This is a genomic window from Achromobacter spanius (assembly GCF_039673305.1).
GTDB lineage: Bacteria > Pseudomonadota > Gammaproteobacteria > Burkholderiales > Burkholderiaceae_B > Achromobacter > Achromobacter spanius_F.
This window is the reverse complement of record NZ_JBDJLJ010000037.1, coordinates 1-50758: the sequence shown is the minus strand read 5'-3', so window position 1 is coordinate 50758 and position 50758 is coordinate 1. Positions and strand designations below refer to the sequence as shown.

At 61.1% G+C, this 50758-nt stretch carries 32 protein-coding genes, 1 other RNA gene and 1 pseudogene; 18 read left to right on the top strand and 16 right to left on the bottom strand.

Going from position 1 to position 50758, the window contains the following annotated elements:
- Window positions 1-103 precede the first annotated feature (103 nt).
- Window positions 104-2350 (bottom strand): NERD domain-containing protein kinase family protein, encoded by a 2247-nt coding sequence (locus ABE485_RS22520; RefSeq protein WP_346517480.1) that lies wholly within the window; start codon window positions 2348-2350, stop codon window positions 104-106.
- A 562-nt stretch (window positions 2351-2912) separates the two neighbouring features.
- Between ABE485_RS22520 and ABE485_RS22515 the strand changes: the two genes are divergently transcribed.
- A complete protein-coding gene (locus tag ABE485_RS22515) occupies window positions 2913-6401 on the top strand; it encodes a UvrD-helicase domain-containing protein (protein WP_346517479.1) in 3489 nt (1162 codons plus the stop codon).
- Window positions 6402-6753: 352 nt separating this feature from the next.
- On the opposite strand, the gene brxL is transcribed toward ABE485_RS22515, so the two are convergent.
- The 7 genes from brxL to ABE485_RS22480 all read right to left on the bottom strand — a co-directional run bounded on the left by brxL (window position 6754) and on the right by ABE485_RS22480 (window position 22259).
- Window positions 6754-8802, bottom strand: a complete 2049-nt coding sequence (brxL, locus tag ABE485_RS22510) for a protease Lon-related BREX system protein BrxL (protein WP_346517478.1) — start codon at window positions 8800-8802, stop codon at window positions 6754-6756.
- Complete coding sequence (gene pglZ / locus ABE485_RS22505; protein WP_346517477.1) at window positions 8802-11132, bottom strand: BREX-1 system phosphatase PglZ type B; 2331 nt, start codon at window positions 11130-11132, stop codon at window positions 8802-8804. Before pglZ ends, brxL begins: the two co-directional genes overlap by 1 nt.
- 24 nt (window positions 11133-11156) lie before the next feature.
- On the bottom strand, window positions 11157-14027 hold the full coding sequence (locus ABE485_RS22500; RefSeq protein WP_346517476.1) for a TrlF family AAA-like ATPase: 2871 nt from the start codon (window positions 14025-14027) through the stop codon (window positions 11157-11159).
- Entirely contained in the window at window positions 14020-17421 is a 3402-nt protein-coding gene (locus tag ABE485_RS22495) for an Eco57I restriction-modification methylase domain-containing protein (RefSeq protein WP_346517475.1), read from the bottom strand. The genes ABE485_RS22500 and ABE485_RS22495 overlap by 8 nt, the downstream gene beginning before the upstream one ends.
- A gap of 69 nt (window positions 17422-17490) precedes the next feature.
- Window positions 17491-20952: a BREX system P-loop protein BrxC gene (gene brxC / locus ABE485_RS22490; protein ID WP_346517474.1), complete on the bottom strand. Its 3462-nt coding sequence runs from the start codon at window positions 20950-20952 to the stop codon at window positions 17491-17493.
- Between the two features lie 31 nt (window positions 20953-20983).
- Window positions 20984-21547: a BREX protein BrxB domain-containing protein gene (locus tag ABE485_RS22485; RefSeq protein WP_346517473.1), complete on the bottom strand. Its 564-nt coding sequence runs from the start codon at window positions 21545-21547 to the stop codon at window positions 20984-20986.
- Entirely contained in the window at window positions 21537-22259 is a 723-nt protein-coding gene (locus tag ABE485_RS22480) for a hypothetical protein (protein ID WP_346517472.1), read from the bottom strand. Before ABE485_RS22480 ends, ABE485_RS22485 begins: the two co-directional genes overlap by 11 nt.
- Before the next feature lie 366 nt (window positions 22260-22625).
- Here ABE485_RS22480 and ABE485_RS31260 point away from each other — a divergent pair.
- A pseudogene (locus ABE485_RS31260) lies at window positions 22626-22824 on the top strand (type I restriction enzyme endonuclease domain-containing protein); the annotation flags it as partial.
- A 433-nt stretch (window positions 22825-23257) separates the two neighbouring features.
- Here the strand turns inward: ABE485_RS31260 and trfA are convergent.
- The 3 genes from trfA to ABE485_RS22465 all read right to left on the bottom strand — a co-directional run bounded on the left by trfA (window position 23258) and on the right by ABE485_RS22465 (window position 25588).
- Entirely contained in the window at window positions 23258-24160 is a 903-nt protein-coding gene (gene trfA / locus ABE485_RS22475; RefSeq protein ID WP_346517471.1) for a plasmid replication initiator TrfA, read from the bottom strand.
- Window positions 24161-24780: 620 nt separating this feature from the next.
- On the bottom strand, window positions 24781-25095 hold the full coding sequence (locus tag ABE485_RS22470; RefSeq protein WP_346517470.1) for a helix-turn-helix domain-containing protein: 315 nt from the start codon (window positions 25093-25095) through the stop codon (window positions 24781-24783).
- A 313-nt stretch (window positions 25096-25408) separates the two neighbouring features.
- The gene (locus ABE485_RS22465; protein ID WP_346517469.1) at window positions 25409-25588 is read right to left on the bottom strand and encodes a DUF6471 domain-containing protein; all 180 of its coding nucleotides are present in this window, start codon (window positions 25586-25588) and stop codon (window positions 25409-25411) included.
- Window positions 25589-25796: 208 nt separating this feature from the next.
- On the opposite strand from ABE485_RS22465, the gene ABE485_RS22460 reads away from it, so the two are divergent.
- From ABE485_RS22460 to ABE485_RS22450, 3 genes are read left to right on the top strand one after another with little or no spacing between them, the layout of a single operon-like run.
- Entirely contained in the window at window positions 25797-28553 is a 2757-nt protein-coding gene (locus ABE485_RS22460; protein ID WP_346517468.1) for a DDE-type integrase/transposase/recombinase, read from the top strand.
- Window positions 28553-29548, top strand: a complete 996-nt coding sequence (locus ABE485_RS22455; protein WP_346517467.1) for a TniB family NTP-binding protein — start codon at window positions 28553-28555, stop codon at window positions 29546-29548. The genes ABE485_RS22460 and ABE485_RS22455 overlap by 1 nt, the downstream gene beginning before the upstream one ends.
- Complete coding sequence (locus tag ABE485_RS22450; RefSeq protein ID WP_346517466.1) at window positions 29545-30894, top strand: TniQ family protein; 1350 nt, start codon at window positions 29545-29547, stop codon at window positions 30892-30894. Before ABE485_RS22455 ends, ABE485_RS22450 begins: the two co-directional genes overlap by 4 nt.
- A gap of 190 nt (window positions 30895-31084) precedes the next feature.
- On the opposite strand, the gene ssrA is transcribed toward ABE485_RS22450, so the two are convergent.
- From ssrA to ompA, 5 genes are all read right to left on the bottom strand, one after another.
- Window positions 31085-31473: a transfer-messenger RNA gene (gene ssrA, locus ABE485_RS22445) on the bottom strand.
- 89 nt (window positions 31474-31562) lie between these two features.
- Window positions 31563-32741, bottom strand: a complete 1179-nt coding sequence (locus tag ABE485_RS22440) for an MFS transporter (protein ID WP_346517465.1) — start codon at window positions 32739-32741, stop codon at window positions 31563-31565.
- 347 nt (window positions 32742-33088) lie between these two features.
- Complete coding sequence (locus ABE485_RS22435) at window positions 33089-33763, bottom strand: HAD-IA family hydrolase (RefSeq protein WP_346517464.1); 675 nt, start codon at window positions 33761-33763, stop codon at window positions 33089-33091.
- Window positions 33760-34488 (bottom strand): bifunctional 2-polyprenyl-6-hydroxyphenol methylase/3-demethylubiquinol 3-O-methyltransferase UbiG, encoded by a 729-nt coding sequence (gene ubiG / locus ABE485_RS22430; RefSeq protein WP_346517463.1) that lies wholly within the window; start codon window positions 34486-34488, stop codon window positions 33760-33762. Before ubiG ends, ABE485_RS22435 begins: the two co-directional genes overlap by 4 nt.
- A 148-nt stretch (window positions 34489-34636) precedes the next feature.
- Window positions 34637-35218 (bottom strand): outer membrane protein OmpA, encoded by a 582-nt coding sequence (ompA, locus tag ABE485_RS22425; protein WP_008164014.1) that lies wholly within the window; start codon window positions 35216-35218, stop codon window positions 34637-34639.
- Between the two features lie 412 nt (window positions 35219-35630).
- On the opposite strand from ompA, the gene gyrA reads away from it, so the two are divergent.
- The 13 genes from gyrA to rfaD all read left to right on the top strand — a co-directional run bounded on the left by gyrA (window position 35631) and on the right by rfaD (window position 50597).
- Window positions 35631-38291, top strand: a complete 2661-nt coding sequence (gene gyrA, locus ABE485_RS22420; protein WP_346517462.1) for a DNA gyrase subunit A — start codon at window positions 35631-35633, stop codon at window positions 38289-38291.
- Window positions 38291-39421, top strand: coding sequence for a 3-phosphoserine/phosphohydroxythreonine transaminase (serC, locus tag ABE485_RS22415; protein ID WP_346517461.1), 1131 nt, complete (start codon window positions 38291-38293; stop codon window positions 39419-39421). The genes gyrA and serC overlap by 1 nt, the downstream gene beginning before the upstream one ends.
- Window positions 39414-40499, top strand: a complete 1086-nt coding sequence (gene pheA / locus ABE485_RS22410) for a prephenate dehydratase (RefSeq protein ID WP_346517460.1) — start codon at window positions 39414-39416, stop codon at window positions 40497-40499. Before serC ends, pheA begins: the two co-directional genes overlap by 8 nt.
- A 13-nt stretch (window positions 40500-40512) precedes the next feature.
- Window positions 40513-41634: a histidinol-phosphate transaminase gene (gene hisC / locus ABE485_RS22405; protein ID WP_346517459.1), complete on the top strand. Its 1122-nt coding sequence runs from the start codon at window positions 40513-40515 to the stop codon at window positions 41632-41634.
- Window positions 41631-42533 carry a prephenate dehydrogenase gene (locus ABE485_RS22400; RefSeq protein WP_346517458.1) on the top strand — a complete coding sequence of 301 codons (903 nt, stop codon included), beginning with the start codon at window positions 41631-41633 and terminating at the stop codon, window positions 42531-42533. Before hisC ends, ABE485_RS22400 begins: the two co-directional genes overlap by 4 nt.
- Before the next feature lie 5 nt (window positions 42534-42538).
- Entirely contained in the window at window positions 42539-43861 is a 1323-nt protein-coding gene (gene aroA, locus ABE485_RS22395; RefSeq protein ID WP_346517457.1) for a 3-phosphoshikimate 1-carboxyvinyltransferase, read from the top strand.
- A gap of 15 nt (window positions 43862-43876) precedes the next feature.
- Window positions 43877-44566, top strand: coding sequence for a (d)CMP kinase (gene cmk / locus ABE485_RS22390; RefSeq protein WP_346517456.1), 690 nt, complete (start codon window positions 43877-43879; stop codon window positions 44564-44566).
- A 238-nt stretch (window positions 44567-44804) separates the two neighbouring features.
- On the top strand, window positions 44805-46517 hold the full coding sequence (gene rpsA, locus ABE485_RS22385; protein WP_008164031.1) for a 30S ribosomal protein S1: 1713 nt from the start codon (window positions 44805-44807) through the stop codon (window positions 46515-46517).
- A 3-nt stretch (window positions 46518-46520) separates the two neighbouring features.
- Window positions 46521-46883 (top strand): integration host factor subunit beta, encoded by a 363-nt coding sequence (locus ABE485_RS22380; protein WP_008164033.1) that lies wholly within the window; start codon window positions 46521-46523, stop codon window positions 46881-46883.
- A 206-nt stretch (window positions 46884-47089) separates the two neighbouring features.
- Entirely contained in the window at window positions 47090-47404 is a 315-nt protein-coding gene (locus tag ABE485_RS22375) for a LapA family protein (protein WP_346517455.1), read from the top strand.
- Between the two features lie 54 nt (window positions 47405-47458).
- On the top strand, window positions 47459-48673 hold the full coding sequence (gene lapB, locus ABE485_RS22370; RefSeq protein WP_346517454.1) for a lipopolysaccharide assembly protein LapB: 1215 nt from the start codon (window positions 47459-47461) through the stop codon (window positions 48671-48673).
- Window positions 48670-49611, top strand: coding sequence for a D-glycero-beta-D-manno-heptose-7-phosphate kinase (gene rfaE1, locus ABE485_RS22365; protein ID WP_346517453.1), 942 nt, complete (start codon window positions 48670-48672; stop codon window positions 49609-49611). The genes lapB and rfaE1 overlap by 4 nt, the downstream gene beginning before the upstream one ends.
- Window positions 49608-50597: an ADP-glyceromanno-heptose 6-epimerase gene (gene rfaD / locus ABE485_RS22360; protein ID WP_346517452.1), complete on the top strand. Its 990-nt coding sequence runs from the start codon at window positions 49608-49610 to the stop codon at window positions 50595-50597. The genes rfaE1 and rfaD overlap by 4 nt, the downstream gene beginning before the upstream one ends.
- Window positions 50598-50758 lie beyond the last annotated feature (161 nt).

Here is a 50758-nt window from a genome sequence, read left to right as displayed (position 1 = left end):
TACTGGCGCTTGACATCGCTCGGCTTGGCTTCGGGTTTGGATTTATCCATGGGACACCTCCTTCAAGTATTGTCTACTTCTTCGGGTGTCCGGAAAACCCGGGCTAGCTCACTCCGGTATTCCGTAATCCTCGAATGGTGACACGATAGGGTTCTACGTCAGGAAGCTCTGTTGATTGCCCCTTGCCGTCCAAAGCACTCTGCAGCGGCTCAAGCGCCGAGACTTGACGTTGTGTGAGTAGTTGCTGAATTTCCTCCTGTACCCGCTCGAGTCCCAACAAACTACCTTGCTCTTGTCCTTGTATCAGCAGTTCGTTCAGCACTGTTGCCAGGGAGTACCGGTCTCTACCCAGGGGAGAAAGCGTCTTATAGTCTGGGGGCAGGTATGCGGTGGAGTAGGCGTCGCCAGAGGTCCTTCTGAAATCCAACATATCGACGTAGACAGGTTGGCCATCAGGCGTGATGATGATGTTGTCGGGCTTTATGTCCCCGTGTGGCCATTCGAACTCATGCATCTGAGCCAGGGTGCTAGTCAGCTCGCGCGCGATTCTCAGTCTAGCTTCCCGTTCCTGAGGTTGAGTCAACCATTCCGTCAGCGTCTCTCCTTCCACCCAGCGTTGCACCACCAGCAGACTGCGTCTGCTCAATCCGCTATCAAGAACTGTAGCAACGCCCGGCAGCGCTGCGGCCCGCAGGTTGCGAGCCCGTTCTAAGAATGATAGTAGGCGAATGGCTTGGTCTGGGTGTTTCAGGTCGGGTTCGACGCCATGCCATTCTTTGACCAGAACCGGTTCACCTTCGAATGTGCTGCGAAAGGCAAGTAAGTCATCGTCGTCAATGAGCGGCTCTCCTTCCTCAGGATAGTCGCGCACTCGACTTTTGGCGCGATAGACGTCAAACGCAGCAAGGTCGATGACCTGTTCGTTGTCGCCTTTGGAAGCCTCGTTCAGGGCTTCTAGCATTTCGCGCGCTGTTTCGAAGCGGTCCTTCGGTTCGCGGGAAAGCGCCTTTTTCAGTACTGTGTCTAGCGCTCCGTCGAACGCATCCGATGCCCGCGATTCCCACACATAGTGTCCGTCTATGCGGGCAGGGCGTTCGCCATGCAATATCAAATGTGCCAGTACGCCGAGCATATAGATGTCGCGTCTGAAGGGAGTCGCCGCTTCTAACTGATTGGCGTCCTCCGGCAGATTAGAGCGCTCCACTTGCACGCGTTCTCGGAACGCGCCCATGGTAGTCATAGTGGGATAATAAGCCGCAGGGAAGCCGGAGATAACCACCTTGGCCGGGCGTTCGACCCACAGACAATGAGCACCAATATCGCGATGAGCGACGTTTAGGTCATGCAAATCAGCGAACCGCTGCAGCATCGCTTTGACCAGAACGATACGTTCCGGCGAGGTGAGTTTGGGTAAGCCGGAGTTAACAAATTCGCTGAGCCGCGTCACCTTGGGTGGCAGTGCATAGAGTTCAGCAAAGTCACGTGTGACGTCGGCCTCTGCCATTCGAGCTATAGGCCGTAGCAGGCTACGTGAAAGTTCTTCGTTCCGGGGTTCTACGTGCTCGAAGACGCGCTGCTCACGGAGGCCGATGAATCCACGCTCACCCTCACCTATGAGCTCGCTGCCCAACGCACCAAAATCCCATTGACGAAGCAAGGCAAGCTTGTCGGGGTCCTGCGTCTCTTTAGCTCGGAATTCTGCATAGAGCTTCTTCGGATGTTCCCAAAGCGCTTGCGCTTCAGGGCGATAGCCATGGATATTGAAGCCAGCCGGCCGACCCTTCTGTCCTTCAAAGAACAGGTCGTATGCAGTCAAGAACCCGAGAGGATTGATGCGGGATGGCTGACTTATGCATTGTCGATACTTTGCCTCTTGCGACCAAGCCAATAATGCTTCCAATGAGAGAGTCGACTTGGCTTCTCCCGGTTCCTCTGAGAAGTCGAGCTCTTTGATGCTCCCGGTTAGTACTACAAAAGACAACACCCAAGGTCTTTTGGCTGCTCCAACGCGGGTCTCCAACGTCGTACCGAGGCGCTTCGCTTTCAGGTTGACCAGTGGAACAGGAGAGCGGCCGCGGGGTTGGCCGTCAACATACCAATTTCCTCCTCGCGCCTTGAGTTTGTTGCCGCGCCAGTTCTTCAACTCTAGGACGATGATATGCGTATTCGTGACGAGTACGAGGTCAAAGTCGTCGTCTCCGGCACCGGGACCACCACGCGGTAGTTTGAAGGAAGCATAGCCACGCCACTCTTTAGTGAACTTCGAGGCGTCGAATACCTTCTGAATGCGCTGAAGAGCGTCAATTTCCGACGCTGGTACCCCGGCCTTCTCAATGAGGCGAATTTCCACTGAGTTGCTCTCCTTTGCGCCGGTCAAACGACTTCGGGCGCGGTGCTTGTCTGTCTGCCAGTGTCAAGCGGAGGTCAACCACGTGGGCCAGACGGCATATCTCGCGGTCAGATGCCGTTGCGTTGCGCCGCACTGCAACGCGGCTCAACTCGAATCCTGACAATTTCAGATATTCGATTGGCTCTTACATTTATCTCAGCAGGACACTAGCAAGCCGCTAGTATTCCTATATGTTGCCATATGAAACATTGTTAGTGGCGCGCTATGGCGTGTTTTTCTACTCAGATTGCTGAAATCGTCATTTGACTGAGGCATTTGTGCAAGTTCGCTTTCGACCAAAAATTCTCGACGCTATGCAGATATCGTTTCCGCAGAGAAAGTCCGGATGCACACGGTCTTCAGGCCGTCTTCTGCCCGTATTACAGTGAGTTACTATTTATGCTGGTTGTTGCGGTGACACGCGCCAACGACGTTTCATTACATATCGAAGGGCCGTGGAATGGTTAACGAGTGGAGCCCCAGTCTTTGGGGGCGGTATCTCACTGGGTCACCGGATTGGGTGTTGCGCATCCAAGATGCACAGTTTCAACTGACCATCACTGGTCAAATTTACCGGGTCAACATAGAAGAAGAAACGGCCTACCGCTTTACTCGCGGATATTTCTGGTCGGACTTTACTCTGCACCCAGGGCGTCCTAGCGAGCTGAGGGTCGACGGTCTCCCCAATGGTGAGATGGAAACGTTAAACGCAGCGCGCGATGCGGCGTTGGTGCAAAAGCGCTTACGCGAAGACGTTGCCTTTCTCCAGCAGGCCCAGGCTGAGATGGAAGCTTGGCTGCGCGACAAATCGGCACGAGAAAACACCGCCCGCGAAGCGCGGCGCTGGTTCACCTCCGAGACGCAGCGTGAACTTGAAAGAGTTCGTCCAGCCGTAGACTTGCAAGCCATCAACCAACGCTTGAAGAAACACGAGGTGCAGGCTCGGTTGGGGCATGTCGTTCAGTCAGTGTCTGCAACGCTGGCACATTGGGCGGAGGACCATCGAGCTGCTTGGAGCGCATTCAATGAGCAGCATACGATATCCGAGCTGGAGCACTGCAAAAGCCTATTCGACACCGTTGAAAGCAAACCTCTGACGGAAGAGCAAGCAAGAGCCGTAATCTGCTTTGACAATCGCGTGCAAACCGTGGCGTCTGCTGGGTCCGGGAAGACGTCAACAATGGTGGCGAAGGCCGCTTATGCTGTGCACCGTGGCTTTGTGCTACCGAGCCAAATTGTCATGCTTGCATTCAATAAGTCGGCAGCGGAAGAGCTCGCAGAGCGGGCTCACCGGTCGTTTGAGCGCCTAGGTATGCAAGGTGTTTCGGTCGAAACTGCTACGTTCCACTCGTTAGGTCTAAACATCATCGGCAAGGCTACAGGAGAAAAGCCAGATGTTCCCGATTGGGCAACCGACGCCATCGCGGGATGCCAGAAACTCACCGAGATTGTCGACCAGCTCAAGGACAGCGACCCATGTTTTCGGACCAAATGGGACCTCTTTCGGTTTGTTTTTGGGAGAGACCTGCCAAAGTTCGGAAGTGGTAGCTCCGCCGACGTATGGGATGCTGAGGGGGCCGGCCGGACGTTGACTGTCGATGGCAAACGAGTGCGCAGCCAAGAAGAGGCGACTATAGCGAATTGGCTGTTCTATAACGGAGTAGAGTACCAGTACGAGAGCCAATACAAGTTCAAGACCGCGGATTCAGAGCACCGGCAATACCGGCCTGATTTCTACTATCCAGGGATAGACCTTTACCACGAGCATTTTGCCCTCGACGAGCAGGGCAATGCGCCTCCCCACTTCGCTGATTATGTTTCCGGGGTTGAGTGGAAGCGACGGCTACACAGTGAGCGCGGGACTTCGCTAGTTGAAACTACGTCGCACCACATCCGCGTCGGTGCAGCCTTCACACACTTGGAGCACGAACTCACGAGCCGAGGGATTGCACTCGACCCTAACCCTGACCGGAAAATTCCGCTGGGTGGGAAGGCGCCGATGACGCCTTCCGACCTGATAGGTCTAGTGCGCACGTTCATTTCTCATGTCAAGAGCAATTCGATGACGATGGAGGCATTGCGTGCACTTCTTGATTCGATGCCCAAGGATTGCTTCAAATTCCGGCATCAGATGTTCTTGGACATCATCGAACCTGTTATCAAGGGGTGGGATGCCGCACTGCGTGCAGAGGGTGGAATCGACTTCGAGGATATGCTGAATCTTGCTGCTGCGTACTTGGAGAACGACCGGTATGTCGCACCATACGAGGTGGTGATGGCGGACGAGTTCCAGGATGCTTCGCGTGCACGGGCGAGGCTGTGCCGCGCGTTGGTGAAGCGGCCAGGTCGATTCCTCTTTGCCGTCGGCGATGACTGGCAGTCTATCAACAGATTTGCGGGCGCCGACGTTTCGGTTGTGACCGGATTTCGTGAATGGTTTAGAGATGGAAAAATTCTTAAGCTCGAGCAGACGTTTCGCTGTCCGCAAGCGCTGTGTGATGTGTCCAGTCACTTCGTATCGAAAAACCCAGCTCAGCTTCGCAAAAGGGTGACTTCGAAGACTCCGGCATCGGGCCCCGTCCTCCAGGCGATTCAGGTCGATGATAAGAATGAGCTGATGGATGCCGTTCACGAGTTCCTCAGTAACCTAGGTCGGGCCGTTCAAGATGGGGTGGTTCCGCCTGGCCGAGACGGAAAGGTGTCAGTCTATATTTTGGGCCGCTACAGGGCGGAAAAGCAGTATGTGCCTGCTCGTTCGGCACCCTTCTTGAAGTGGTTAGACGTGTCGTTTCACACGATTCATCGGTCAAAGGGTAGCGAAGCGGACTACGTCATACTTCCAGAAATGCTCAGCGTAATGCGCGGGAGAAGTTTTCCGAGCACGCGTGCGGATGACCCCGTACTTGCGTTGGCAATGCCCGCAGGCGACTCCTATCCTCTAGGCGAAGAGCGCCGCTTGTTCTACGTTGCCTTGACGCGGGCGCGGCGCGGCGTGGCTATGTTTACGGTTCGAGGTAAACGGTCGACCTTTCTCGAAGAGTTGAGAGCAGATGGAGCCGTTGCGGTTACTAATGTGCGCGACGAGGTGATTGAGGAGCGCAATTGCCCCGCATGCAAACAAGGTGTATTCGTGACGAGGTCGGGCCGTCACGGTAACTTCCTATCATGCTCCAACTTTCCGTCGTGCAAATACAAGCCGAATGGAGCTGGGGAGGCTGCGGGAGCGCAAGTCGCGCCATTGAGTCAGCCAAAGATGAGGCTTTCCGCTATCGGCCTTGCGCAGACTCCCCGTCCTCCCTTGAACGATATCGGTACGGTTTTATCTTTGCTGCAAGACCGGTTGGCGAAGCAGAAAGCGACTGCTACAAGCTCTGTTGGTCAAGCGAATACACTCGGCCCGCTCAAGGCCAAAACTGTCGGTGAGGGGCGAGAGGGCATATTAGCTAGGACGCCGTCGCTCAGTTTTGACAAGCCTGGTGGTACGCGCGCGCAGCGGGCTGGACAGCAGACATCTTCGCCCGGCATCCTCCAGAAAATCAATGGAGCATTGCGAGCAGTGGGCGACGGAGTGGAGGCTGTAAACGAATCGGTTGGTCGAGCGAGAGCGTTGCAGGAGGCGACTTCGAAACTCGAGCTCAGTCTCTATTCGGAAAGGCTATTACTCGAAGGAACTCTAGCCAGGGCCAAGTCTGAACTTGAACTTGCCATAAAGCTCCAAGATGCTCATTTCCGAACAGCCTACGAGGAGGTGGAGGCACTGGTCAGTCGAGATGAGGACGAAGATGCTAAGGTTGAAGACCATAAACTACCTTTGTTCGACCGTAAAACTCCTCATTCGGACCCTGAGGTAGACATGGCGATTCAGGCTAAGTTCGATAGCCTGCGCCTTCAGCGGGACGCCTTCTTATCCGGTATTCGGAAGCAGTTGGCGTCGGACCCAGACCTACGCATTCAGTTTTTAAATCAGCTCAAGGGGAGAGGGCTGACTTGTTATAACGAGCTTCTTCTATAACTCATTACCCTTTCAGCATCCCTCGAACCTTGTTCGTGGCAGGTGGATATGTTCGGGTACTCGCCTATCACTGCATGGCAGTATGGTGTTGCGGTCTGTCACTGCTTGACGCCGTTTAGACTCTGGTGGGCTGCCAGCAAGGTCGTGGTGATTTGCCTTGCGTGGTGGTGCCATGCCACTTTACGCGCTGGCAGCGCGCTGAGGTGCCCAGAGCTCGACCATCAGGGTAGGAAGTCCCGGGGCTCATGTCCTAGAGCTGAAACTGGGAAAATGGCCCATGGATGCCGTTACCTCTTTTTTACCGCGAGCTGGTAGAGGTTCCTTCATCCTAGGGCCAGCCACGGAGGCGCAGTCAATCTGCTATCGCCTTCAACAACGCATCGCGCCCGTCCTGATAAAACTCGATATCTAGCTTCGTTGCCATCTCATCAGATAGGTCGAACAGCTGTCGTCGGCAGGACACCGGAAGTAATAAAGATTTGGCCCCTTTTTCAACAGCGATTTCGGCCAATGTCACTGCGTTATGGATAGGTTCTATGGTGCCGCCTAGCGTCACTTCCCCAACTACAACGAGGCCGCCGCGCACTGATTTTTTCAGTAACGCGCTAGACAAGGCGATGAGCGCAGCCACGCCAGTCTTAGCGCCAGATTTTGCGGCATCGAAACCACGCAATTGCACGGAAAATTCGTGCGACCGTGGGTCTCTATCCCCCACCAATTGTTGTGAGCGAGCATACAAATTCTGCTCCGCATAACGAATCGACTCTTTGAATGGGGCTGGTATAGGGTTGTTGAGAACTTTCACGCCGCTGCCACGCCCTTCATTAACCTCTAGGCGGAAAAGTCCCGGATGCTCATCCTGCCCGCCTGGGCTTAGAGTCCAAATTTGCCCACATTCGAGCGGTTCATCGCCAATTCCTCCTTGGCTCTGAAGCTCTGGGGTGCTTACAAACTTCTCTACACCTTCGGTTCCGATGGTGTAGCTAAAGTGGGTATTGCGGAACTCGGCTGCCCCGATTCGCTTCTGTTGTTCCTTGACTCGGCGTCGCACCTCCAGAGCCAAACGCACCGCCCACTCCAAGTCTTCGTCGCTAACCGAGGTCTCTGCATTCGGATATAGCAATTTAAGGAGGCCGCTGACAGTCTTATTGACGCCGTTAAGGTCTCGGCCCGAGAGAGCGCCGCCCCAGTAGACCCTGTTTTGAAGCGTAGAGACTCGGCTTTGGTTACGCAGTTGAGTGAAGCATTCCGAAAGGAAGTCGCTCACTAAACCGAAGTGAGCAGTGAACAGCGCCGGGTTGAGCTTGGGGACGTCCCAGCCGGGCAGGAAGCAGTGGATGCGGTCCATGAACGCAGTGTCGTCCCGCATTTCCGCAGGAAGAGGCCCGAAAAGATGGCCGATACGCTGCTGATGTTCGACGTCGACATCAAAGTTGCCTACCAGCACGATGGAACCGTCGGCGCGGATGCTCTCCTTGCCACGTGAGAACTCACCGCTCTCCATGTAGCCCTTCATGATGTTTACGCCATCCTTCTGGTCAAAGGACACGCCGGACACCTCGTCGAAGCAGACCACATCGTACTGGCATACAAGACCACGCTGACCACTGGCGTTGTTAACGAACATGCGCGCCACCGTAGCTTTTCCGCCGGAGATGAGGTGTGCATACGGAGACACCTGCTGGAAGAGGTGAGACTTGCCGGTGCCGCGCGGACCCAGTTCAACCAGGTTGTAGTTACGTTCAACGAAGGGAACCATGCGCAGCAGCAGCGCATCCTTGGCCCGTTCGGACAAGGTCTCCGGCTCGAACCCGACGCTGCGCAGCAGCAGGTCCCGCCACTCCGTGGTTGTGAACTGCTCTCGGCCCTTGGCCAAGACGTCCAGAACCTCGCGCTTCGACAGCTGGATAGCTCGCAGCCCATCAACGCCGAAGGGGCGCCCGCCCTTTTCCTGGGCAATGGATGCGTCATAACCCAGCGTGACCTCGGCGTAAAAGCCGCCGGTTAGCATGCGCTCGTTGTCCTTGACCATCTCCGGCGTCAGCCGAACGTCGTTCAACCGCAGGCTGGGCAAGGTAGCTACGTAGGAGTCGGTCTTGGAGTCGAGCCGAGCCGTGATGATGTCGATGATTTTCACGGAGCCGGATTCACGCGCGCGTGCTTTGAACAGCTCCTCCTCGCCCGCCTTGACCGTGCGCGAGCCCAACTGCCGCTGCACGATGTCCAGGCCTTCCTGGATTTCGGTCTCGTCCGTCGTGGCGCAATAGCGGCCAAGCAGGAACTCGACCACGTAGGTCGGCACCGGGAACTGGCGGCTGAAGGTGCGGACCAGGTCCTTGCGCACCACGTAGCCCTCGTAAGTGGCCGTGGCCTTGCGGTCCAGTTCATCGAGTTGCATCATCACTTTTCTCCTACCGTGGTTGCTTGCTTCTGCAAGACCTCGCCGTCAGCTCCAAGCACCACTACCACGGCTGCCGCGCCTATCTGCTCATCATCCTCCACCGCCAGGCTAGCCTTACCGCCTTCCAACGGCTTGCTCACTGCCAGCGAACTGGAGGCCAGTGCCGCTTTGGTTCGAATGTCCACCCGCTGCGCCGCGGAGGCGCCGGCCACCACCACCGAGCAGCGCAGGCCCTTCCACGTGACCGACTGAATCTTCACGGCAGCTCCTGCTGCAGCCGTGCCGGCGCACTCCAGTTGCAGGACGGGGACCAGGCACTCCTGCAGGCTGATGCCGCCGTGCGCGTAGTCTGCGCCCGCCATGAAGTTGGTCACCCCGGGCGCGTACGCTACCTGCACGTCTTTGCACCAGTCCCACCCGAATGTCAGTGGTGTGCCATGGGCGCTGTCCTTTAGGACGGCGCAGCGTCCCCACCGCGTCTCGGCCTGGTGTTTGGCCAGCTCGGACTTCGGCAGCCCACCAGGCACCAATAGCCAACCGTGGTCGGTCACAACGCGGATGCGCTTCCAGCCGGCGTCGGCCAGTTCAGTGATTCGCTCAAAGACCTGGTCTAGCTGGGTCGTCATATCTCGCGCTAGGCGGACACCGTGCTCGTGCCCATAGTGGTCCAGGTCACCAGCCTCGGTCCAGGCGCGACCTTGCGGGTCACCTGTTTCGTGCTTCTCCAGAGGTGCCACACCTTTCTCGGCCAGCAGCTTACGGAAGTTGTGGCCCGAGAGCGGCTTGCCATCGGCGGCCACCCTGGGTACGAAGTCAACATCGTCAGTTGTGCCGGCAATGAAGCTGGCCACGGGCGAGCACCACGCCTTTCCAGATGCCGTGACCGAGGGCATACTCGTCCAATTGGCTTTGAGGCTTGTTGTGCCCAGCGACGCAAGGCGCTGCTCCAGCAGTCGGGCGACGTCATACCGCAGGCCGTCGACAAAAACCGTGCAGGTCCCCTCCGCGAGCGTTCCGTCGTCCTGAGCTGGCAGTACCTGCAAGCCACCCGCGCCCTTGACCGCCTCTTGCAACCTCTTGGCAGATTCCTCTAACCAGGGGAGGTACATCGCACGCAAGGCCGCCCCAACGGGTTCCGCATCGCTCTTGGCCTGGACGCAGCCTAGAGCTTTCAGTGCTGCCAGGTCGACTTGCCACCCTGACTGCTGGTAGCTGGCTGCCAGTTCTGCTGGTGTCTGTCCGATGGGTAGAGTTGCACTTCTCTGGGCAACTTCTGCCAGATGCTCCAGCGCGGCTGCGAGCGGCGCCCGCCCCATGCGAGCCCACAGCCAGCCGCGGCGGGACCCATGCTCCTTCTCTGCTTCGGCAACCGCTGAGCGCGCCTGCGCCGCATCCATGGTCGCGCAGGCTGCCAAGGCATAGCGCAGGGTGTTTTCGCTTTCCTCGTTGACCTGCGGGTAGCCGGCCAGTTGCTTCTCGTCCGGGAAGAGCCCCAGTTGCGGCGGCTGGACCTTGGCCACCAACGGATAGATGTTTGGGAGGCTGGCGAACGAGTCCCGGTACAGCATCGCAACCGCGGCCCACTTGCCTTCTCCTCTGGCCAGGCGCTCGGCAGCCATCAGAACGCCGTCGGCCACTGGGTCGAAGCTGAAGTCGGATTTGCAGCGCTTCTTGAACACATCCCATAGCACGTCGCCCCATTGCTGGCGTGTTTCGTCGGGCGCGTTCATCCACTGCAGCAGGTCTCGGGTGGGATTCGGTGCCAGCAAGCTCAGCAGCCATTCCGCGTTGATGGCACGCCCTTGAAGCTCGACCAGCGGCCGTTCGAGTAGCACGCCTGCCCGCAGAGCCTGGCCTAGCGCTTCCAGCGTCGCCTTGTCCTGCGCTACGTCTAGACCGAGGCCGCCGTTCTTTGATGCGAGGAAAGCGCTGACCGTCCAGTCCTTCGCGTTGGCTTGACTCCAGAACACGCCGCGGTACTGCAGCTCGGCTAGCGGCTGTAGGTCTCTTGGGCAGCTTTCAATGGCGCGCAGCTCTGCCCGGCTGACGCCAGGAAGATAGAGGACCGGCACGCCACTCAGGGGCACCTCAGGTACGAGCCCGGCCATGGCGCACTTCAACCATATGGCAGGACCAGTGCGGCTCGTGACGTTGAACTCGCCCAGAGTGAGCACATTGGTCATCGTCTGCCGTACAAGGCTCATAGCCGGCTCCCATTGGCGGTCCTTGTCCGGCCAGAGCACTGCGGCAGTCGGGGCAGCCGCGTGGGAGTTGCCGGCGGCGGCCTTGCCGAGCAACTCGGCCACGCGAGACAAGACATTCATGGTCATCCTTATGCTTCCTTGGTCTTCTCGTCAGAAGTGGTATTTCTCGCTGCGTTGCTTGAAGGCCTGTTCAGAGCCTTCCATGATATCCAGCACTGCCTCGGCGACGCCTTTGCGGTCGAGGCCTCCTTGAGCGCGGGGCTTGCCGCGGCCGTCGCGTGCCTCTAGGGCGTAGATTTGCTCGGCGTCTGCATTGACTGGCAGGTTCGCGTTGTGCGTTGCGACTATCAATTGCCGTTTGCTTTTTGCCGCCCGCAAGTCACGAACCAACGTCCGGTAGATGAAACTCGAGTCCAGTTCGTCCTCAGGCTGGTCAATCACGATGGGACCTTCCCCTCTCGCGAGCATCAGGTTCAGGAGGACGGTGTTTCGCTGTCCCTCTGAAAGCGTGCCTCTCATCGAGCCAGCGACGCTTCGGTCTTCCCGCAAGAGTTCGACATCGATGCCGTCGCTCACTCTCGAGATGCGCACGTCTTCCCACAAGGGACGGACGTTTTCGCTGTCGAGGTGAGAGAACAGCGGCTGGTGAAGTCCCTCCAGCAACACTGTCTCCAACAACGACGTGTCAGCTCTGGCGGTTTCCAGCGTTTCCCAGACGGACGCATCGCCTCGTTGCCTCCATGCTTGGAGAAGTTCTTCGCCGAAGTCATCCCATCGTCTGGCAAGCTTTCCGCGCTTGTCTGCGGGAGCCAATCGAGCCCATGCAGACCTGAAAGATGCTTCGTCGGCCATCAGCGTGGTGGTCAGCCGGACTGTTTGTGAGGCAACAGCAGCCTGGATAGCCTGTGCCGTCTCCCGTCGGACGTCGAATTGCGAGCGCCAGACCGCATGCAGTTCGCTTAGCACCAGCGGGAACTTGTCTGCTTCGGTTTGCACTTCCTCCAGGCGCTTCTGCCGTTCCTCGACCAGCTTCAGCTTCTCCTGGCGCGTTTCCTCTAGGTTCTGCATTCGCGCGATGTCGTCTTCATGAATGCCGCTCGCCACGCACGCGGCTCGAAACCCCTCCTGCACGGCGCCGATGGCTTCTTCGGTTAAGCGTGTGGCATCTTCCCCGACACAGGCCGCCGACACCTGGTGATAGGCCTCCATGGCATTAGTGATGGCCGTGGCCAAGTCGGCTCGCGCCTGGTCCATGCGAGTTGTTGCCGACTTGAACCAGTCCGCGTTGGGCCAGCGGTCCGCATTGGGAGCGAGTGCGTCCATCGGTATGCCGAGGCGCTGAAGCAGCAGGTCGACCGCCTGAGTGATTGGCTCATCCGCCAACTTCATGCGGTTTAGATGACGACGGGCCTCCTGCGCCAGCTGATTCCGCTGGGAGTCTTCTTGTACGGCCTCACGCGCCTTCAGTTGCCGTTCCAGTTCGACGGCCTCTTGTTGTGCTTCGGCCGCCTCGGCCTGTAGCCGCGCTGCGTCACGAGTGCTCTGGAAGAGCGACTTGAGCCCCGCTTTGAGGTCCCGCTCGGCGGTCTTCAGTTCCAGCAACTGGGCTCCGGCCGCTGTGTCAATCAGAGCCAAGACCTGCGCCTGCCCCTGCTCGCCGTTGGTCATGCGGCTCAGTTCGCCCTGGCTGAAGAACTGCAGTTGAAGCTGGCGGAGCACCGTATTCAGGTCCGCCACTTCGCGACCATCCAGCCAACGCTGTTGGCCAGAAGGCTTCCCTGGCGCATAGACCAAAGTATCTGAGACGCCGTTCCCCACCTCGAAAGTGACCCGCAGTTCGGCTTCCGTAGTCAGCGAATCCTTCAGCAAGTTGCGCTTGCGCTGCAGCGCAGGGTCCCCATCCTCGCCTTTGACCGCGGGCTCCTCGTACCCAATGGCAAACCGCACGTACTCCAGCAATGACGACTTGCCGCTGCCACGTCCACCGATGACGCAGTTGAAGCCCTCCGAGAAGTGCACCTCCTGGTCTTCCAGGAACTTTGCGCCTCGAACAGAAACCTTGGTGATGCGGGGATGCACCAACGCGTCGCTTGGGCGAGCGCCCTGCAGCTGGATGCGGGACAGCGGGTCCAAGAACGACTGACGCAGCGCCTCAATGGAGGGCCTGGACATCTTGAGCCAGGTGTGCCGGTAGCCGAGCGAGTTGGCCAGGGGTTGCCCCTGTGCATCCGTCTTGAGCGACTTGGCATCCGACGACATGACATAGGCCGGATGGCAGTCTGGCCTTGCCCAGGCCCGGTCGCGCCCCTCTACAACGTCCAAAATTCTTTGAACTGGCGGGTTGGCCGTGACTTCCAGAGCCAACAGTTTCTTGTTTTTGTAGTCCTCGATATGGCGAGGGTCGTTCAGCAGGCCATCGTTTTGGTCAGAGTGGGCCGCGATGACGATGCCATTGTGCTGGTCTTGAACGAGCTCAAGCAGTTCCTTCAAGCTGACGGTCGCGTTGTTCCGCCGCAGTGGCATCGGACGCCCTTGCCGGAAGCGCTCGTTCTCATCGAGGCCCAGTTTGCACAGCAGGCGATTCACTCGCCAAACATGGCTAGCTTTCTTGGCTGGCTCGAACAAGCACAGCACGTGATAGCCAATGTCCACCTCAAACCCGGGAAGGATTTGCAGCGGCTGGCAGCCCAACTCTCTGGCGACGGACTTGTTCTGCTCGACCAGATGCGTCAGGAACCAGTCCCGAGGGTCTGTCTTCTGTGAGAAGTTGTGGTCTGTGACGCCAATCAGCTCAAGCCCCAGTTCGTGGCACCGACGTAGGTAGATTCGTGAAAGCTCCTGGAGGCGGCCTTCATTAGCCTTGGCGGGGCCTACGACGCCATCGGCATCAGGTGCCGGCAGAACCATGGGCCGTCGCGGTTCTGGCAAGCGAGTGTCAGCATCACCCCAATGCGCAGCATCCTCTGGCGTTTGAACCTGGAAGTCGCACTTGAACCATCGCATCCCTTCGTAGTCAGCCACGGCGAGCCTCCTTGGCAGCCTTCTTCTCAGCTAACGTCAGGTGGTGGTCATTGATTCGGTCGCCGCCAAAGACCTTGAACCAGGGCGCGCTCTCGACATCCTTGCCGCGGTCCTTGTCCCAGGTGATGTTGAGCTTGGGCTTCTTGTTGTGGCGCAGGACCTCTGCGGTCATGAATGGACGGATGTTCAGGCGCACGCCGTCGTTGAGGTCAGGGTTCCAGCCGATGGGTTGCTCGGCCAGTGGCTTCCAGCGCACGAAGATGTCGTAGCCGGTCTTGCCGTCAGACTCGCCTTCGAGGATGAGCTCCAGGCGGCGCTTCAGGTCTTGCGCGGCAGCCAGGCGGGTGGGGGCGCCGTCCACGCCATCGCGCATGCCAGCCTCCTGCTGGCGTATCCAGTCGCCGAGGTATGTATGGATGAGGCGCTCAAGGTTTTTCGCGTTGAGCTGGTGGTAGTTCACCAGCGCGGCGAAGCCGTCTTTCAGGCCGTCCCATACATGCCAGATGAACGGGCGGTGGTGGAAGCGTTTGGCGTGCTGTTCGAAAAACTTGTCGCGCAGCCAGACGTCCAGGCCCTTGCCGGCGCAGTCGGCAAGGGCCAGCAGCTTGTCGAGCACGGCAGGCTTCCAACTGCCGGGTTGCACGGTCTCCCACGCCGATATCAGCAGCTTGAGCAGCCGGTCATGCGCGGCCGGCTCGCCGCGCACCGAGGGCAGGCAGACGATGCCGTCGTCAACGGTGTGCTCGGTCAGCTCGTCGCAGCGGGTTATCCAGGTGCGTGCCTCGTCGGACAGTTCTATCGCCGTGTCGGTCTCGGCCGGCCAGTGGTATCCGGCCAGGCGGGCGACGGCGACTTGCAATGGGTCGATGGCAGGCTGGGGGTGGCCGTGGAATAACCATTGGGTGGGGTCGTTGGAGTACGGTTTGGGTAGGCCGTCGGGGTAGCGTTCGGCGGCAACCGCCGTCCAATGGGAGTGGTCAAACGGAACTTTGCCTACATATCCATTGTTCACACTTAGTTTTTGATTGACCTTCCTCATCAGAGTAGCGAATTCGCCGCTGGTGCAGAAGGCGAATACGGCAGGAAGGTCAGAGCTATTCAAAGGAATGATGGCTGGCGCCTTGTCAGGGAATCGACCACCCAAATAGAGAGTTGCCGGCAAATCTTGCATCTGCCCAATGATGACGCCCTTCTTGCCCCAGGCCTCCCGCCCACGTACAGCAGCGCCAGAAAATTCGGATACATCTTTCCAATGAACAATCCATGACTTGCCGTCATAGGCGCTGTGGCTTGATGGAGTTGATTCCAAAAACTCCACTCCCGGCGTACTCCCTCCCAGCTCCCAAAAGACTTGTATAAATCGCTCCGTATCGCCAGTTGAAGTACCCTGAAAACAGGATGCGACATTCCGTAGCAGCAGGCCGCCTTGCACAGGCATCACTTGAATTGCTGAATCTGGATTTGCAAGTTGTGTCTCTTGTGCCCTCAGCTGGATTTCTGTGGTTGGGAGCAGTCGCGCCTTTTCGTCAGCAGATGTGCCTGCGCCGACGTCGATTCCTGAGAAACCAGTCGCACCTACAGGGGTAGATTTTGTGGCCGTAAAGAGTTGGACGTTGAAGTCCCACATTGGCGTCTGGAAGCTTTTAGTTCCAAGCAGAGCTATAAGGTTGATAGACACATGCCCGAGCAACTCTCGGCGCTGCCGACGATAACTCGTCAGAAACAACCAATTCTGAGGCATCACGATTTGCACAACGCCTGTACTTAGGGTTCCGCTCGGCTCTTGTGCAAACTCCAAACAACGCTCCAAAAAAACGTTGGCTAGGTCGTTCTTGGCCTCCGGGTAATGGGTCTCGCAGTAGTCCTTCAACGTGTCGTGCTGCTTTCCGCGCGCCAGGTAGGGCACGTTGGTGACCACCAGGTGATAGCGCCCTTCCAGTAGCCGGGCCGCATCCAGGAGGCCCCTGGCGGTAATTGCCAGGTCCCAGCTGTCGTCCTGCAACTCGCTGGCCTGCCCCCACAGCGTGGCTGGGCGCTCGGTGGCCAGTGCACGCCCCAGCAGGTCGCGCAGGGTGTCGAAGCTGGAGGTGGCCAGGTCGTTCTTCAGGCTGCGTGCCGGGTCCAGCAGGCTGCCCAGCAGCGGCGCCTGGGCGAAGCTGGCGTGCAGCAGGCGCAGCTCCTGCCGCAGGTAGGCCGCTCTGGGCGGGTCCCCCGGCAAGTCATCTGGAACAAGCGCCATCCAGCCCTCGGGCTTGGCCGCCACCTTCAGGCCGCAGCAGGCCACCTGCGGCGCTGGCATGTCGGCGCGCACGCCCAGCGGGTCGCCATTCTCGTCCGGGAAGCGCCAGGCCGCCAGGGCCAGCGCGAAGACCGCGATTTCCACGCAGCGGGCGTCCAGCTCTAGGCCATGTAGGTTGTCGGCGAGCACGGCGTTCACTGCGCCCATCGCGCTCAGGCCCTCGGCCGCCATACGCATGGGCACCATCAGCAGGAAAGCTGCCACCAGGAAGTGGCCCGAGCCGCAGCAGGGGTCGAGCAGCTTGAACTCGTCGAGCTTGTTGGGCCAGCCTTCAAATTTGCCTGCGGCCGGCGTGCCGTCTTCCAGCGTGCGCAGGTAGGTCAGTGGCACGGGGCAGGTCTTGCCGGGGTGGCGCGTTACCCACCACGCGCCCAGCGAGTTGTGGAGCAGGAAGTCCACCATGTAGGGTTCGGTGAAGAGTTGGGTGACGGCGGGCAGCTCGTCGGCGCCAATTTTCACCTCTGAGGCGTTGACCTCGTCCTTGCGCTTGGCCTGCCAGAATTGGTAGACCCAGCCTAGGCTGTCGCTGGACTTGAACACCTCCGGCGGCAGCACGGCCAGCAGACGCTCCAATTCGCGCTGGTGCTCGGGTGCCAAGGCCAGTTCGAACACAGGGCTCTGCGGCTTGAATACCTGGGGCAGCATGCGGGCGGCCAGCTTGCCGGCCAGTTCCCACTTCGTCTTGGCACCCAGGTTCATCGCGGGGTCGGCTTCCTGCACCAGGGCTTCACAGTCGTCCAGCAACACTGCTGCGCCGGGCTCCCAAAGCAGTAGGCCGTTCTCGGCCAGGAAGCGGGCGAACAGCATGCGATGCCAGTGCTCGTAGGCCACTTCCCAGACTAGGTGCTGGAGGGGTTGGCTGTCGTCGTCCGCCTTCTTATCGCCCAAGGCCCGACCGTGCGCGCGCAGGCGGCGGCGCAGGGCTTTGAACTCGGCAGTCAGGTAGTCGGGGGCCTTGGCTTCGCCGACCGCGAGCTGGGCCAGGGCGGCGTGGACACCCTTTTCGGCCACGTCGCGGGCGGCCTTGACGGTGGCTTCGAGCTGGCTTCGCAGGGGCTTGGGCAAGGGTTGGTTGTTGATGCTGTGGCTCGACATGGTGTTCTGTATCTTGTTCTCGACGTAATCCAGGTACGCTACTGGCTACCGGGTCTCCTTGTGCCGCGTTCAGAGCGCCACAGGCCCTTGCTTCAGTTTGGCATCCAACAAGGCCTCAACCTCTGCCAGCCAGGTTTTCAGCTCGGTTTGGTCGTTCAGTGTCCGTTTGGGCAGCGTAACGTGGACGACGTTGGGCTTCAGCAATTGCACGGCGGCGTGGCGCGCGGCCTCGAATCGGCTGGGCAGCGCCTGGGTCTTAGACACCCAGTGCTCCAGGTCGCAGTCGTCCAGCGCATCCTTCAACTGCTCGGGCGTGCCTAGCTGGAACGCAGCAGGTGCGGTCAGGTGGTGCTTGATGCTCAGGTCCGCGCGTTGCATGTTGCTGAGTTTCTTCCAGTCCGCATCGGCGTGAAGCTGGGCCTGCTGTTGGTCGAACGTTTTCTGAAAGGCATCCAGCTTCGAGTTCAGCGCCTGTCGCAGCAGGTCCACCGTCTTGTCCAACAGTGGCCGTACCGGGTCAGGGTCGCGCAGCAGGCTGCGTTGGGCCGCAATGGCATCCACCTCGGCTTTCAATGTGGCGTAGGGCCCTAGCGCTTTTGCGTGGCGCAAAAGGTCGCCCAACTTGCTCCACATGGGGAGGCGCTTGGCGATGTCGTCAGCGGTTTTTCTCCAGCTCTTGGACAGGCCCAGCAACTCGTCGTAGCGGGTGAACAGCTCCAGCAACTGGGCATTGCCGGTCTGTCGCTCGATGGCTTCGAGAGCGCTTTGCTTCGGGGCTTCAGGACCAGGCGCCGGGCCGCCAGCCTTGGAAGCTTGGTCGCGTAATTTGACCAAGAGCGCGGGCAGCTTCGCGAGCTCTTCCTTTGGCTGGCAAGGCACACCCACGGCGCTGAACAACGAACGAATCTTGATGAGCTGCGGCGGCGTGACGTTGACGCTCTCGCGCTGGAAGCTGGTCTGAGTCAGCTTGGCGCGGTCAAGGCTCTTGGCGTCTAGGGCCTTTGAGACGGCATCGGTTGCCTTGATGTGTCCGGTGGCCAGCAGCGCGTAAAGGGCGCCATCGATTGCGTCGCGCGGCCAGCCGAAGGGAGGCGCGTCGAAATTGTCGCGAATCTCAGCCCCTTTCTTGCCAGGGCCAATGTAGGCTAGCAGCTTCTGACAGACCGGGTGCTTGTCAGCCTCCTGCGTGTGGCCAACGAACTTCAGGGCCTCCAAATTGCCCTTGCGCGCCTCCTCAATCACCTTGCTCCACAGGTCGTGGTCGGCCGCGTCGAACTGGCTGTAGAGACGGATGGCCGAGGACTTGGCAGCGCGGTTGATTCGGTCGGCCAAGTCGTTGCCGTCCTGCGCTTCCTGCCCTCCGGCCTGGAGTACGCGTACGTTGGCCATTAACTGGTCCAGCAACTCCGCCAGTTCCTTCTCGGCGGTGCGCTGGCGGCTTTCCATCGAGCGTTGGGCATCGCGGCCCTCCTCGGTGGATGGGCTGCCCTTCATCTGCAGCGTAGTGCGCGCCGCTTCCAGCGCCACGATGGCGTTGGCCAGCTCGGTCTTGTGCTGGGCGGGCAGGAAGGCGAACAGCGTGGGGTCTTCGGCGCTTCTAGCCTTGGCTTCGGCGATTACGGATTTCTCCTCCGTCTGCCAGCCATCCTGAATCCACAGGTACAGGGTCTTGTCGTGGTCCTTGGGAAGACTGTCGTCGTAGGTTGGCGTCAGACGGCGTTCGACGTTGTCCTTACCCTGGGCGACTCGAACCTTCTTAAACACGTCACCAAAGCGGTCTTTGAGCAGTTCGGCTCGCTTCTGTTCGACTCGCTGCGGTGCGGCCTTGAACTCGGCCTCTCGCGCGCGGAACTCGTCGTACCAGGCGCTGGATTCGCGGGTCTGCAGGCGGAACTCCGTCCCGCTGCCTCCAGCTAGTGCCATGACCAGACGGTCCTTGTTTTGCAACTCGTCTAGCAGTGCGGGTAACTGTTTGCGCAGTTCCGAGGACCCGGCCGACAAATCTGTGACCAGCAGGTCTGCTAGCACGTCTTCGGTTGCCTTCAGTCCGATGTCCATCGCCGCATCGGCGGGCAGCTTGTTGATGAGGTAGATGAGTTTGAGCAGCTTGCCCTTGAGTTGGGCGTGTGGGTCTCCGGCTGCGAACCGCTGGACGTTCTCAAAGACCTCTTTGGGCAGTTGGGCCGTGGACACCAGGTTTGCGGCAATTTGGTCGTACAGGAAGTCGCCCGAGACGACATGGCCCAGGGGAGCGTCGGCCGTGGCCAGCACTGCCTCATGCACCACGCGCAATTGGCTGCGCAGCTGTGACACTGTACCGGTGGTGTCGATGGTCCGGAGCACACGCTCCCAGAAGCGCCGGCGAACCGGCAGCAGCGGATAATCGGACGTCATCACGTCTTCGTCGTCGGTGACATGCTCGAGCTTGGTGCCGCGCAAGTGGCGCGAGATTTCGCCGAGGTTGGCGCGCCAGACGTGCTCGACCTCAGGCTGGGCCGAGGGCTTCTTGGCCAGGATGATTTGGCGGGTGACATTCTCGACGTCCCAGTCGCCCAGCATCACCTGCACCGGAAAGCGGCCCATCAGGCGCTGAAGGTTGGGCATGCCAGACAGGGCGGACTGCCCTGTGCCCACGAACAGCAGTTTGCCGTTGAAGTGCTTGCTGAGGGTCTCAGTCACCTCTTGCACCTGGAAGGCTTTTTCGGCATCGGCGCCAATGTACTGCTGTACTTCGTCTAGGACCACCAGCGTCAAGGGGAACTTGCCATCTACCGCCAATGCGGCTTCGATGGCGGTGGTCATCTGCTCGCTGGTGACGTCGGTGACCTGAGGGAACTGCTCCTTGAGCAGCCTGCGGGCGTCGGCTTCGGTGTGGGCCAAGTCCGGGCGAGCCTTCAACAGAGCCTTGGCAAGGTGGCCGGACACGTACATGTGCGGCAGCTCTTGGGCCAGCGAACGACCCGCGGCCTTCATCTCGGCTTCAACGGTTGGCAGGAGGCCCTCACGACTCATCCACATCACCAACTGAGCCTGGTTGTACTGCTCGGGTAGTCCCTTAGACTTAAAAATAATGCCGAGTAAAGCCAGGCGCACTTTGTCACCGGCACCCGCGCCGAGCTTACCTGCGGCCGCATGGAGCGCACCGTGCCGCCTCCCTTGGGTGCTGAGCTCTTTCAGTTTCTCAAAGATACCGGTAGGCAGCTTTGCCAGGCTGCGGGCAGTGGCGCCGTCAATGAACTGGTAGTCGGTCCACAGGGTGCGCAGCATCTTGGCCAGGTGCGACTTGCCGCTGCCGTAGAAGCCGGAAATCCAGACGCCTGGCTGCTCTGTGCCAGAGTCGAGGTTTATCAAGAATTTGTCGAGGATGGTCTCAAGCCCCTTTTCGTATTGACCATCACAGACAAAAGTTTCCAATTCGTAGCGCAGAACGTCCTGCGCCGCAGAAGAGTGGTCCTCGGATACCTCGGCGACGCCGTTATTGACGAGCCTATTCTCCTTTGGCAGTTTGTTGTAAATGTCTTTGTTCTGCATACAGGTCCTTAGCTTGTACTTATGTCGTTATTCAGGCTTGAGCAATGAGTGGTACCGCCAGATAATTCCAGCCGTCGCGAGCATCTAGCAATCGATAGGTATGAGTATCGGGATGGTATTCGCCCGGAAAAAACACCAGCAGTCTGCCTTGAACCGCTTCTTTGATGCCTTCGACCAACAGAGAAACGCGCGCTAGGCCGAAGAGTGTACCTACGCCTAACAGCGCAATTACGGTATTGGGCCCAGCTTCCACTTCAATGCGGGCTTTGAGCTCCGCAATGATGTGAGCCGCAAATTCAGTGAGCTCGCCAGATTGGTAACCAGCCAAATCGTCAGGCGATTCGAAGTAGGCTTCGCGGTATTCCTGCGACGCCATCCATTCCGGAAAGGTGTTCGTGATATCCAGGAGCAACCATTCCTTGTCTGCTTCTTGAGTAGCAAGCTCGAACTCGCCAACATTGGCACGCAAACGTAATTCGTCCGCCTTGTCATAAACGGCGAAGATGACGCGTTGAATCGCAGCCAGCCCTGATTGCCATGGCACAGTGAGGTGCTGTCGATATGCGGAAACCAGTTTGGTGACTTTAGACGACACGGGAGACCTCCAGGCGAAGATTCTCTTCTTCTGATGTAAGGTAGCCGGGGAAGCGTACTTCCTTTACTCCACCCGCATTCATAAATACAAGTGCGCCGCGGTGTGAAGCTGAATTCGTTAGAGCTTCCAATTCGTCCTGTGGGACGCCAAGCATGGACATCCAGCCGGAAGAGAAAAGGCGTTGGCCAGTACGACCTTCGAGGTGACTCAAGAACAGCAGCATCGCTATCGACTCTGGTTCAAGCGATGGTGCGCTTCTTACCTTCCGTCTGTGACCATGCAACAGTCCAACAGCCGTCCAAGAGCCTGCAATATTCTGAGCGAATGATTTTAACGAGGCAGGACTAAAACGGTCAGGGTAATCGCGGAGAATGAGATTCTCCAGCTCCTCTCGAGGAACTACTGACCCCAACGGCTTTTCCAAGATAAATGACTGAGTTCCACGAAGTAGTGGGTCGCGGGCCAAAGCAACTGAAAATGCCAGAAGAGGTTGTGCTGCTTCATTTGACTGCCAGAGTCGTCGGAGAGCGCGGAAAATAGGGTTGGTCGTATCCAAACCATAAAGCACAGCCAAATGCCTCAATGCGAGTTCACGGGCTTTGCGAGTGGCTTTCCCCAGAATGTTGCCGTCGATTATCGCTGAGGCGTAGTCTGTGCGAGTTGCTTGCGATGACGTATGAGATAGCAACACGCGCAGGTCTTCTAGCATCATGGTCCGGGCAGCATGCGGTCCATTTATGCCAAAACGGAATCCTAGTTTCGAAAGAAGGGATTCACGGTCCTCAATCACGATTTGACCCTAGCTGCATAGTGTTCGGAAGCGCGTCGTCGGGCACCCCTTCTAGGGGATAGCCATGCATACGACAGTACGCGACCACCATGACTTCAACCATGTTGGCCAAACTGCGCATCTCGCGCTCAGCTGCCGATTGCAGCGCGGCTTTTAGATGTGGTTCTACTCGCACGCTGACAACTTCAGATTTGCCAATGGCCATCAATTTCCCCAGCAGAACGCTAGCAAAGCGCTAGCGTTCTGCAATGTTACCATGTGAAACCGCTAAGGTGGTGTGGAGTGAGAGAATTTCGCATTTACGACGCCCAAGATGACAATGAAGCTTCCGTACGCGAGCTGACCGACGAAATGCTAAGGGCTAGCCATGCGACTCATGGTCAAGCGCATCCTGCGCAAGTGCAAATATCCACCTGAGATGGCGGATGCTGCCGGTGAGCTTGTACTGATGCTGGCTGAAAGGTTTGGGAAGGAATGGGTCGCCTGACCTGTCGAGTTCACGTCGAAGACCGGCGTCACCTTTCGGCTTCGCGCATGAGGCGGTAAAACGCGCGACGAGGGTGTGGCGCGTTGGCGAAACGTTCATCGTTATAGTCGACGTGCAGGGTGGCCTGGAGGAGCCCTCTCCGCGCGCGGCCAATGTCGTGCGATTACGGAAATATCAACTTTGTCGCGACTGCGCAGAAGGCTGCGTATGCTCAGAGGTTGCCGGCGGCAGCCCCACATATGCCGACTCGTGGATTGTCCCCATGAGCGCCCACTGCTCTGGCGTAAACATCGGAGGTGCAGTCTTCGCGACCTCAATGGCCTCCTGAAGGGACAACTGGCGCCTTTTGGACGCAGGGGACGATTTGCGCATGACACTCTCGCTGGCATGGGTTCACGCCAGTATATGCAAAGCGCCTCGCGCCTGGTTGGCCTCAGATGTCGATGGCCGTGCGAATACACTCGAGCTCCATGCTGGCGTCGTTTAGGCTTGCGGTTGCCATGCGTTCTGGAATCGGCATCCCAGGGAACGCAGCGTTCGGGGCTTTTCCCTGAGTGCGCACCACCGTCACCTTGCCGTCGGTGCCGAGATTGCAGACAGACCATCCGGTTACCTCACGCAGCCGGACCAGTGCCGCGGTGAGTGCCAGCCGCCATTTACTGTCCTGCATGGAGCCGCGGCCCAGCAGCCGTTTCAAGGTATGTGATTTGATGGGGTAGGGCATGACATGGCTAGCGAAGTACGCATGCAACCCGCAGGCGAGGGGCTCCCTAAGAAGCGGGGTGCGTTCTGAACGCCTGAGAATAACGAATTGCCGCCCTTGAACAAGCTCTGGCAATCCAGCTCCCAAAGTGACGTCCAGTCGTCCGGCTTGGGTACTGGCAGCGGTGACGGCCATCAATGGCTGAAAAAGGACGGCCTGGCGACGAGACTGTATTTCGAACGTCGCGGCCATCAGCCTTTGCAGCGAGCTCGACAAGAGCGTACGTGTCTTGCCGCCCTTGTTGCGTGCCGTCGCAGACATCAATTGGGTATGGGAAACATTGACCGTGGCGTGTGAGGTCACGGTGCCTTGGTTCTGTAGCACCGCCACGCGCACGATTTGATGCCACAACTCTGCGTCCGCCTGGTCGAGCTGCCAGCCCGACAATTGCCAGACTTCAAACTCATCGGCTGATGCCAAGCGGGTGGGGCGTTGGTAGCAGGGCCGCGCGCTCGGTCCGCGATAGGGCTGGGTACTGAAGACGGCGCTTCTGACCAATGCCCTTGCGGTGAGGGTGTTGCTGCCCAGCCCATATGGCAGTGGCAGAGAGTAAGAGACGGAGTTCCGGCTCATTCAATCGAATCCTAATAGTCACCTGACGCTTACGACAGGCCGGACCGAGTATAGGAACGACGCGGCTTTTCACATGCAGCGCAGTGTGGCCAGGGATGGCAGGGTGGGGACTTGTGGCTAAATTCTGGGGGACTTGTCGCTACTCAAAGGGGGACTTATCGCTGCGCTCAACGCCAGAAAGGCCAAGTTTCCAAGGGATTTCTGGAAAATCGGCCAGCGTAAAAATATAAAGAAAAAATATACAAACCTGAGAAGCGAGCGCTGGGCTCCTCGACCTTCGTGTTGCGTATCTCGTCCTCGATGACCGGCGTTGATGCAGTGATGATGGCCTGCTGCCCGCATGAGCTATCACGCGCGATGGGCAGCCAGGGAGGGTGGTGGTATCGGCTTGCGTTGTCGCGGTGTACCACCCTCTACCCATGGGGTGGTTGCCGTGGCGTCTCTGTGTCCGGTGCCCTGGGAGTTCAAGATGCTACCCGGGAGCTTTGCGTCCCGAACCTACCCAGGGTGATGGGGGGCTGCTATTTTTTGAAGATACGCGTTGCGCGCGAGCATGCGCCCCGTGACATAAACAGCGAGATGATTTTCGCGAGGGACGGGTCGTTTGACCTGTGGCGTCGTTAAAGTGCAGGCGTCTTCTTCCTTGGCTTGCTTGCCCGTTGTCTCGGCTCTCCTGGTCTAGTGAGCATCAACGGATTGATGGTGGGGACGGGGGCAATGCCGTCGAGCCAACCTTCGCGGCCCAGCGCTTTCATGACGCGACAGAAGGTCTGTAATGACGAGCCATGTCCGGATTCCAGCTTGCGAAGCGTGCGCGCACTGATACCGGCGCGCTCGGCAAGCGTGACTTGGTCGATATTGCGATGAATGCGGTAGGTTTGGAGAACCTTCCCAATGACCGCTTCCATCTCGCTGGGGGTGTAGTGCCCTGTCATTCGGAGCGCCTTGTTGGTGGTGCCTTGTAAAGCACGATGGGTAGTACCAGACGGTTGGGGCCTTCCGCAGCCGGAACCCCGGCGACACCTGAGTACAACATGCAGCCTGCATGTTTCGGTTTTCTTGTGCGGATGATTTGTGTAAGCCGCATATGTGGGGGTAGCATCGGAACGTCAGTAGCAGCAGTGGACTGATACGGCATAGCGCTATATGCGTACCGATGCTTTCCCGCAAAGCTCGTCGGCGTGTCCCCTATTTATGAGAGGGTATGACATATGCCGGGAGCTTGCCATGCTGCGTTTTTCCCTTTGTCTACAAGGACTTAATCACGTCCTTGACCGCCAGATAGTAGGCCGCCGAAAACGTTCCCGCGGCCAGCTTGGCGGACAATCCCTTCGCCGTTTCGTTGATGCCCATTCTCTCCAGAGCCCGGGCGACGGCCTTCTGCGCCAGATTTTTTTGCGCCATCAGAACGCGCAGTTCCTGGCTCACCCTCTGTTCATAGGCTTGCAGCCCTGGCGAGACTGCCTGCTTGCTCTCTCTCATCACCTGACCTCTGCGGATTGCATCCGAGGCCGACTCGTACGGCCTTCGAAATCCCATAATAAAGGGATTATTCCTATAATTAAAGGATTTCATGCGCGTTTTGGCCTCCGGTACCTATACGCCCGCTCTCATAACTTCGTCATGGAGGCAGGACATGTTGACGACGCCTGCATTCGAGCAACTATTGGACGAGCTTGGCCTACCCGACGGGGGGCGGCGACTCGCTGCGGACGCCAGGCAACATGCCCCGGTCCGTGAGGTTCAATCGCGTGGTAGCAACGTCATTACGTTGCTTGCCAGCCGCAAGATGGGGCGGGAAATTGCCACGGAAAGCCGCACGGTGGAGTACGCCGCCGCGCTGAGTCACGAGGTGGAGCCGCAGGTGCTGGAGTATTACCCCCAGCCTTGCACGCTCAAGCTTGAGCTTGTGGACCCGGAAACCGGAGAGGTCCACGCCATTGAGCACACGCCCGATTTCTTGGTAATCACACGCAGGCACGTCCTGCTGCAGGAGTGGAAGACCGAAGAAAAGCTGCTGCATCTGGCGCGCAAGTTTCCCTGGCGCTACCAGAAGGAAGGCGAGCGGTGGCGCAGCCATCAAATCGAGCAGTCACTGGCCGAGATGGGCATCGCCTATGAGGTCCACAGCGGCGCCGAGATTCCGAAGAATCGCACCAAGAACTGGGAAATCCTCGAGGACTATTTGCATGTTGGCGCACCCGCGGCGTCTGCGACGGTCATCGCTCAGCTCAAACAGGCGCTGGCCGAGCATGCCGCTCTCAGCGTTGGGGACTTGCTGGACGCTCCGTTTCAGTTCCTGGCTGATGACATCAATACCGCCATTGTCGAAGGCCATGTGGCCTGCAACCTGGACACAGCCTTACTGAGCCAGCCACACGATTTCATGCTGTACCGGGATGAGACGTTGATGCGCTTTCAGCAGGCCTGCTCAGTGACATCTTCCCGGCCCGCTCATGAACTGGATTTCTCGCTCAACCTGCGGCCAGGGGCACAGTTCCAGTACGAAGGACAAGTGCTGGAAGTGTCGCTGCTCGGTGAGCGCGATGTCATCCTTCGGGTTATCGACGAAGAGAAAAACATGACGGTAGCCAAAGACTGGCTGCTGACCGCTTTCGAGCAAGGCTTGCTGACGGCCAATCAGGCTGATGGGTGCCCGAGCATTGATGTTCATCCTCTGGCGCACTACAAGGCCGCCTCGCTTGAGCAGGCGCATTCCGCAGCCCGATTCCTGGCCGTGCCCTTTGATGCCAAGAGCACCCCGTTCTCAAAACGAACCTATTACCGCCTAAAGGCTCAGCAGGCACTGGCAGCCATCAACGGTGGCCATGAAGTTCTCACGTTGGCCCCGCGTCATCACGAAAAGGGCAACCGCTCGCCTCGCCTGTCTGAGGCCCAGCTTTCGGCTATGGAGCATATCCGCAAGACGGTTTACGCCACCACGCGCGCGCCCAACGGTGCAGCGGCCTTCAAGCAGCTTCGCGCGTACTGCCGAGAAGAAAACCTCTCGTGTCCCAGCTATCCGACGTTCTTGAAGCACCTGCACCAGCATGACGATGACAGGTCTCGCCGAACCCGATTCGGTAAGCGGATGACCTATCAAGGGAAGAACTTTTACTACTCACTGGCCTACGATACGCCGCGCCATGGGGTGCGGCCGTTCGAGAGCGTGCATATCGACCACACCTTGCTCGACATCGAGCTAAAGTGCCGACGCACAGGCCTGGACCTGGGCCGCCCATGGCTGACTCTGATGATTGACGCGTTCTCGCGTCGCATCATGGCTGTGCATCTCGGATTTCACCAGCCAGACCGGGGCTCCGTGTTGATGGTCCTGCGTGCATTTGTAAAGCGCTGGAATCGTCTGCCGCAGATGGTTGTCAGCGACAACGGCAAAGACTTGGTCGCAGCCGACGTCAAGCACTTCCTGACCAGCATGGGAGTGCATATCCGTCTGCGTCCTGCAGGCCAGCCGCGCGTCGGCTCTGTCATGGAACGCATATTCGGTACGCTCAATACGCAGTTGATTCACAACCTGGACGGCAATACGGAGCTGACCAAGCAGGTTCGCATGCTTTCAGGCTCCCATCTTCCCAAGCGCCTGTCGAACTGGAATCTGGAGAACCTGTACACCGTCATCGCGCACTGGGCGTTTGAATTCTATGACCAGGCGACACACCCGACGTTGGATGTGTCGCCCCGTCAGGCGTTTCAGCGTTCGGTGCGAGAAACCGGCGAGCGTGCACACCGGGCAATTCTGTTCAATCAAGACTTCATTGTTGCGACGAGCCCGTGCGTGGACCGTGGGGCGGAGCGCACCATTGACCGTCAGCGCGGCGTGAAGGTCCATAACTTCTACTACCAGTCGCCGCAGTTCGATATCTACGCACTGGCCAAGAGGAAGTGTCCTGTGCGCTACGACCCTTATGACATCTCCCACGTGTTCGTGCAGTTGCCAAACCGGGAATGGGTCGAAGCCCATTGCATGCAGCTGATGCATCTGCCGCGCATGAACGTCAAGCAGCTCGAGGCCATCAGCGCCGAATACCTGGCGACACACTCGCGTTCGGCCCAGTTCCGTAAAGAAGATATCGCGGTCGGTCCCTTCCTGGAGTTCATTGCGACCATGAAGCCGGACTCGCAAGCCCTACGCCAGGCTCAGGAAGTCGGTGAAACCGAGTTCTTGCATGAGCGGCTGGGGCTGCTTGGCAGTCGGCAGCAGGACGGACGCCCGAAGGTGTTTGGTCTGGAACCGCTGAAAGCCGTTGCGCTACGGCAGTCTGGTGGATGGGACTCGCACCCTGAGCGCGCATTACGCAAGGTCCCAAACAAAGCCAGGACTCCTACAAATCCTAAGGCCGATGACGCAACCATGTACGGGGACTTGGACTGATGAAAAGCGTCAACGAAACATCATCTAGTCCGGTTCTGGACCTACTGCAGTGCCGGATTTCGCATCCTCGTATCAACGAAGTCATTGATGAAATCGAGGCCTTCGAAAGTCTGGGGGCAAACCATATTCTGATGGTGACGGGCCCCACCGGCGTCGGTAAGACGACCTTGGCCAAATCGCTGCAAACAAAAATCCTGAAGCGCTATGCGCAGGCAATGCAAGAAAATGCAGGGCTGATGCCCGTGGTGTTGATTGAAGCCCGTGCGACATCCGAGATGGATTTCAATTGGAAGCTGTTTTATTCCGACATTCTGGAGCAACTCGAAGGCCCGGAAGGCACTCCGCCTGCGGTGGCCTACACCGTAGACCCAGTAAGCAACCGTGTCGTCCATCCTCAGGGAAATAGTAAAAACACGGCAGCGGGGCTACGAAAAAAAGTAGAGCTGGCGCTTCGTGCCAGAGGCGTAAAAGTCCTGATGATTGACGAGGGCGGGCATTTCACCAATGTGTCTGAGGCGAGAATGAAGCGCCAAACGGATGCCCTGAAAAGCCTTTCCAATTGCGCTGGCTGCCAACTCATTATGTTCGGTTCATACGACATCCTTGGGGTTAGCCGTCTATCCGCACAGTTGGCACGCCGCATCAAGGAAATTCACTTCTCTCGATACCGAGTTGATTCGCCAGACGACTGCTTGGCTTTCAATAGATTCATCCAGACTGTAGAGAAGCGCGCCAACGATTATTTCGGTGGATTGTTGGTCGAAAACTCTCGTGTCTTGCAAGCCAATACCTTGGGCTGCATCGGAACCCTAATGGACGTAATCCGAGGCTTTGCATCGCGCGCCCATGCGCAAGTCGAAGTGTCGCAAGAACTGTTGGACCGGTGCCTGCTGACCGAAGGCCAGTACGCTGTCATTTTGGAAGAGATTCGCCATGGCGAGGCGCGCTTCGAGTCGAATATTTTTCGGCCCGGGAAAACAAAGAGTGAAAAATGAGTTCTGACTTTACGCCGCGCTCCGTCTTGCACGCGCTGGCACCCATTGGGATGGGAACTGCTCAGGTCGAAAGCCTGAGCAGTTATTTTTGTCGACTGGCGAACAGCCATTCGTGTTCCAGTCTGGATTTGGCACAGTTTGTGATTGACCGCATTGCCCCGGGCCGCTGGGCCACATGTCTGGGAGTTGAGGGAAAGAGCCGGTTCTTGTGGTACGAGCGTTCTATCTCAGGCTTGGGGAGTAGCGCTCAGTTATGGGCGCAAACCTTGTCGACGCTGACCACCGTACCCTTCCTGCACCGCCTGACGCTTGCCCCACTTCAATCCGTCACTGCATCCAGGGGGATGGTCTCGAATCAGGAACGATGGTGTCCGCGTTGCTTGCAAGAGGATTTAGCGCAAGGACGGGCACCGTATTTCCGTTTGGCATGGGACGTGGGGCCAAACAAGATATGTGGGAAACATCAAATAGAGCTCATAGAGCATTGCCCTCACTGCAAGAAGAGCCGTGTCCGTCACTCAGCCAGTTACGTCGTCCCCGGTTGGTGCACCGCTTGTGGAGCATTTCTTGGTGTCAGTGATTCGCCATGTGCTGCTGTCGCTCACGAAGGTGACATCGAAAGAATCAATGAAATTGAAGATTTGCTCGCGGCAAGTTCGGGAGCGGATATTTCTGCCGATTTAGAAGCGCTTCACAAAGCCATTGAAACGTTGGCCGAGCGATTGGACAACGGAGTAGGTGCCCATTTCGCAAAACGTATCGGGGTTCGGAGATCCACGGTCCATCATTGGAAGCACAGTCGTGCGCCGCTTACCCTGGATGCGTTAATGCAAGTGTCGATGCAATGCGGTGTTCGGCTATTGGACTTGGTTCAAGGGTCTTTGGAAGGCTGGACGTCACTCGCCGTCGTGGAGGCTGACAATGATTCACGGAGTAAGTCAAACAACCATTCCGGAAAAGCGCGCCGCTTGCATGATTGGGGAGACGTTCGAGCTTACTTGCGTAAGGAGCTTGATAGCCAGGAAAGCCCCAAGAGCGTCGCCGAGATTGCGCGAAAGCTGGCTATTAACAAGCGGGCTTTATATCTCAATGCAAAACAAGAAACGCGACAGCTAGGTGCGCGCTATGTAGAACATCTTCATGAGCGGGCCGAGCAAAAGCGGGCCGAGCACCACCGGGTTCTCGAGCAGGTCTGTGAATCCATTCGTCAGAGCGGCCAGGGAATTGCGCTAAGGCTGGTAAGCAGCCTGGTCGACAAGAGGGTGCTTACTGGAACGCCGAATCTTTATAACAAGCTGTCGCGTATTGCCAGCAACACGTCTGTGTCCCGAGCATCAAGGGCATAGCCCATCCAGCTACTCGCAATAAAAAAAGGCGCTCCAATTCGGAGCGCCTTTTTTGCGGCCAAACTTTCTATTATTGCCATATTTTTTCGACAAACCAAAATTTGGCAATTCGTGAAATTAAGCATAAGAAGGCATTACTGCCAACTTATGCTTAACTCCACACTTAAGTGTTTGACAACACTAGGGTATTTGGTGGAGCCGGGGGGAATTGAACCCCCGTCCGCAAGCCCTCTGCAAACAGTTCTACATGCGTAGTCGATTTATTTGGTTTTAACTTTGGACTTAGCCAACCGACAGGCCGGACCAAAGCGATTCACGTAATTTAAATCTGAGCCGTGTGACCCCAGCGCAGACCGATTCCTTGTGAATGTCGCTGCTGCGGTTCGAGGGTTGCCCCCCTAGGAAGTTGCCTTCCTCCGCCTGACCCAAGGACAGATCAGTGCAGCGGCTCACCGCTTAAGCGGCGAGAGCGAAACGCTCGTCGTTGGCGTTTGTAGTGTTCCAGTGGTTTAACGAGCGTACTGGTGCTCGGCATGCCCTGAGTTGTTTCGCGACCCACGTCGAATCCGGATCGGCCCCAAGAACTCTATTGTACTGGTAAATGCAATAGCCTGCTGTATTGCCTGCGCCAGCGATTCCGTGCGTGGCGCGGCAGACACGGGCAGGGTTCAGGCGGCGTTCGCGCAGGCCGCCTTGGCCTGCCGGGCGGAGCGCGACACCATCATCATCGCCCCGGCCAGGGCCACGGAAATCGCCACGATGATGGCCGCGGCCCACCCCAGGGTCGCCAGCCCGTAGGTGTCGATCACATGCCCGCCCACCACGGCGCCCAGGCCGATGCCGATGTTGGCGCCGGAGATGTTCAGGGATGCGGCGAAAGCCGGCGCCTGCGGCGCGGACTTCATCAGGCGCACGTGGCACACGATGAACAGCGCCGCCTGCGCGATGCCCCACACGCCCAGTGCAACGGCAAGCAGCCCATGCGACTGCATGACGGGCGCCACGAACGCCAGGCCCGCGGCCATCAGCGAAGAAAACAGGGCGGTGGCGCCCAGCGGGCTGCGGTCCACCAGGCGGCCGCCCAAGGTGTTTCCAAGCAGGCCCACGGCGCCAAAGGCCATCATGGTCCAGCCGACGATTTCGCCGTTGAAGCCGGCCAGGCGTTCAAGCATGTCCGCCAGGTAGGTATAGGCGGTGAACATGCCCGTGAACACCAGCAGCGACAGCAGCACGTGGCTGACCACCATGGGGTCGCGCAGGATGCGCAATTGGGTCACCAGCCGCACGCTGTCGGCTCGGACGCGGGTGCTGGGGAAGGTGAACAGCAGCAACAGGGCCTTGGCGAACGCCACCACGGACAAGACCCAGAAGGCCGCGCGCCAGCCGAATGCGTCCGAGATCAGCACGCCGATGGGGATGCCGAACACGGTGGCGGCCACGATGCCGAAGGCCACCGTCGAGATCGCGCGCCCCGCGCGGGCGGGGCCGACGATCTCGACCGCCGTGGCGCTGGCCAGGGACCAGAACACCGGCAACGCCAGGGCCGGCACGAAGCGCGCGATCGCCATGATCCAGATGTTCGGCGCGACGGCGGCCAGGGCGTTGGACAGGCCGAACAGCACCAGCACGCCGATGAACAGGCGTTTGCGCTCCATGTTGGCCATCAGCGCCGTCAGCAGGGGGCCGGTCGCGGCAACCGTGAAGGCGAACAGGGTCACAAGTAGGCCGGCCTGCGAGACCGTGACGTCCAGGTCGCGGGCCAGACCGGGAAGCAGGCCGACGATCAGGAACTCGGTGGTGAGTATGGTGAAGCCGGCGGCGGATAGAAGCAGAATGGGCAAAAGCATAGGCAGTCCTCTGGCGCGATGCCGGGGGGCGTCGCGCGGTCAGGCGGTGGCAGTGAAGTAAAAAGGTCGGATGTGCGCCGCGGCAAGGAAGCGGGCACGGTGCAAGAGGGCGCAAGGCCGTCTGTGTGCGGATCTGTCGTTGCGGATGGCTGGGGCCGCAGCGCCGGCATCGGCCGGAACGCAGGCAATCGGGAAATCCCCGAATGCCATGCACGGTTGACACTTTAGGGGACTCGGTCCACGGGATAAAGCCCGCGAATCCGGAAAGATTGTTCGGCCAGAATCACTAATGAGACCGAATCACCGCTAGGGTCGGGCGGCCGATCGGCGGCCCGACGCTTGTGACCTTAACGCAGGTCGCTGGGCAGCAGCGGCTGGATGGCGGACCAGAGTTCCGCGGGGGTGCGGGCGCAGGTTTCGGCCTGCCAGGCGATGACGTCGTCGTCTTCGCCGACGTAGCCGTAGGCTGCGGCGACGGCGGGCATGCCGGCCGCGTGCGCGGCCTGGATGTCGCGCAGGTCATCGCCGACATAGACGCAGCGGTCGGTGGCGAAACCCGCTTCGCGCGCGGCATGCTGCAGGGGCAGCGGGTGCGGCTTGGCATGGGCGGTGGTGTCGCCGCAGACCAGCACGGCGCTGTCGCGCGTCAGGTCCAGGAACTCGACGATGGGCAGGGTCAGATAGGTGACCTTATTGGTGACGATACCCCACGACAGCCCCCGGCTGCGGATGTCGGCCAGCAGGTCCTCGATGCCGGGAAACAGCTTGCTGTGTACTGTGGATCCGGCGGCGTAGTCTTCCAGGAATTGCAGGCGGGTCGGTTCGTAATCCGGGTCGCCGGGCTGCAGCCCGAGCGCCACGCGCAGCAGGCCGCGGGCGCCCTGCGACGCGACGGGGCGCAGCGCCTCGTAGGGCAGGGGGTCCAGGCCGCGGCGGGTGCGCTGGCGGTTGGCCGCGGCGGCCAGGTCGGGGGCGGTGTCGGCCAGCGTGCCGTCGAAATCGAACAGAATCAGGGCGCTCATTTGCGGGTAGCCATCAGGTAGTTGACCGAAGTGTCGGCCGACAGCGTGTAGATCTGGGTGATCGGGTTGTATTCCATGCCGCGCATGCTCACGGGCTCCAGGCCGGCCCCACGGGCGGCCGCGGACAGTTCGCTGGGCTTGATGAACTGGTCGTAGGTGTGGGTGCCCCGGGGCAGGAGACGCAGCACGTATTCCGCGCCGACGATCGCGAACAGGAAGGACTTGGCGTTGCGGTTCAGCGTCGAAAAGAACACCCAGCCGTCCGGCTTGACCAGGGTGGAGCACGCCCGCACGATGGAGGCCGGATCCGGCACGTGCTCCAGCATTTCCATGCAGGTGACCACGTCGTACTGGCCGGGTTGTTCGGCAGCCAGCTCTTCCACGGGCACTTTGCGGTACTCCACCTTGACGCCCGATTCCAGGCCATGCAGGCGAGCGATCTTCAGGGATTTGTCGGCCAGGTCGATCCCGGTCACCTCGGCGCCGCTGCGGGCCATGGCTTCGGACAGGATGCCGCCGCCACAGCCGACGTCCAGCACCTTCTTGCCGGCCAGGCTGCCCGCGCACTCCTGGATCCATTCCAGCCGGAGCGGATTGATGGCGTGCAGCGGCTTGAACTCGCTTTCAGGATCCCACCAGCGGCTGGCCAGGGCGCTGAACTTGTCGATTTCAGCCTGGTCGGCGTTGACGGAGGCTTGCGCGGTATCGTGAGTTTGCGTGGTCATGGGCAGTCCAGCGTAAGGCAGCTCTATATATAGAGGGGTCCAGCGCGCAAGGCGAGGAGGAGGCTCGCCGTTGCACCAGATGGGTGCATGGCAGGCGAAAAAAAGGGCCTCGCTATGCGAGGCCCCCTTATTGTAGCTAGTCCGGCAATTACTTGCGGCTACCCACGATTTCGATCTCAACGCGACGGTTCTGGGCGCGGCCTTCCTTCGTCTTGTTGGAAGCGATCGGCTGCAGCTCGCCCTTGCCTTCCGTGTAGATACGGTTGGGGTCGATACCCAGGCTGACCAGGTAAGCCTTGACCGAAGCGGCGCGGCGCTCGGACAGCTTCTGGTTGTACTGTTCGGTACCGATCGAGTCGGTGTGGCCGACGGCGATGATGGTTTCCAGATCGATGCCGCGGGCTTGCTGAGCGACTTGCTGCAGCAGCTGACGGCCTTCGGGCTTCAGGACCGACTTGTCGAAGTCGAAGAACGTGTCAGCATTGAACACGACCTTTGCCGCCATCGGGGCCGGCTTCGCCTTCTGCTGTGCAACCGGAACGCCGTCGCAACCGGGGATGCCGGTGGCCGGGGTCCAGAAGGCATCGCGCCAGCACAGTTCGTTCGTGCCGTTCTTCCAAACGTCACCGAACGGGTTGCGCCAGTTGTCCACGGTTTGCGCGGAAGCTGCACCAGAGGCCGTGACGGCGGCGAAGGCGAGCGCCAGAGCGAATTTGGAGGGTTTGTTCATGTTTCTCCTCGTTGAGCTTGAAGCTGGATAAGTGACTCGCAGCGAACCCCCGCCGCATATCAGGAAAACGGGGCCAGTATAGCAACGCCAAGAGCTGGTTCAAAGGAATAGCTACTGGGTTTCCTGCGTGCTGGAAACAATCTTAAGGCATTTGGGGGGCTTTGGCTTCCCTGGACAGGCGCATTAATGCTGGATATGACGTTTTCGGCGCTCCTTCGGTTTCGCATGTTGGTTTTTGACAACAGGCCCGCAGGGCGCGGATGGGCGCGGCAAGGCGGCATCCGGACTTGACCGGTTTTGGCGGTCGCCGCGCGTCTTCCCGCGGCCCATCAGGCCGGTCTTCCAATCGAATGATAGAATTTCCTGTTTACCCGGCCCGGGTTCCTCCTTACACGATTCTGTCGTTATATATATGGATTCCTTTGCCAAGGAGACGCTTCCGGTATCGCTGGAAGAAGAGATGCGCCGCAGTTACCTCGATTACGCGATGAGCGTGATCGTCGGGCGGGCGCTACCGGATGTGCGGGACGGCCTCAAGCCCGTCCACCGGCGCGTGCTCTACGCGATGCACGAACTGAACAACGACTGGAACCGCGCCTACAAGAAGTCGGCGCGTATCGTCGGGGACGTCATCGGTAAGTACCACCCCCACGGCGACCAGTCCGTCTACGACACCATCGTCCGCATGGCGCAGGATTTTTCCATGCGCTACATGCTGGTCGACGGCCAGGGCAACTTCGGCTCCATCGACGGCGACAACGCCGCGGCGATGCGCTACACCGAAATCCGCCTTGCCAAGATCGCCCATGAACTCCTGGCCGACATCGACCAGGAAACGGTGGACTTCGGCCCCAACTACGACGGCAGCGAACAGGAACCGCTCCTGCTGCCGTCGCGCCTGCCCAACCTGCTGGTCAACGGCAGCTCGGGCATCGCGGTGGGCATGGCCACCAACATTCCGCCGCACAACCTCCAGGAAGTGGTCGACGGCTGCCTGTACTGCCTGCGCAATCCGGCATGCACGGTCGATGAGCTGATCGAGCTCATCCCGGCGCCCGATTTCCCCACGGGCGGCATCATCTACGGCATGTCCGGCGTGCGCGAAGGCTATCGCACCGGTCGCGGCCGCGTCATCATGCGCGCCAAGACCCACTTCGAGGACATGGAGAAGGGCAATCGCCAGGCGATCGTGATCGACGCGATTCCCTACCAGGTCAACAAGAAGACGCTGCAGGAACGCATTGCCGAGCTCGTCAACGACAAGAAGATCGAAGGCATCTCGGATATCCGGGACGAGTCCGACAAGGACGGCATGCGCCTGGTCATCGAACTCAAGCGCGGCGAGGTTCCCGAGGTTGTCCTGAACAATCTCTACAAGAACACGCAGCTGCAGGACACCTTCGGGATGAACCTGGTGGCGCTGGTCGACGGCCAGCCCCGCCTGCTCAACCTGAAGCAGATGATCGACTACTTCCTGCAGCATCGCCGGGAAGTGGTCACGCGCCGCACGGTGTTCCAGCTGCGCAAGGCCCGCGAACGCGGCCACGTGCTGGAAGGCCTGGCGGTGGCGCTGGCCAACATCGACGATTTCATCGCGATCATCAAGGCGGCGCCGACGCCTCCGGTGGCCCGCCAGGAACTGATGGCGAAGTCGTGGGATTCGTCGCTGGTGCGCGAAATGCTGTCGCGCGCCGACGGCGACACGCCGGGAGGCCGCGCGGCCTTCCGCCCGGACGACCTGAACGCCGAATTCGGCCTGCAGGGCGACGGCCTGTATCGCCTGAGCGACACCCAGGCCCAGGAAATCCTGAACATGCGCCTGCAACGCCTGACCGGGCTGGAGCAGGACAAGATCGTCGGCGAATACAAGGACATCATGTCCACGATCGCCGACCTGCTCGATATCCTGGCCCGCCCCGAGCGCATCACGTCCATCATCAGCGACGAGCTGCAGGCGATCAAGGCCGAATTCTCGACCGGCGCCAAGGATACGCGCCGTTCGGAAATCGAACTGAACGCCACCGAGCTCGACACCGAAGATCTGATCACGCCCACCGACATGGTCGTCACCCTGTCGCACGGCGGCTACATCAAGAGCCAGCCCCTGTCCGAGTACCGTTCGCAAAAGCGCGGCGGCCGCGGCAAGCAGGCGACGGCGATGAAGGAAAACGACTGGATCGACCAGTTGTTCATCGCCAATACGCACGACTTCCTGCTGTGCTTCTCCAACCGCGGCCGCGTGTACTGGCTGAAGGTCTGGGAAGTGCCGCAGGGCACGCGCAATTCCCGCGGCAAGCCGATCGTGAACATGTTCCCGCTGGCTGACGGCGAGAAGATCACGGTGGTGCTGCCGGTCAAGGAATTCAGCGAAGACCACTACGTCTTCATGGCGACGTCGCGCGGCACGGTCAAGAAGACCCCGCTGTCCGACTTCTCCAACCCGCGCAAGGCCGGCATCATCGCCGTGGACCTCGACGACGGCGATTACCTGATCGGCGCCGACCTCACCGACGGCAAGCACGACGTCATGCTGTTCTCGGACGCCGGCAAGGCCGTGCGCTTCGACGAAAACGACGTGCGTCCCATGGGCCGCAATGCCCGCGGCGTGCGCGGCATGATGCTCGAGGACACCCAGACGGTCATCGCGCTGCTGGTTGCCGGCGACGAAACGCAAACCGTGCTGACCGCCACCGAAAACGGCTACGGCAAGCGCACCCCGATCGCCGAGTACACGCGCCACGGCCGCGGCACGAAGGGCATGATCGCCATCCAGACCACCTCGCGCAACGGCAAGGTGGTGGGCGCCGTGCTTGTCATGCCGTCTGACGAAATCATGCTGATCACCACTGGCGGCGTCCTGGTGCGCACCCGCGTCGCGGAAATCCGCGAAATGGGCCGCGCGACGCAGGGCGTCACGCTCATCAACGTCGACGACGGCAGCACGCTGTCGGGCGTGCGCCGCGTCGTCGAAAGCGATGCGGACGATGACGGCGAACTGGACGAAGACGGCCAGGAAGCCAGCGGCGACGACAGCACTGACGCAGCGGATTCGACCGAACCTACGGAGCAATAATGGCCCGCCCCTGGAACTTCTCGGCAGGCCCCTCGGCCTTGCCCGAGGTGGTGCTGCAGCAAGCCGCTGCGGAAATGTTGGACTGGCACGGCAGCGGCATGTCCGTGATGGAAATGAGCCATCGCGGCAAGCACTTCGTGCAGATCTGCGATGAAGCCGAATCCGATCTGCGCGAACTGCTGGGCCTGCCGGCGGACTACGCCGTCATGTTCATGCAGGGCGGCGGTTCCGGGGAAAACGCCATCGTCCCCATGAATCTCATGGGACGCCGCGGCGCGCCGGCCGCGGACTTCGTCGTGACGGGCCATTGGTCCAAGCGTTCGTACAAGGAAGCCGGCCGCTACGGCAGCACGCATGTGGCGGCCAGCAGCGAGCAGGCTGCCGTGCTCGACGGGCGCGAGCAGGCGCCGCTGACCTGGGTGCCGCCGGTGGAAACCTGGCAGGTGCGCAAGGAATCGGCCTACCTGCACCTGTGCAGCAATGAAACCATCGGCGGCGTCGAGTTCATGGACTGGCCCGACACCGCCGCGCTGGGTGCGCCCGATGTGCCGCTGGTCGTCGACGCCTCCTCGCATTTCCTGTCGCGTCCGATGGACGTGACGCGCTGCGGCATGATGTATGCCGGCGCGCAGAAGAACGCCGGCCCCGCCGGCGTGACCATGGTCATCGCGCGTCGCGACCTGATCGGCCAGGCATTGCCGATCTGCCCGTCCGCCTTCGACTACGCCAACGTCGCCGCCGAGCATTCGCGCTACAACACGCCGCCCACCTTCGCGATCTACATCGCGGGGCTCGTGTTCAAGTGGGTGAAGGCGCATGGCGGCGTGGCCGGCATGGAAGCGGCCAACAAGGCCAAGGCCGACCTGCTGTACGGCTACCTGGACGGCTCGGGCTTCTATCGCAATCCTATCCACGCACCCGTGCGCTCGCGCATGAACGTGCCGTTCGTGCTGCGCGACGAGTCGCTCAACGACGCCTTTCTGCAAGGCGCCGAGGCGGCCGGCCTGACCCAGCTGAAGGGCCACAAGAGCGTGGGCGGCATGCGTGCCTCCATCTACAACGCCGTGCCCCTGGAAGGGGTGGCGGCGTTGGTCGAGTACCTGAAGGAATTCGAGCGCCGCCATGGATGACGAGCTGCAGCGCAAGCTGCTCCCCTTGCGTAAGCGCATCGACGACCTGGATGCGCAAATCCTCGATCTCCTGTCGCAGCGCGCCCGCGCCGCGCTGGAAGTGGGCGAGGCCAAGCACGCTGCTCATGCGGACGGCCCGGTGCTGCGCCCCGAGCGCGAAGCCGAAGTGATCCGCCGCCTGCAGCAGATCAATCCGGGCCCGTTCCCGAACGCCGGCGTGGCATCGGTCTGGACCGAGATCATCTCGGCCTGCCGCGGCCTGGAGCGCGGCATGACGGTCGCGTTCCTGGGGCCGCAAGGCTCGTTCTCGGAACAGGCCGCGTTGGAGCATTTCGGCCACGCGGTGCAAAAACTGCCCTGCGCGTCGTTCGACGAAGTCTTTCGCGCCGTCGAGGCCGGCCAGGCCGATGTGGGCATGGTGCCCGTGGAAAATTCCACCGAAGGCGCCGTCAACCGCAGCCTGGATCTCCTGCTCAATACGCCGGTCAAGATCCTGGGCGAACGGTCGCTGGTCATCCGCCACTGCCTGATGTCGCAGTCGGGCAGCATGGACGGCATCAAGACCATTTCCGCGCATCCGCAGGCGCTGGCCCAGTGCCAGGGCTGGCTGACGCGCAACTATCCCGACATCGAGCGCGTGGCCGCGTCCAGCAATTCCGAGGCGGCGCGCGCCGCAGCGGGCGATCCCAGCATCGCGGCGATCGCCGGCGAAGTGGCGGCGCCCGCCTGGAACCTGCAGATCGTCGCCGCCGGCATCCAGGACGACCCTCACAACCGCACGCGCTTCCTGGCCATTGGCAACATCGAGCCCCTGGTCAGCGGCAAGGACAAGACCAGCCTGATCCTGGCCGTCCCGAATCGCGCCGGCGCTGTCTATGAAATGCTGGCGCCGCTGGCCGCCAACGGCGTGTCGATGACGCGCTTCGAATCGCGGCCCGCGCGTACCGGCCAGTGGGAATACTATTTCTACGTCGACGTCCTGGGTCACCGCAACGACCCGAACGTCGAACGCGCCCTGGCGGCCCTGCAGGCGCAGGTTGCCTACCTGAAAGTGCTGGGCTCCTATCCGGCGCAGTGACACCTCTCACACCATGACCAACGCATCCAAGCCCCTCGTTGCCCCCGCGCACGTCAGCGCCATCGCGCCGTACCAGGCGGGCAAGCCGATCGAAGAACTGGCCCGCGAATTCGGGCTGGATCCGGCCACCATCGTCAAGCTGGCCTCCAATGAAAACCCGCTGGGCATGCCCAAGTCGGCGCGCGCGGCCATGCTGGCCGCCGCCGAATCGCTGGCGCGCTATCCCGATCCCAACGGCTTCGACCTGAAGGCGGCCCTGGCCGAACGCTACGGCGTGCCGATGAACTGGATCACGCTGGGCAACGGCTCCAACGACATCCTGGAAATCGCCGCGCTGGCGCTGCTGGAACAGGGAACGTCGGCGGTGTATGCGCAGCACTCGTTCGCCGTTTACCGCCTGGCCACCCAGGCGCGCGGCGCGCGCCACATCGTGGTGCCGGCGGTTGAATACGGCCACGACCTGGATGCGATGTTCGACGCGATCGCCGACGACACGCGGCTGGTGTTCATCGCCAACCCGAACAACCCGACCGGCACCTTCGTCCCGGGCGACAAGGTTGCCGAGTTCCTGGAACGCGTGCATGCCGCGCACGGCGACCGCGTCACCGTCGTGCTCGACGAGGCCTACAACGAATACCTCGATCCGGAATTCCGCTTCGACAGCACGGCGCTGGCGCGCCGCTATCCGAACCTGATCGTCTCGCGCACCTTTTCCAAGGCCTATGGCCTGGCCGGCCTGCGCGTGGGCTTCTCGGTGGCGCAGCCGGGCCTGACCGATCTGCTCAACCGCGTTCGCCAGCCGTTCAACGTCAACACGCTGGCACAGGCCGCCGCCATCGCCGCCCTGGGCGACGCCGCCTACCTCGAGGAAGCGTACGCGTCCAACAAGGCCGGCAAGGCGCAGCTTTGCGCCGCATTCGACCGCCTGAAGCTGCGTTACGTGCCCAGCTACGGCAACTTCGTGCTGGTGCACGTGGGCGACGCGCCGCGCATCAACCTCGAATTGCTCAAGCGCGGCGTCATCGTGCGCCCCGTGGCGGGCGACGGCCTGCCCGAGTGGCTGCGTGTCTCCATCGGCCTGCCGCAAGAAAACGACCGATTCATCGACGCCCTGACCGCCATCCTGTCCGAATGAACGACGCGTTACCTTCTTCCGAACAGGGGGCCGCTGGCCCCCTGATTCCTGTATTGGCGGTTGTGGGCGTCGGCTTGATCGGTGGTTCGGTTGCCGCGGCATTGAGGCAGGCGGGGCAGGTGGGCCGCGTGCTCGGCGTGGGTCGCAATGCGCAGTCGCTGGCGCGTGCCGTCGAATTGGGTCTGATCGACGAGGCCGTCACGGCCGAAGAGGCCGCCGCCCGGGCGGATCTGGTTCTGCTGGCCACCCCGGTGGGCGGCCTGAAGGACGTGTTGGCGCAAATGCTGCCGCACCTTTCCGACGGCGTGGTGCTGACCGACGCAGGCAGCACGAAAGCCGAGGTGGTCGAGGCCGCGCGCGCCGCGTTGGGCGACCGTATCGGGCAGTTCGTGCCGGGCCATCCCATTGCCGGCGCGGAGCGCACCGGCCCGGAGGCCGCCGACGCCGGCTTGTATCGCAAGCGCATGGTCATCCTCACGCCCTTGCCGGAAAACAGCGCCGCATCCCGGGATCTGGTGCGTCGCGCCTGGCAGGCCTGCGGCGCCGACGTCATCGACATGGATGCCGACGCGCATGATCGTGTGCTGGCGTCGGTCAGCCATCTGCCGCACCTGCTGTCGGCGGTCTACATGGAACAGGTGGCCACCGCCGCCGACGCCGATACCCGGCTGACGCTGGCGGGCAGCGGCTTTCGCGATTTCACCCGCATTGCCGCCGGTTCGCCGGAAATGTGGCGGGATATCTTTTTGTCCAACCGTGATGCGATGCTGGCCGAACTGGCCGGCGTGCGCCACGTGCTGGACCGTGCCGAGCGCGCCCTCGCCACCGGCGATGGCGACGCTCTGCTGACGCAGCAGGTCACGGCCGCGCGCGCGCGCCGCAACTGGCGCAAGGAGTAGCTGACATGGGCGCTTTGCCTTACCTGGACCTGCCGCGCGTGCGGCGCGCGCAGGGCGTGATGGCCCTGCCGGGTTCCAAGAGCATTTCCAACCGCGTGCTGCTGCTGTCGGCGATCGCCGAAGGCAGTACGGCCATCACCGGCCTGCTGGATTCCGACGATACGCGCGTCATGCTGGCCGCCTTGCGCCAGCTAGGCGTGCAGGTGTCCGAGCTGGACGCGGGCCGCGTCACGGTGCAGGGCGTGCGCCGCTTCCCGGTGGAAAGCGCTGACCTGTTCATGGGCAACGCCGGCACCGCGATTCGCCCGCTGACCGCCGCCCTGGCTCTGATGGGCGGCGACTATCGCCTGTCTGGTGTGCCGCGCATGCATGAGCGTCCCATCGGCGACCTGGTCGACGCCCTGAACGCGCTGGGCGCACGCATCGATTACCTGGGCCAGCCGGGCTACCCGCCGCTGCACATCGGCCGCGGCGAGATCGCCGACGATGCGGTGACGCGCGTCCAGGGTTCGGTATCCAGCCAGTTCCTGACGGCCTTGCTGCTGGCCGCACCGCTGCAGGCGGGCGCGAGCGGCAAGCCCGTGACCATCGAGGTCGTCGGCGAGCTGATTTCCAAGCCTTACATCGAGATCACGCTGAACCTGATGGCGCGCTTCGGCGTGCAGGTGCGGCGCGACGGCTGGAGCCGCTTCGTGATCGACGCGGGCGCGGCCTATCGCAGCCCCGGCCAGATCGCGGTGGAAGGGGATGCCTCGACGGCGTCCTACTTCCTGGCGCTGGGCGCGATCGGCGGCGGTCCCATGCGAGTGACCGGCGTGGGCGCCGACAGCATCCAGGGCGATGTCGCCTTCGCCGGCACGCTGGCCGACATGGGCGCGCAAGTGACCTACGGTCCCGATTGGATCGAAGTCTCCGGCGTGCGGGTGGCCGAAGGTGGGCGCCTCAAGGCGTTCGACACGGATTTCAACCTGATCCCCGACGCGGCCATGACGGCCGCCGCACTCGCCCTGTACGCGGACGGCCCCTGCCGGCTGCGCAATATCGGCAGTTGGCGCGTGAAGGAAACCGATCGCATCCATGCCATGCAGACCGAACTTGAAAAGCTGGGTGCGCAAGTGGAATCGGGGCCGGATTGGCTGCGCGTGACGCCGCCTGCCCAGGACCAGTGGCGCGACGCGCAGATCGGCACCTGGGACGACCACCGGATGGCGATGTGCTTTTCGCTCGCGGCCTTCGGGCCCGCAGCGGTGCGGATTCTCGATCCGGGCTGCGTCAGCAAGACGTTCCCGGGTTATTTTGATGTCTATGCCGGCCTCGTGTCGGCCTAGCGCTGTATTTTTTCCATGACTCAGACTGCTACGACTTCTTCCCAGGCTCCGGTCATCACGATCGACGGCCCCACTGCGTCCGGCAAGGGCACCGTGGCCCACCGCGTGGCCAAGGCGCTGGGCTGGGCGGTGCTGGACAGCGGCGCGCTGTACCGCCTGACCGCCCTGGCCGCCATCCGGCGCGGCGTGGCGGCCGGCGACGAGGCGGGCGTCGCCCGCGTCGCCGAGACGCTGGATGTCGGTTTCGAGGGGCCGCACGTCTACCTGGAAGGCGCCGATGTCGGCCATGACATCCGCCGCGAGGAAGTCGGCAATTTCGCGTCCCAGGTGGCCGCGTTTCCTGGCGTGCGCCAGGCGCTGCTCGAGCGCCAGCGCGCGTTCCGGCTGCCTCCCGGGCTGGTGGCGGACGGGCGCGACATGGGCACCGTGGTGTTCCCCGACGCGTCCCTGAAAGTGTTCCTGGTGGCCGACGTGGTCGCGCGGGCGGAGAGGCGGCGTAAGCAGTTGATCGAAAAGGGAATTTCTGCTAATCTAGATGACCTTCTGCGAGACATGCGCGAGCGAGACGCCCGCGATACCGGCCGCGCCACCGCGCCGCTGGCTCCCGCAGCAGACGCACACGTGCTGGATTCGTCGGATCTGACGATTGCAGAGACGGTGCAGGCAATATTGGATTTCTGGCAAAAGGCGCAGGCCGGGACTTGATTTCCGGCCCCAGGCTTGGGGGCCCAGGGTTTGACCCCAAATTTTGGCCCCAGCCCGAATCCAGCGGAGCGCTGCTCCACCGGCTTTTTTTGATTTAGGCCCTGCTCAAGCTTGGCGACACCCCCACGGGCCACCCCGCAAGGGTAAACCGGCAAGCAGGTATTTTGACTCCACTGTGGCGGGCAATCCGCTGCGGTGTGTTCTTAACGGCCATTTCGGCCCAATGGATTTCAACCCCATGTCTTCCGTTTCCACTACCGCCACCGGCGGCGAAAGCTTCGCCGACCTTTTCGCACAAAGCCTCAAGAGCCAGGACATGAAGTCCGGCGAGGTCATCAGCGCCGAAGTCGTGCGCGTCGACCACAATTTCGTCGTCGTCAACGCCGGCCTGAAGTCCGAAGCGCTGATCCCCCTGGAAGAGTTCCTGAACGACCAGGGCGAGCTCGAAGTGCAACCCGGCGATTTCGTCTCGGTGGCCATCGATTCCCTGGAAAACGGCTACGGCGACACCATCCTGTCGCGTGACCGCGCCAAGCGCCTGTCGGCCTGGCTGCAGCTGGAAAAGGCCCTGGAGAACGGCGAACTGGTTACCGGCACCATCACCGGCAAGGTGAAGGGCGGCCTGACCGTCATGACCAACGGCATCCGCGCGTTCCTGCCGGGTTCGCTGGTCGACCTGCGTCCGGTCAAGGACACCACCCCGTACGAAGGCAAGACCCTCGAATTCAAGGTCATCAAGCTCGACCGCAAGCGCAACAACGTTGTGCTGTCGCGTCGCCAGGTGCTGGAAGCCAGCATGGGCGAAGAGCGTCAGAAGCTGCTCGAAACCCTGCACGAAGGTGCCGTGGTCAAGGGCGTGGTCAAGAACATCACCGACTACGGCGCGTTCGTTGACCTGGGCGGTATCGACGGCCTGCTGCACATCACCGACATGGCCTGGCGCCGTGTGCGTCACCCCTCCGAAGTCCTGCAAGTGGGTCAGGAAGTCGAAGCCAAGGTGCTCAAGTTCGACCAGGAAAAGAGCCGCGTCTCCCTGGGCGTCAAGCAGCTGGGCGAAGATCCGTGGGTGGGCCTGGCTCGCCGCTACCCGCAAGGCACCCGCCTGTTCGGCAAGGTCACGAACCTGACCGACTACGGCGCGTTCGTTGAAGTCGAAGCCGGCATCGAAGGCCTGGTCCACGTGTCCGAAATGGACTGGACCAACAAGAACGTCGACCCGCGCAAGGTTGTCACCCTGGGCGAAGAAGTCGAAGTCATGGTCCTGGAAATCGACGAAGACCGTCGTCGCATTTCGCTGGGCATGAAGCAGTGCCGTCAGAACCCGTGGGAAGAGTTCGCCACGAACTTCAAGCGCGGCGACAAGGTCCGCGGCGCCATCAAGTCGATCACCGACTTCGGCGTGTTCGTCGGCCTGCCTGGCGGCATCGACGGCCTGGTTCACCTGTCCGACCTGTCGTGGACGGAAGCTGGCGAAGAAGCCGTGCGCAACTTCAAGAAGGGCGACGAGATCGAAGCCGTGGTTCTGGGCATCGATACCGACAAGGAACGCATCTCGCTGGGCATCAAGCAGCTGGAAGGCGACCCCTTCAACAACTTCGTCGCGACGTTTGACAAGGGCGCGGTCGTTCCGGGCACCATCAAGTCCGTCGAAGCCAAGGGCGCCGTCGTCACGCTGTCCGTGGACGTTGAAGGCTACCTGCGCGCTTCCGAGATTTCCTCGGGCCGCGTTGAAGACGCCACCACCGTTCTGACCGCCGGCGAAAACATCGAAGCCATGATCGTCAACATCGACCGCAAGACGCGCTCGATCCAGCTGTCGATCAAGGCCCGCGACAACGCCGAAACCGCCGACACGATCCAGCGCATGTCTGACGCCAGCGCTTCGTCCGGCACCACCAACCTCGGCGCGCTGCTGAAGGCCAAGCTGGACCAACAGCGCAACGACGGTTAATTCGTGACCAAGTCGGAGCTGATCGCCGCCTTGGCGGCCCGCTATCCTCAGCTGGCCGCCCGCGACACCGATTACGCGGTCAAGACCGTGCTGGATGCAATGACCCAGGCCCTGGCCTCGGGTCAGCGCATCGAGATCCGCGGTTTTGGCAGCTTCTCGCTGTCGCAGCGGTCTCCCCGTGTCGGGCGCAATCCCAAATCCGGCGAGCAGGTGCTGGTGCCTGGTAAACAGGTACCTCACTTCAAGGCGGGCAAGGAATTGCGCGAGCGGGTGGACTTGGTCGGCGGCAATGACGAGGACGCTCAATCCTCCGGATCGAGCGAGTCGATGCCGTCTTCCATGGCAGGTTTGCACGCCATGCATTGACGCGTCGGCCAGGCAGGGCTGCCTTCGGGCAGATCGGACCGCGAACAGGGCCCCTTGAGAAATCAAGGGGCTTTGTTTTTCCGCCTCGCCTTTCCATCGGCTCCGGCACTGTGAGCCCCGGCAGCGCGCGTCGCCGGGCATTTTTTTCTCTGCGGACAGAGAGGTCGCTTACAATTGACAGTCTCGAATCATCTGGAGCATGCGCCATGCGCTATCTAGTCTGGGCCCTGCGATTGCTCGTGTTTGTTGCGGTGTTGATGTTCGCCTTGAAGAACACCGATCCCGTCGCGGTGAAGTTCTACGCCGACTACGTCGTGCAGGACGTTCCCCTGATTGTCGTCATGCTGGTGGTGTTTGTGCTGGGCGCCCTGTTCGGCCTGCTGCTTACCGTGCCCGCCGCGTTGCGCCGCCGCCGTGAGGCAATCCGCCTGCGCCGCGAGCTGGATCGTATCCAGGCCGCGGTCAGCGGCAATCCGCCGGTCGTGCCGCCGGAGGCCGTCGCTCCCATGTCGCCGCTGTGACATTGCCTGGCCGCCCCTTTTTTTTCGCACCGAATTACCGCATGAGTCCGAATAGTGGATTTTGAACCTTGGTGGTTGATTTTCGTGCCGGTGCTGTTCGCGCTGGGCTGGCTGGCCGCGCGCTTCGACATCCGGCAAATGTTGCGGGAAACCCGCAGCCTGCCTGACTCCTATTTCCGCGGGTTGAATTTCCTGCTCAACGAGGAACCGGACCGCGCCATCGACGCCTTCGTCGAGGTCGCCAAGCTGGATCCCGAAACCACCGAGCTGCACTTTGCGCTGGGCAGCCTGTTCCGCCGCCGCGGCGAAATGGAGCGCGCCATCCGCGTGCATCAGAGCCTGCTGAACCGCTCCGACCTGCCTGCCGCCGAGCGCGAGCATGCGCAGCACGAACTGGCGCAGGACTTCCTGAAAGCCGGGATGCTGGACCGGGCCGAAAGCGGCTTCGAGCAGCTCAAGGACACGCGCTACGCCTTGCCGGCGTTGCGCTCCCTGATCCGCATCTTTGAATCGGAACACGACTGGCCGCGAGCCATCGAGGCCGTGAAGACGCTGCAGGGCCTGGTCGACGAGCCCGTTCCGCAGATCGTGCACTACTACTGCGAACAGGCGCAGTCCGCCCTGACCGCCAAGCCCGCCGACGTCGAGGCCGCCCATAAAGCGCTGGACGCCGCGGATCACGCCCTGGCGACCACCGACGCCGCATCCAGCAAGGGCGCCAAGGTGCGCACCGCCATGCTGCGCGCGCGCCTGGCACTGCTTGAACAGGACCCCAAGCGCGAAAGGCTGTACCTGGAATCGGTCATGACCGATGTCCCGGAATATTCGGGCCTGGTGGCCGAACAGCTGCTGGCCAACTATCGCGGCGCCAACCAGGCGCAGGCCGGCCTCGAGTTCCTGCAGAAGCAATACGCCCGCCATGCCTCGCTGGACCTCTTCAATGCGGTGTTCCGCGAGCTTCGCGTGCAGCAGGGCGCCGCGACGGCCTGGGCCTTTGCCCGCGGCGCGTTGCGCAGCCATCCTTCGCTGCTGGGCCTGGACAGGCTGCTCGAGGCCGAACTGGCCAATGGCGAGGGCGATTCGGACCACGGCCCCGTGCCCGGCGCCGATCTGACCCTGCTGCGCAGCCTGATCCACAAGCATACGCAACGGCTCGATCGCTACGCATGCCGCAGTTGCGGTTTTCAAGCGCGTCGCTTTTACTGGCAATGTCCCGGCTGCAACGCCTGGGAAACCTATGCGCCGCGCCGTCTGGAAGAACTTGAATGAACTCTTTTCCCGCCGAAGCCATTTCGCGTAGCCGTGTGCTCGTGGTTGGCGACGTGATGCTGGACCGCTACTGGTTCGGCGAAGTGGAGCGCATCTCGCCCGAGGCGCCGGTGCCCGTCGTGCGCGTTGCACGCCGCGAGGACCGCCTGGGCGGCGCCGCCAACGTGGCGCGCAACGTGGCGGCCCTGGGCGGCCACGTCACCCTGGTCGGCGTGCTGGGCGAGGACGAAGCCGGCGACAGCGTCAGGCGCCTGGCCACCGAAGCCGGCATCCAGGGCGACCTGATCGCCGACGATGCCCTGCACACCACGCTGAAAATGCGCGTGCTGGGGCGCCAGCAGCAGTTGCTGCGGGTCGACTTCGAACAGCATCCGTCGCAGGCCTCGCTGGACAGTGTCGATGCCGCGCTGGCCCGCCATTTGGCCAACCACGACATCGTCGTGCTGTCGGACTACGCCAAGGGCGTGCTGACCCGCGTGGAGTCGCTCATCGCGCTGGCGCGCGGCGCCGGCATCCCGGTGCTGGTGGACCCCAAGGGCGATGACTATTCCCGCTATCGCGGCGCGACGCTCGTCACGCCCAATCGTTCGGAAATGCAGCAGGCGGTGGGCCGCTGGAATTCCGAAGCCGAATTGACCGATCGGGCGCAGCGTTTGCGCGCCGACCTGGACCTCGAAGCCTTGCTCGTGACGCGTTCCGAGCAGGGCATGACTTTGTTTACCGATGCGGGACGCGACCACACCGACGCCCAGGCGCACGAGGTGTTCGACGTGTCCGGCGCGGGCGACACCGTGCTGGCTACGCTGGCGGTCGGACGCGCCATCGGCTTGCCGTGGGCCGAGGCCATGGGCTGGGCCAACAAGGCCGGCGGCATCGCCGTGGGCAAGCTGGGCACGTCCGTCGTCACCGCAGCGGAATTGGCAGGAGAATCCTCATGATCGTCGTTACCGGAGCCGCGGGCTTCATAGGCAGCAACCTGGTGCGCGGACTCAATCGCCGCGGCATCGAGGACATCATCGCGGTCGATGACCTGACCGAGGGCGACAAGTTCGTCAACCTGGTCGACTGCAAGATCGCCGACTACATGGACAAGGACGACTTCCGCCGGCGCGTCGCCGACGGCAGCCTGCCCGAGGTGCGCGCCGTGCTGCACCAGGGCGCGTGCTCGGACACGACCGAGCGCAACGGCCGCTACATGCTCGACAACAACTACCGCGTCACGCTGGAGCTGTTCGAGTTTTGCCAGGCGCGCCGGATTCCGTTCCTGTATGCGTCGTCCGCGGCGGTGTACGGCGGTTCGTCGATCTACGTCGAGCACCCCGACAACGAAGGCCCGCTGAACGTCTACGGCTACTCCAAGCTCCTGTTCGACCAGGTGCTGCGCAAGCGCATGGACAGCCTGACGGCACAGGTGGTGGGCCTGCGCTATTTCAATGTCTATGGCCAGCACGAGCAGCACAAAGGCCGCATGGCCTCGGTGGCGTTCCACAACATGAACCAGTTCCTTGAGCATGGCCATGTGCGCCTGTTCGCGGGCTGGGACGGCTATGTCGATGGCGGCCAGAGCCGCGACTTCATTTCCGTCGAGGACGTGGTCGCGGTCAACCTGCATTTCCTGGACCATCCCGAGCAGTCCGGGATTTTCAACTGCGGCACGGGCAGGGCGCAGCCCTTCAACGATGTGGCGGCCGCGGTGGTCAACGCCCTGCGCGCCGAGCGCGGCGAGGCCGAGCTGACGCTGGCCCAACTGACGGAGCTGGATCTCATCCGCTACATCCCGTTCCCGGACGATCTGAAGGGCCGTTACCAGAGCTACACGCAGGCGGATGTCACCCAGCTGCGGGCGGCGGGCTTCACGGCGCCCATGCGCGACGTGCAGACCGGCGTAACCGAGTACGTGCGGTACTGGCGCGCCCGCAAGTAATCCGCCGAGTCCCCCGAAAAAGCCACCGTCTTCCGGTGGCTTTTTCTTGCCCGCGTGATTGCCGGGGTGGATGCTTTGGTTCACAGCGCGGCCGCATGGGGCGGCGCGCCACGATGATGAGGACGTGGCGCGACAACCGTCACGCCCGATCCACTCTGGAG

Coding starts and splice junctions, on each gene's coding strand:
- aroA (WP_346517457.1), top strand. CDS start 42,539: ATGGGCGCTTTGCCTTACCTGGACCTGCCGCGCGTGCGGCGCGCGCAG.
- ABE485_RS22480 (WP_346517472.1), bottom strand. CDS start 22,259: ATGATGCTAGAAGACCTGCGCGTGTTGCTATCTCATACGTCATCGCAA.
- hisC (WP_346517459.1), top strand. CDS start 40,513: ATGACCAACGCATCCAAGCCCCTCGTTGCCCCCGCGCACGTCAGCGCC.
- ABE485_RS22460 (WP_346517468.1), top strand. CDS start 25,797: ATGTTGACGACGCCTGCATTCGAGCAACTATTGGACGAGCTTGGCCTA.
- ubiG (WP_346517463.1), bottom strand. CDS start 34,488: ATGACCACGCAAACTCACGATACCGCGCAAGCCTCCGTCAACGCCGAC.
- ABE485_RS22455 (WP_346517467.1), top strand. CDS start 28,553: ATGAAAAGCGTCAACGAAACATCATCTAGTCCGGTTCTGGACCTACTG.
- ompA (WP_008164014.1), bottom strand. CDS start 35,218: ATGAACAAACCCTCCAAATTCGCTCTGGCGCTCGCCTTCGCCGCCGTC.
- brxC (WP_346517474.1), bottom strand. CDS start 20,952: ATGCAGAACAAAGACATTTACAACAAACTGCCAAAGGAGAATAGGCTC.
- trfA (WP_346517471.1), bottom strand. CDS start 24,160: ATGAGCCGGAACTCCGTCTCTTACTCTCTGCCACTGCCATATGGGCTG.
- serC (WP_346517461.1), top strand. CDS start 38,291: ATGGCCCGCCCCTGGAACTTCTCGGCAGGCCCCTCGGCCTTGCCCGAG.
- brxL (WP_346517478.1), bottom strand. CDS start 8,802: ATGATGCAACTCGATGAACTGGACCGCAAGGCCACGGCCACTTACGAG.
- ABE485_RS22375 (WP_346517455.1), top strand. CDS start 47,090: ATGCGCTATCTAGTCTGGGCCCTGCGATTGCTCGTGTTTGTTGCGGTG.
- ABE485_RS22450 (WP_346517466.1), top strand. CDS start 29,545: ATGAGTTCTGACTTTACGCCGCGCTCCGTCTTGCACGCGCTGGCACCC.
- ABE485_RS22470 (WP_346517470.1), bottom strand. CDS start 25,095: ATGACAGGGCACTACACCCCCAGCGAGATGGAAGCGGTCATTGGGAAG.
- ABE485_RS22435 (WP_346517464.1), bottom strand. CDS start 33,763: ATGAGCGCCCTGATTCTGTTCGATTTCGACGGCACGCTGGCCGACACC.
- ABE485_RS22495 (WP_346517475.1), bottom strand. CDS start 17,421: ATGTCGAGCCACAGCATCAACAACCAACCCTTGCCCAAGCCCCTGCGA.
- ABE485_RS22440 (WP_346517465.1), bottom strand. CDS start 32,741: ATGCTTTTGCCCATTCTGCTTCTATCCGCCGCCGGCTTCACCATACTC.
- pglZ (WP_346517477.1), bottom strand. CDS start 11,132: ATGACCATGAATGTCTTGTCTCGCGTGGCCGAGTTGCTCGGCAAGGCC.
- gyrA (WP_346517462.1), top strand. CDS start 35,631: ATGGATTCCTTTGCCAAGGAGACGCTTCCGGTATCGCTGGAAGAAGAG.
- cmk (WP_346517456.1), top strand. CDS start 43,877: ATGACTCAGACTGCTACGACTTCTTCCCAGGCTCCGGTCATCACGATC.
- rpsA (WP_008164031.1), top strand. CDS start 44,805: ATGTCTTCCGTTTCCACTACCGCCACCGGCGGCGAAAGCTTCGCCGAC.
- ABE485_RS22400 (WP_346517458.1), top strand. CDS start 41,631: ATGAACGACGCGTTACCTTCTTCCGAACAGGGGGCCGCTGGCCCCCTG.
- rfaD (WP_346517452.1), top strand. CDS start 49,608: ATGATCGTCGTTACCGGAGCCGCGGGCTTCATAGGCAGCAACCTGGTG.
- pheA (WP_346517460.1), top strand. CDS start 39,414: ATGGATGACGAGCTGCAGCGCAAGCTGCTCCCCTTGCGTAAGCGCATC.
- rfaE1 (WP_346517453.1), top strand. CDS start 48,670: ATGAACTCTTTTCCCGCCGAAGCCATTTCGCGTAGCCGTGTGCTCGTG.